The 56,343-nt window shown below is 61.2% G+C and carries 59 protein-coding genes and 2 pseudogenes (2 of these 61 cut by a window edge); 22 read left to right on the top strand and 39 right to left on the bottom strand.

The features are described from left to right. A protein-coding gene (locus NEK97_RS09530) for a DUF695 domain-containing protein (RefSeq protein ID WP_257369610.1) crosses the window boundary here: on the top strand, positions 1-464 show its 3' end. The gene continues 646 nt to the left of window position 1, outside the view; only the last 464 of its 1,110 coding nucleotides appear in the window; the start codon falls outside the window, past its left edge; its stop codon occupies positions 462-464. 821 nt (positions 465-1,285) lie between these two features. On the opposite strand, the gene NEK97_RS09525 is transcribed toward NEK97_RS09530, so the two are convergent. After that, on the bottom strand, positions 1,286-2,515 hold the full coding sequence (locus NEK97_RS09525) for a hypothetical protein (RefSeq protein WP_257369608.1): 1,230 nt from the start codon (positions 2,513-2,515) through the stop codon (positions 1,286-1,288). A gap of 645 nt (positions 2,516-3,160) precedes the next feature. Here NEK97_RS09525 and NEK97_RS09520 point away from each other — a divergent pair. After that, positions 3,161-4,264, top strand: coding sequence for a type I restriction endonuclease (locus NEK97_RS09520; protein ID WP_257369607.1), 1,104 nt, complete (start codon positions 3,161-3,163; stop codon positions 4,262-4,264). 85 nt (positions 4,265-4,349) lie between these two features. Here NEK97_RS09520 and NEK97_RS09515 read toward each other — a convergent pair whose 3' ends face one another. The 3 genes from NEK97_RS09515 to NEK97_RS09505 all read right to left on the bottom strand — a co-directional run bounded on the left by NEK97_RS09515 (position 4,350) and on the right by NEK97_RS09505 (position 6,052). Beyond that, positions 4,350-4,646, bottom strand: coding sequence for a DUF4190 domain-containing protein (locus NEK97_RS09515; protein WP_257369606.1), 297 nt, complete (start codon positions 4,644-4,646; stop codon positions 4,350-4,352). A 39-nt stretch (positions 4,647-4,685) separates the two neighbouring features. Next, the gene (locus NEK97_RS09510) at positions 4,686-5,483 is read right to left on the bottom strand and encodes a hypothetical protein (protein ID WP_257369605.1); all 798 of its coding nucleotides are present in this window, start codon (positions 5,481-5,483) and stop codon (positions 4,686-4,688) included. 188 nt (positions 5,484-5,671) lie between these two features. Further along, entirely contained in the window at positions 5,672-6,052 is a 381-nt protein-coding gene (locus NEK97_RS09505) for an RNA polymerase sigma factor (RefSeq protein ID WP_257369603.1), read from the bottom strand. 179 nt (positions 6,053-6,231) lie between these two features. On the opposite strand from NEK97_RS09505, the gene ggt reads away from it, so the two are divergent. Next, positions 6,232-8,061, top strand: a complete 1,830-nt coding sequence (gene ggt, locus NEK97_RS09500) for a gamma-glutamyltransferase (protein WP_257369602.1) — start codon at positions 6,232-6,234, stop codon at positions 8,059-8,061. 14 nt (positions 8,062-8,075) lie between these two features. On the opposite strand, the gene NEK97_RS09495 is transcribed toward ggt, so the two are convergent. The 13 genes from NEK97_RS09495 to mpaB form a co-directional block, all read right to left on the bottom strand. Further along, positions 8,076-8,261: a hypothetical protein gene (locus NEK97_RS09495; RefSeq protein ID WP_257369601.1), complete on the bottom strand. Its 186-nt coding sequence runs from the start codon at positions 8,259-8,261 to the stop codon at positions 8,076-8,078. A gap of 28 nt (positions 8,262-8,289) precedes the next feature. After that, entirely contained in the window at positions 8,290-8,994 is a 705-nt protein-coding gene (locus NEK97_RS09490; protein WP_257369599.1) for a hypothetical protein, read from the bottom strand. Continuing rightward, positions 8,994-9,728: a hypothetical protein gene (locus NEK97_RS09485; protein ID WP_257369597.1), complete on the bottom strand. Its 735-nt coding sequence runs from the start codon at positions 9,726-9,728 to the stop codon at positions 8,994-8,996. The genes NEK97_RS09490 and NEK97_RS09485 overlap by 1 nt, the downstream gene beginning before the upstream one ends. Beyond that, positions 9,725-10,438: an ABC transporter ATP-binding protein gene (locus NEK97_RS09480; protein ID WP_257369596.1), complete on the bottom strand. Its 714-nt coding sequence runs from the start codon at positions 10,436-10,438 to the stop codon at positions 9,725-9,727. Before NEK97_RS09480 ends, NEK97_RS09485 begins: the two co-directional genes overlap by 4 nt. Beyond that, the gene (mpaP, locus tag NEK97_RS09475; RefSeq protein ID WP_257369595.1) at positions 10,435-12,096 is read right to left on the bottom strand and encodes a daptide biosynthesis intramembrane metalloprotease; all 1,662 of its coding nucleotides are present in this window, start codon (positions 12,094-12,096) and stop codon (positions 10,435-10,437) included. Before mpaP ends, NEK97_RS09480 begins: the two co-directional genes overlap by 4 nt. Beyond that, entirely contained in the window at positions 12,093-13,277 is a 1,185-nt protein-coding gene (locus tag NEK97_RS09470; protein ID WP_257369594.1) for a YcaO-like family protein, read from the bottom strand. The genes mpaP and NEK97_RS09470 overlap by 4 nt, the downstream gene beginning before the upstream one ends. Then, positions 13,274-14,089: a daptide-type RiPP biosynthesis methyltransferase gene (mpaM, locus tag NEK97_RS09465; protein ID WP_257369593.1), complete on the bottom strand. Its 816-nt coding sequence runs from the start codon at positions 14,087-14,089 to the stop codon at positions 13,274-13,276. The genes NEK97_RS09470 and mpaM overlap by 4 nt, the downstream gene beginning before the upstream one ends. 82 nt (positions 14,090-14,171) lie before the next feature. Beyond that, positions 14,172-14,309, bottom strand: a complete 138-nt coding sequence (locus tag NEK97_RS09460; protein WP_211713282.1) for a daptide-type RiPP — start codon at positions 14,307-14,309, stop codon at positions 14,172-14,174. A gap of 49 nt (positions 14,310-14,358) precedes the next feature. Then, the gene (locus NEK97_RS09455; RefSeq protein ID WP_255773712.1) at positions 14,359-14,484 is read right to left on the bottom strand and encodes a daptide-type RiPP; all 126 of its coding nucleotides are present in this window, start codon (positions 14,482-14,484) and stop codon (positions 14,359-14,361) included. Positions 14,485-14,540: 56 nt separating this feature from the next. Then, a complete protein-coding gene (locus NEK97_RS09450; protein ID WP_235517646.1) occupies positions 14,541-14,684 on the bottom strand; it encodes a daptide-type RiPP in 144 nt (47 codons plus the stop codon). A 5-nt stretch (positions 14,685-14,689) separates the two neighbouring features. Beyond that, a complete protein-coding gene (gene mpaC / locus NEK97_RS09445; RefSeq protein WP_257369590.1) occupies positions 14,690-15,922 on the bottom strand; it encodes a daptide-type RiPP biosynthesis dehydogenase in 1,233 nt (410 codons plus the stop codon). After that, on the bottom strand, positions 15,919-17,208 hold the full coding sequence (mpaD, locus tag NEK97_RS09440) for a daptide-type RiPP biosynthesis aminotransferase (protein ID WP_257369588.1): 1,290 nt from the start codon (positions 17,206-17,208) through the stop codon (positions 15,919-15,921). The genes mpaC and mpaD overlap by 4 nt, the downstream gene beginning before the upstream one ends. Continuing rightward, on the bottom strand, positions 17,205-18,230 hold the full coding sequence (gene mpaB / locus NEK97_RS09435) for a daptide biosynthesis RiPP recognition protein (RefSeq protein WP_257369587.1): 1,026 nt from the start codon (positions 18,228-18,230) through the stop codon (positions 17,205-17,207). Before mpaB ends, mpaD begins: the two co-directional genes overlap by 4 nt. A 246-nt stretch (positions 18,231-18,476) precedes the next feature. Here mpaB and NEK97_RS09430 point away from each other — a divergent pair, with 246 nt between their 5' ends. Continuing rightward, positions 18,477-19,205: a hypothetical protein gene (locus tag NEK97_RS09430; RefSeq protein WP_257369585.1), complete on the top strand. Its 729-nt coding sequence runs from the start codon at positions 18,477-18,479 to the stop codon at positions 19,203-19,205. Here NEK97_RS09430 and NEK97_RS09425 read toward each other — a convergent pair. Both NEK97_RS09425 and NEK97_RS09420 read right to left on the bottom strand, forming a co-directional pair. After that, positions 19,191-19,571 (bottom strand): hypothetical protein, encoded by a 381-nt coding sequence (locus tag NEK97_RS09425; RefSeq protein WP_257369584.1) that lies wholly within the window; start codon positions 19,569-19,571, stop codon positions 19,191-19,193. The two genes, NEK97_RS09430 and NEK97_RS09425, sit on opposite strands and share 15 nt — an antisense overlap. 92 nt (positions 19,572-19,663) lie before the next feature. Next, positions 19,664-19,810 carry a hypothetical protein gene (locus tag NEK97_RS09420; protein WP_257369583.1) on the bottom strand — a complete coding sequence of 49 codons (147 nt, stop codon included), beginning with the start codon at positions 19,808-19,810 and terminating at the stop codon, positions 19,664-19,666. Between the two features lie 465 nt (positions 19,811-20,275). Between NEK97_RS09420 and NEK97_RS09415 the strand changes: the two genes are divergently transcribed. Both NEK97_RS09415 and NEK97_RS09410 read left to right on the top strand, forming a co-directional pair. Continuing rightward, the gene (locus NEK97_RS09415) at positions 20,276-20,713 is read left to right on the top strand and encodes a hypothetical protein (protein ID WP_257369582.1); all 438 of its coding nucleotides are present in this window, start codon (positions 20,276-20,278) and stop codon (positions 20,711-20,713) included. Positions 20,714-20,866: 153 nt separating this feature from the next. Next, complete coding sequence (locus NEK97_RS09410) at positions 20,867-21,589, top strand: hypothetical protein (RefSeq protein ID WP_257369580.1); 723 nt, start codon at positions 20,867-20,869, stop codon at positions 21,587-21,589. A 109-nt stretch (positions 21,590-21,698) separates the two neighbouring features. Here the strand turns inward: NEK97_RS09410 and NEK97_RS09405 are convergent, their stop codons facing one another. Next, positions 21,699-22,382 carry a type 1 glutamine amidotransferase domain-containing protein gene (locus tag NEK97_RS09405; protein ID WP_257369579.1) on the bottom strand — a complete coding sequence of 228 codons (684 nt, stop codon included), beginning with the start codon at positions 22,380-22,382 and terminating at the stop codon, positions 21,699-21,701. Beyond that, positions 22,379-23,014, bottom strand: a complete 636-nt coding sequence (locus NEK97_RS09400; RefSeq protein WP_257369577.1) for a TetR/AcrR family transcriptional regulator — start codon at positions 23,012-23,014, stop codon at positions 22,379-22,381. The genes NEK97_RS09405 and NEK97_RS09400 overlap by 4 nt, the downstream gene beginning before the upstream one ends. A gap of 85 nt (positions 23,015-23,099) precedes the next feature. On the opposite strand from NEK97_RS09400, the gene NEK97_RS09395 reads away from it, so the two are divergent. Continuing rightward, positions 23,100-24,041 (top strand): NAD-dependent epimerase/dehydratase family protein, encoded by a 942-nt coding sequence (locus NEK97_RS09395; protein WP_257369576.1) that lies wholly within the window; start codon positions 23,100-23,102, stop codon positions 24,039-24,041. On the opposite strand, the pseudogene NEK97_RS09390 reads toward NEK97_RS09395, so the two are convergent. The 12 genes and pseudogenes from NEK97_RS09390 to NEK97_RS09335 form a co-directional block, all read right to left on the bottom strand. After that, positions 24,034-24,375 (bottom strand): annotated as a pseudogene (locus NEK97_RS09390) (Gfo/Idh/MocA family oxidoreductase); the annotation flags it as partial. The gene NEK97_RS09395 and the pseudogene NEK97_RS09390 sit on opposite strands and share 8 nt — an antisense overlap. 377 nt (positions 24,376-24,752) lie before the next feature. Then, positions 24,753-25,610, bottom strand: coding sequence for an HAD family hydrolase (locus NEK97_RS09385; protein ID WP_257369575.1), 858 nt, complete (start codon positions 25,608-25,610; stop codon positions 24,753-24,755). Next, entirely contained in the window at positions 25,607-28,270 is a 2,664-nt protein-coding gene (locus NEK97_RS09380; RefSeq protein ID WP_257369573.1) for a phosphoribosyltransferase, read from the bottom strand. Before NEK97_RS09380 ends, NEK97_RS09385 begins: the two co-directional genes overlap by 4 nt. Next, a complete protein-coding gene (locus tag NEK97_RS09375) occupies positions 28,267-29,430 on the bottom strand; it encodes an HpcH/HpaI aldolase/citrate lyase family protein (protein ID WP_257369572.1) in 1,164 nt (387 codons plus the stop codon). The genes NEK97_RS09380 and NEK97_RS09375 overlap by 4 nt, the downstream gene beginning before the upstream one ends. 42 nt (positions 29,431-29,472) lie before the next feature. Beyond that, positions 29,473-30,264, bottom strand: coding sequence for a hypothetical protein (locus NEK97_RS09370; RefSeq protein WP_257369570.1), 792 nt, complete (start codon positions 30,262-30,264; stop codon positions 29,473-29,475). Between the two features lie 2 nt (positions 30,265-30,266). After that, positions 30,267-30,809, bottom strand: coding sequence for a TerD family protein (locus NEK97_RS09365; protein WP_257369727.1), 543 nt, complete (start codon positions 30,807-30,809; stop codon positions 30,267-30,269). An 11-nt stretch (positions 30,810-30,820) separates the two neighbouring features. Then, complete coding sequence (locus tag NEK97_RS09360) at positions 30,821-31,330, bottom strand: hypothetical protein (protein WP_257369568.1); 510 nt, start codon at positions 31,328-31,330, stop codon at positions 30,821-30,823. A 33-nt stretch (positions 31,331-31,363) separates the two neighbouring features. Next, complete coding sequence (locus NEK97_RS09355) at positions 31,364-32,560, bottom strand: toxic anion resistance protein (protein WP_257369566.1); 1,197 nt, start codon at positions 32,558-32,560, stop codon at positions 31,364-31,366. A 29-nt stretch (positions 32,561-32,589) separates the two neighbouring features. After that, a complete protein-coding gene (locus tag NEK97_RS09350) occupies positions 32,590-33,171 on the bottom strand; it encodes a TerD family protein (RefSeq protein ID WP_257369565.1) in 582 nt (193 codons plus the stop codon). Positions 33,172-33,222: 51 nt separating this feature from the next. Next, positions 33,223-33,804 carry a TerD family protein gene (locus tag NEK97_RS09345; protein ID WP_257369564.1) on the bottom strand — a complete coding sequence of 194 codons (582 nt, stop codon included), beginning with the start codon at positions 33,802-33,804 and terminating at the stop codon, positions 33,223-33,225. Positions 33,805-33,839: 35 nt separating this feature from the next. After that, on the bottom strand, positions 33,840-34,427 hold the full coding sequence (locus NEK97_RS09340) for a TerD family protein (protein ID WP_257369563.1): 588 nt from the start codon (positions 34,425-34,427) through the stop codon (positions 33,840-33,842). A 64-nt stretch (positions 34,428-34,491) separates the two neighbouring features. After that, positions 34,492-35,598 carry a DUF475 domain-containing protein gene (locus NEK97_RS09335; protein ID WP_257369562.1) on the bottom strand — a complete coding sequence of 369 codons (1,107 nt, stop codon included), beginning with the start codon at positions 35,596-35,598 and terminating at the stop codon, positions 34,492-34,494. An 801-nt stretch (positions 35,599-36,399) separates the two neighbouring features. Between NEK97_RS09335 and NEK97_RS09330 the strand changes: the two genes are divergently transcribed. Continuing rightward, positions 36,400-36,975: an HNH endonuclease family protein gene (locus tag NEK97_RS09330; protein WP_308292468.1), complete on the top strand. Its 576-nt coding sequence runs from the start codon at positions 36,400-36,402 to the stop codon at positions 36,973-36,975. Between the two features lie 222 nt (positions 36,976-37,197). Here NEK97_RS09330 and NEK97_RS09325 read toward each other — a convergent pair whose 3' ends face one another. The 5 genes from NEK97_RS09325 to NEK97_RS09305 form a co-directional block, all read right to left on the bottom strand. Continuing rightward, the gene (locus tag NEK97_RS09325; RefSeq protein ID WP_257369725.1) at positions 37,198-37,716 is read right to left on the bottom strand and encodes a PASTA domain-containing protein; all 519 of its coding nucleotides are present in this window, start codon (positions 37,714-37,716) and stop codon (positions 37,198-37,200) included. 754 nt (positions 37,717-38,470) lie between these two features. Further along, complete coding sequence (locus tag NEK97_RS09320; protein ID WP_257369561.1) at positions 38,471-38,842, bottom strand: PH domain-containing protein; 372 nt, start codon at positions 38,840-38,842, stop codon at positions 38,471-38,473. A gap of 35 nt (positions 38,843-38,877) precedes the next feature. Continuing rightward, complete coding sequence (locus tag NEK97_RS09315) at positions 38,878-39,366, bottom strand: TM2 domain-containing protein (protein ID WP_257369560.1); 489 nt, start codon at positions 39,364-39,366, stop codon at positions 38,878-38,880. Positions 39,367-39,563: 197 nt separating this feature from the next. Beyond that, complete coding sequence (locus NEK97_RS09310; RefSeq protein WP_257369559.1) at positions 39,564-40,385, bottom strand: DUF3883 domain-containing protein; 822 nt, start codon at positions 40,383-40,385, stop codon at positions 39,564-39,566. Between the two features lie 80 nt (positions 40,386-40,465). After that, positions 40,466-40,891: a hypothetical protein gene (locus tag NEK97_RS09305; RefSeq protein ID WP_257369558.1), complete on the bottom strand. Its 426-nt coding sequence runs from the start codon at positions 40,889-40,891 to the stop codon at positions 40,466-40,468. Between the two features lie 1,260 nt (positions 40,892-42,151). Here NEK97_RS09305 and NEK97_RS09300 point away from each other — a divergent pair. The 14 genes and pseudogenes from NEK97_RS09300 to NEK97_RS09235 all read left to right on the top strand — a co-directional run bounded on the left by NEK97_RS09300 (position 42,152) and on the right by NEK97_RS09235 (position 55,973). Next, complete coding sequence (locus NEK97_RS09300) at positions 42,152-42,955, top strand: hydroxypyruvate isomerase family protein (RefSeq protein ID WP_257369556.1); 804 nt, start codon at positions 42,152-42,154, stop codon at positions 42,953-42,955. Positions 42,956-42,997: 42 nt separating this feature from the next. Then, a pseudogene (locus tag NEK97_RS09295) lies at positions 42,998-43,882 on the top strand (2-hydroxy-3-oxopropionate reductase); the annotation flags it as partial. Positions 43,883-44,015: 133 nt separating this feature from the next. Beyond that, the gene (gcl, locus tag NEK97_RS09290; protein ID WP_257369555.1) at positions 44,016-45,791 is read left to right on the top strand and encodes a glyoxylate carboligase; all 1,776 of its coding nucleotides are present in this window, start codon (positions 44,016-44,018) and stop codon (positions 45,789-45,791) included. A gap of 28 nt (positions 45,792-45,819) precedes the next feature. Beyond that, positions 45,820-46,989, top strand: coding sequence for a glycerate kinase (locus NEK97_RS09285; protein ID WP_257369554.1), 1,170 nt, complete (start codon positions 45,820-45,822; stop codon positions 46,987-46,989). Further along, positions 46,982-48,331, top strand: coding sequence for an allantoinase AllB (allB, locus tag NEK97_RS09280; protein WP_257369553.1), 1,350 nt, complete (start codon positions 46,982-46,984; stop codon positions 48,329-48,331). The genes NEK97_RS09285 and allB overlap by 8 nt, the downstream gene beginning before the upstream one ends. Positions 48,332-48,341: 10 nt before the next feature. After that, positions 48,342-49,118, top strand: a complete 777-nt coding sequence (locus tag NEK97_RS09275) for a winged helix-turn-helix domain-containing protein (protein ID WP_257369552.1) — start codon at positions 48,342-48,344, stop codon at positions 49,116-49,118. Between the two features lie 94 nt (positions 49,119-49,212). Beyond that, positions 49,213-49,680, top strand: a complete 468-nt coding sequence (gene bcp / locus NEK97_RS09270) for a thioredoxin-dependent thiol peroxidase (RefSeq protein ID WP_257369550.1) — start codon at positions 49,213-49,215, stop codon at positions 49,678-49,680. A gap of 176 nt (positions 49,681-49,856) precedes the next feature. Further along, positions 49,857-50,963, top strand: coding sequence for a PP2C family protein-serine/threonine phosphatase (locus NEK97_RS09265; RefSeq protein WP_257369548.1), 1,107 nt, complete (start codon positions 49,857-49,859; stop codon positions 50,961-50,963). A gap of 19 nt (positions 50,964-50,982) precedes the next feature. Then, complete coding sequence (locus NEK97_RS09260) at positions 50,983-52,959, top strand: glycosyltransferase family 2 protein (protein WP_257369547.1); 1,977 nt, start codon at positions 50,983-50,985, stop codon at positions 52,957-52,959. Further along, complete coding sequence (locus NEK97_RS09255; RefSeq protein WP_257369546.1) at positions 52,949-53,281, top strand: STAS domain-containing protein; 333 nt, start codon at positions 52,949-52,951, stop codon at positions 53,279-53,281. The genes NEK97_RS09260 and NEK97_RS09255 overlap by 11 nt, the downstream gene beginning before the upstream one ends. Further along, on the top strand, positions 53,274-53,693 hold the full coding sequence (locus tag NEK97_RS09250) for an ATP-binding protein (RefSeq protein ID WP_257369545.1): 420 nt from the start codon (positions 53,274-53,276) through the stop codon (positions 53,691-53,693). The genes NEK97_RS09255 and NEK97_RS09250 overlap by 8 nt, the downstream gene beginning before the upstream one ends. 282 nt (positions 53,694-53,975) lie before the next feature. Beyond that, complete coding sequence (locus NEK97_RS09245; protein ID WP_257369543.1) at positions 53,976-54,527, top strand: hypothetical protein; 552 nt, start codon at positions 53,976-53,978, stop codon at positions 54,525-54,527. A gap of 88 nt (positions 54,528-54,615) precedes the next feature. Beyond that, a complete protein-coding gene (locus tag NEK97_RS09240) occupies positions 54,616-55,701 on the top strand; it encodes a C2 family cysteine protease (protein WP_257369542.1) in 1,086 nt (361 codons plus the stop codon). Positions 55,702-55,709: 8 nt separating this feature from the next. Then, positions 55,710-55,973, top strand: a complete 264-nt coding sequence (locus tag NEK97_RS09235; protein ID WP_257369540.1) for a hypothetical protein — start codon at positions 55,710-55,712, stop codon at positions 55,971-55,973. 39 nt (positions 55,974-56,012) lie between these two features. On the opposite strand, the gene NEK97_RS09230 is transcribed toward NEK97_RS09235, so the two are convergent. After that, positions 56,013-56,343, bottom strand: partial view of an alanine--glyoxylate aminotransferase family protein gene (locus NEK97_RS09230; protein WP_257369539.1) — the final stretch only. 764 nt of this gene lie beyond the right edge of the window; only the last 331 of its 1,095 coding nucleotides appear in the window; the start codon falls outside the window, past its right edge — the gene reads right to left on this strand; its stop codon occupies positions 56,013-56,015.

Raw genomic sequence — 56,343 nt, 5'->3', positions numbered from 1 at the left:
GCTCCGATGTAGCCACCGCTTCAGCAACTGATCTCGTCGAAGCCATCAACAGGATGACTGCAGAAGCACAACCGGACAACTGGGCCTTTCTGCAGGGCACGACGCCAGCAGGCGAGCGGATGGTTGTCCTGACCCGTAGGCCGCTACGGTGGATCGATTACCCGCTCTTTGACCTCCATACTAAGGTGAGCCTCGCGTATGCAGACCGACGGGACGATGGGTTGCCCACCGAAACCGCTTTGAACCGTCTCCGCCAAATCGAGGACAACATCACTGCGGCACTCGGGCCGCGAGGGATCCTAGTGGCCCATGAAACAGCGGCTGGAAGCAGAGTGCTCCACTATTACACTGATTCCGACGACCAGAACGGACATGCGTCTGTCGAAGCAGCTGCCCGCTTAGTTGACGCTGCCACTACACAAGTACCCGATCCTGGATGGACGGATCTGCGCCAATTCTCATAGGAGCCAAGGTGCTCCGTCCAACAGACCCAGCCCTGCACGTCCTTTGCCGCAGAGCGCCTCGCAAGTACAGGTTTTCGGGGCACCTGCCCACAGTCGAAATTGTTTGTGGAACGCCGCGCCTGGGGCCTTTGGAGATGAATGTGGTGTTTTCACAGCGCTATTTGGCACATCCCTCAGCCCGGAAGGGGATCCTTCAACAGGACGGCGGGCTGCCGCTTAGGATCGGTCTATGGAAGCCTCCACAGCTCTTTCACGACACTACTGCTGGTCTTCGTTGCCGTCGCGACCGATTGGACCACGGTCCGTGATCGCCCGTGATGCTTGAAGTCCCCGGGGGCAAGCAGGTGAACACGCCTTACTCGGTCGGCTGCGAAGTGGAATTGGCAGCGACCGTAGACGGCGGGCTAGCGGGGCCAATGCCAACACCGACCCCATCGCTTCTGCTGGTCTTCGCCAACCTCGACGGAGACTCTGCCGCTACGGAAGTTCAGATTGGTGCGATGATCAGCGGTCCGAGTGCACTCGTTCCGGGAACGCGGGGAAAGGCCCAACTCGCATTCTGGGCTGAAATCGCTCAAATTTATGCGACTCCTGACGTTGCGTTCAAGCTCTGGTATGACGGGAGAATAGTGGGATTCGGAACGGTCACGTCGTATAGACCTCAGACGAGCACATGATCCGCGGGCGAGGGACGCCCGGTGAAGGATCGGCTTACGGGCGAGGCTGAGTGAACCAGAGTGGGCTCATAAAATCCCTATTGGTGGCGCTTTTTTCTCATATTGGCGCAACGCCTTTACGTCGGCCCTTGCCGGTGTCGATCTTTACGCCCAGTCTGGCTGTGGGGGCACTGGCACGAGCATCTGGGTGAGCCGTTCGGGCATGATCTCGGCGAATTGATCTTCTTCGTGGGGGTTCGGCACCGCCATGAGTTCGGCGGGGACCCATTGGGCGGCTTCGGGCCAACGTTCGATGATTTGATCGCGGTCCAACGGTTCGTCTCCGAATCGGTGCAGCAAACCTTCTGGATGATCCTCAATTGTGCCGCGCAGGTGGGGGCGGACGAGGCTGGTGTAGATCGGGGAGAACCAGACCATCCATGTCGGATGGGCGGTGAGGCCCTGCCAGCGGCCCCATGCCGTCTTTTGATAGTAGTTGTGAATCGGTGACGGAAGCGACCACAGAGTGCGCCCTGTCCATTCCCATCGTCCTGGGTCGACCTCGGCTGTTGCATAAAAGCTGCGAAGCTCGAGGGCGACAGCAACAAAGAACCGTTTGAATGTGGACTGCCACTGCGGATCCTCGAGAACGTCACGGTGAATCATGAGTGATACGGACTGTATGTCGCCCTGACGGACAGGGCGGTCCTGATTCCAATTGCCGCCGAACACGCCACTAAAGCTTGTGCTCGTGACTGGGAAGGTCCCGACAGTCGAGACGTGGTTATCCTCAGCAAAGAACTGTGTGAACGCCTGGTCGCCGTCCCGAGCTAGGTTGCCCTGAAGGGGCTCATAGCTGCCGAAGCGCTTGGGTACTGCCTCAGGCAAGTACTGCCTCGCGAGATCGAGGTAGCGCTGGGGGAAGTCATCCCGGACTTCATTTATGAGGTGGTACCAGCGGACTTCAACCATGTCGATGGTGGTTCTAGGTTCGGGTTTGGCCGCCCCGCGGGTGCTGGTCTTGGGCCAGACTTCTTCGGCCTGGAGGTCCTGCGCCGCCCCGTTGCCTTCCTTTGCCATGCGCTTGCTGAACCTGACCGCATGTGGGATGGATATCGGGTCGGTGCCTTCAACCATGATGCTGTACATGACAGCTGCACCCAGGACGGCTGCTGTCACTTCCTGAGGAATATCCTCCGGCTCCACGAGGGAGGGTCCTTCAAGCGTAAAGCAGTACGCGGCTTTCTTGCCGCGGAGTATGTGCCAGTTTCGAGGCTCATCAGTGCTACCGCCGGCACTTTCCTCCAACTGCAGTCCCGGTGATGCGGACACGAGCCGGCTTACGGCTTCTAGGTCAAGGGCTGCTGGCACATACACGTTGAGGTCATAAGACATGAGCACAGGCTAAATGTGTTTGTTTCTCCATCAAAACCTGACCAGCAAGTTTCCGGGACAACTGTTTTCCTGAAGCGCGTCCGGTAAGGGATCCCTATACGGGACAGCTAAAAGGGCCCTACCGCGATACTCATGCTGGCTCCGCTACGTTTTGCGCTCGTGGAACGTGGTCCGATCCGGCAGCAGGGGCGCAATACAGCGCGAACTTCTCAGATGCGTTGGACCATTTCAGGAGGGCCCGAGGACCGCTGCTATTCTCCTCAGCGGCGAAAAGCACATCGTCGAAGAGGAGCGCCCAAATTCGTGGGCGATGGAGCGAATACACGCCCAAACCAGCAGCCGGTCCACGATGAAGATGCGTTCATCTTCGGGCAGATGGCGGCCGGATACGGCCGCCGGTACAGACATACTGGGTCGCGGATCCAACCACTGCTCTATCAAACCTTGAACCTCGCCGCGTCCAAGCGGCCAGCGCGCCTCTTCTCGACCTAGCCGTTCGGGCCGATCTTCCGCTTACGGCGCGTCGAACTAAGCACGTAAGCGACACCTCAGTCAGTAGGTGTTGCAACGTCGGTTAGAAACCGCCGGGCACAAAGGTCGGCTATGGTAGGCACACCTGTCCAAATTGAGACCAATGGGGGTCACATGGAATTTGCAGAACGCCTGTCTGCGCTGGCGGCTAAAGTACGTCAGCAGCGTGGGGTCATCGAAACTGAAGAGGCTACGAAGAACGCATTCGTGATGCCGTTCATCTCGTCCATCCTTGGCTACGACGTGTTCAATCCTCTCGAAGTCGTCCCGGAATTCACCGCGGACGTCGGCGTCAAGAAGGGTGAGAAGGTTGACTATGCCATCGTGAAAGACGGCGAGATCCAGATTCTGATCGAATGCAAGAAGTCGATAGAGCCCGTCAAGATCGAACATGCGTCTCAGCTGTTCCGGTATTTTGCTGTAACTAACGCCAGGATAGCGATTCTCACCAACGGAGAAACGTATCAGTTCTTCACTGACCTCGATGCTCCAAACCGGATGGATGCAAAACCGTTCCTCGTCCTGGACCTGAACGACATTGATGAGTCCTTGCTGCCGGAACTGCAAAAACTCTCCAAAGATGTCTTCGATCTCGACTCCATCATTAACGCTGCTGGCGAACTGAAGTACATCGGCGAGCTCAAGCGGACGCTCGCCGCACAGTTTCGGGAACCCGAAGACGAATGGGTAAAGTTCCTCACCGCCCGCGTCTACCCCGGACCCTACACGCAGCGCGTGCGGGAGCAGTTCACCGCGCTTGTAGGTAAGGCCACCAAACAATTCCTCAATGACCAAGTCAACGAGCGGCTCAAGAAAGCTCTGGGCGCTCAGGCATACACGACCAGTGACGACGTTGCTACTGCAGCAGTCGCTAGTCAGCCCGTGGCCGAGGCCGACCTAGCTGAAGCAGACGCCATCGAAACGACACTTGAAGAGATCGAAGGCTACCAAATTGTCCGTGCCATTGTTTGCAGCGAAGTGAAGCCGAGCCGAGTGGCACAGCGCGACGCCAAGTCGTACTTCGCAGTCCTTCTGGATGACAACAACCGCAAGCCCATAGCCCGACTTCATTTCAACCGTTCTCAGAAGTACATAGGCCTCTTTGATGAGAATAAAGAAGAGACACGGGTTCCGATCAGTTCATTGGAAGAGATTTACGAGCACACGGAAGCCCTGCGTGCCAGCGTGAAGAGCTACCTCTCAAACTCCGCATCCTAAACCTGGCCGCTCAGCGTCGGTCTGGAAATCCGCCGACGAGTCGCCCACCGGCGCTGAGCATCTGGGATCGACACTCACAGCACAGTCAGTTGATCCACTGCTGTACGGAAGTCGGTATGTACCTGAGAACGCTGAGAAGGGCCCACGTCGCGATTCCGTAGCCCATTGCCAACCCGGCCAGGGCTAAAGCCCGCCCCTTCTGGTGCTTCAGTTTGATCTGGTTCAGTGAAACGTGCCCGGCGCCCACAGCGAAAGTGGCCAGGACACCGAGGCCGAACACCCAAATACCAACAAAAGCCAGGCCGCCAAGAGCCAGGGCTACGATCGCCAGTTTGTTTACTGTTTGGCTGGAAAGCGGTACTTGCGTTGTTGATGAACTCACAATTCCCCCGTTTCGTAAGTGTCAACCGAGTGTAGCCAGTCAGAGGCTGAGATAGAGGGTTTCCTTCGAGTTATCGACGAAAGTCACCTCGATAGGGACCCTTTGATCGGAAGAGTTTGTTATTTCGGCACCGGGCAGCCAAAATGCGAACTGACCTTTGGAAACCGTTGCTTCGATCCGTTTTCCCGCTGCGCTGGTGTAAACGATCGCTGTGACATCTGCGCCCACTCGACCAGCGGCCATGGACAGGGGCTTGTCGGAGATGACACCTGTCCCCAGTTCTGTGGCCCTGACACCACGGGCCGATAGGGATTCTCCAGGGAATGGTTTTCCTATGGATCCGAATGATCCCTTGTTGAACCATGGAGCCGAGGCATCTGTGGTGCAGGTTGCTTCAAAACCGTCGGCTCCTGTGAGGACCACTGTTGTCCAGGCACCTCGTCGCTCGGCGATCGCGACGTCGGCCGCGGCCAAATCGTCCGCGTACATACCACCGCCGACGCTTTCGCGTGATCGGAGGCAGTCGGAAACAGCGTTATCCCGCTCGGTGCCAATGAGCTGACCAGGCGCGGCAGTCCACGTTGCAAAGGCGGGGTCTCCCCCGGAAAGTGCCGGAACAAAGATGAGGGCAGCGGTTGCTGCGACCGTAGAGCCAGCCAGCGCCAGGGTTTTCCAACGACGGCCGAAACGTAGGACCGCCGGCAAAGCAGAAACGCTGGGGTTCGTTTCAAGAATTTGACGAAGGTCTTTCTCGCGTCGATCCGGATCCGGAGCCGGGCTCTGCTCAGCTGCATCCATGGACAAGAGGAGCTCTGCAATGTGCTGGTTGTTTTTCATGGTGTCGATGCCTTTTCTGAAAGCGTCGTGGTAGGCGTGGCATAAGCGTTGCGCGGGGAATGTTCCAGCAGGAGCCGCAAAGCTCGTCGGGCTCGGGTGAGGCGCAATCGGAAAGCCACCGGGGAGATTCCGACGACAAGAGCTGCTTGGGGCGCGGCCAGGTTTTCAAATACAGAAAGGCCGAGTGTTTACTGATGGACCTCTGAAAGGAGCGCCCAAGCCCTGCTTAGATCAACCCGGCTGCTGACGAGGTCAGCGTGGGAATCCGATTGCGATTCCATCGACGCTTCAGCCAGACGGACCCCGAGGGCCTGCTGACGCTGTTCACTGCGACGGGCATTCAGCAACAGATTGCGTGCGATTCCAAAGATCCATGCCCGGGCGTCATCCTGGTTCCCCGGTACTTCCTGGAACCGCCGGCAAACGATCAGAAATGCCTCAGCCACTACATCCTCGGCATTCGCCGGATCTGTTCGGCGTTGAACGAATTTCAGGAGGTCGGCGTATGCGGACTCATATAGAAACCGAAAGGCCCGTTGGCTGTCAGCGGCTCTCGATGGGTAGCTCATACCCTGTACCTGTCCGCCACACCCCCAAGTGTGTCGCAACCATGGTGGAATTCTCGATTCGCACGCGCCCGCATACTCCCAACGCCGCGCCAAGGCAACCGTTGTCCCCCGCAAAACCCCGGGGTAGGGTGACCGGACCGTCCAACCACATCATCGTCTGGGAAATTCTGGGAGACACCATGACACATGTGAGACGTCAGTTGGCTGCTGTCACGGCAGCCTTGGCACTGACCGTGACCAGCGGAGCGATGGCCAGTCCAGCCTTCGCCGATCCCCGCCAAACCGACAAAAACCCTACGGTCACGGGCTACGGCGGGGCTGTCAGCACCGTGGATCCTGAAGCCTCGGCGGCGGCCATCGAAGTGCTGCGCAAGGGTGGCAACGCGGCCGACGCAGCCGTAGCCGCAGCGGCCACCCTCGGCGTCACCGAACCCTACAGCGCAGGGATCGGCGGCGGCGGCTACTTTGTCTACTACGACGCCAAGACCAAGCAGGTGGGCACCATTGACGGCCGTGAAACTGCCCCGGCCGGCATCACCAACGATGCGTTCATCGACCCAGCCACCAAGAAGCCCTACAACTTCACCCCGGAACTGGTAACCAGCGGTGTCTCAGTCGGGGTTCCCGGCACTGCCGCAACATGGGAGCAAGCGCTGAAGCGCTGGGGCACCATGGATTTGGGCGATGCCCTGAAACCGGCCATCAAGGTAGCTACCCGCGGTTTCGTGGTGGACAACACCTTCCGCAAGCAGACACTCGATAACAAGCTCCGCTTCAATGCCTTCACCTCCACGCAGGACCTGTTCCTTCCCGGTGGCGACGCTCCCGCCGTCGGAAGCGTATTCCAGAACCACGATCTCGCGGCGACGTACAAACTGCTCGCCAAAGAGGGCGCTGACGCCTTCTATCGCGGCGCTCTTGCCGAGGAAATCGCCAAAACAGTCCAGGCTCCCCCGAAGACCACGAACACCACGCTTCCCGTCCCGGTCGGCTCAATGACCGCCAAGGACCTGGCGAACTACAAAGTGGTGAACCAGAACGCCACCAAGGTGCAGTACCGGGGATACGACGTTTACGGCATGGCCCCCTCCAGCAGCGGCGGCACCACGGTGGGCGAAGCGTTGAACATCCTGGAGAACTACAACCTCAAAGACATGCAGCCAGTGGACGCTCTGCATCACTACATCGAGGCCAGTTCCCTCGCTTTCGCTGATCGTGGCGCCTACGTGGGCGATCCCCGCTTCGTCAATGTCCCCACCCAGACCCTGCTGAGTGACGTGTTCGCTAAAGAACGTGCCTGCGAAATCGGCCCGACGGCGGCCAAGAAGCCAGTGGCCCCAGGCAACATAGAAGCGTACGACGGCGTGTGCCCGTCTTCTGCGGCGCCGCTCGCCGATGAGACGGATACAGAGAACATTTCGACGACGAACATGACTGTCGCCGACAAGTGGGGCAACGTGGTGGAGTACACGCTGACGATCGAACAGACCGGTGGTTCCGGAATTGTTGTGCCCGGCCGTGGTTTCCTGCTGAACAACGAATTGACCGATTTCAGCACGGAATATAAAGCCACTGACCCGAACCGAATCGAAGCGGGCAAGCGTCCCAGGTCGTCGATGTCGCCCACCATCATCCTGAAGGACGGCGATCCGTTCCTGGCCCTCGGCTCCCCCGGCGGTTCCACCATCATCACTACGGTCCTGCAAACCATTCTGAACCGGGTGGATCTGGGAATGACGGTATCCGAAGCCCTTGCCGCTCCCCGCGCGGCGCCCAGGAACGGCGCGACGGTGACTTCCGAACCAGCCTTCATCGCCAAGTATGGCGACGGGCTGAAGTCCCTTGGCCACCAACTGGTTCCTGCCGGTGACGGCCTCACATCAGATCCGGAAATAGGTGCCGCAACAGCAATCGAGTTCAACAAGGATGGATCAACAACTGCTGCTGCCGAGCCGGTTCGTCGAGGCGGCGGTTCAGCGATGGTGGTCAAACCCGCGAAGGGGTCTTGAGGTTGGCCCGTGGCTCAAGGACGGCGGTTGTTCTTGAGCTCCCGGCTGAATCTCCACGCCATCACCAGCGAGGCGGCCGCGATGATGACTCCGGAAACCGTGGACCACCACGCCTGCTGGGTGTTGGACACGAAAATGGAGACGGCGTAGGCCGCCAGCACCAACGACAGGAGCAGCCAGACCAGGGGTTTTCGATTCACAATGCATTCCTTAATATGTGGTGATTTTTCAGGCCAGGTCACGCTTCACGAACACCGTGAATGCTGCCGCTGCCACCAGTACAAGCCAGCCCGCGGCTCCGCAGAAAGCCCCCGACGCCGGTATGTTGACAGCCGCTTGTTGAGCCCAGTTGGCGGCCAGCACGGGGAAGAAGAACGTCGTCATTGGTTGTGAGAGGTCGGGCAACAGCCCGGGCAGGGCCACGCTGAGGGGAACCGCGAAAAGGCTGACCAGGTGGTTGCGGAGGAGGGAACCGAGGGCGAAGCCCCAGAGAGCGCCCATGGCGGCTGCCCCAGCAAAGGCCAGGACCAGGCTCGGAGAGAGCGTCCCGGCAACCTTGAGAACTGCCGAAGCGAAACCGAAGGCCAAGCCAATAGCGGCCCCAGCAAGGAGGGCGGCCACCGCCGTCGAGAGCGCACGTCCAAGGAACGCCGGCCTCCGCTGGAACAGTAAGACCCTGCGGTTAAGGCTGCCCGCCCGGTAGTCGGCGGTGAACGAGAACGACCCGAACACCGCGGAGACGGTCAGCACCAACGAGGTCACCGCGTCCAGGAGGAGCGCAGGCAACCCTGTTGTGTCCGCCCCGGCGTCATGGGTGGCCGCCACAAACAGCATTCCGGTGAGTCCCAGAGCCAGCGCGGCGCTGATGGCCGATCCCTTCCACAACCATGGCCGCCGGAGGTCCGAGAGAAGGGCGGGTCCCAGATTGACCACTACAGTTCCCTCCTCCGAACCACCCACAGCGCCCCTACGCCAGCAATGAGCGTCCAGGCAACGGACATAAGGAAGGCCGCTACGGGCTCCAGTAAACCTTCCATCGGCAGCGACACCACACCCGCCAGAGCCCCGGAAGGAAGCCAGCGCGCAACCTCGGGAGCATTGGCCATCAAGGGCAGCTCAATGGCGAGTGGAATGAGCAAGGTGAGAATCGTCGTCGCGTAGTAGTGCTGGATGATCCAACCGAGGGAGCATCCCCAAAGCGCACCGAGGCTGGACGCGAGGACGACGGCCCCTAAGGGGCCCAGTGATTCGGGCGCCAGCAGCAGCTCACGGGTAACCGGCGCCAGGGAGAACACCACGCTCCCGCCCCACACCACAATGCCTGCGAGCGCCGTACCAATTCCTACAGCCAGCGCCGCAACGTATTTGGCCCTGAACACGCTCATCGCGCCAGAGGTCACCACACTGCGTCGAATCGTCCCGTAGTACGACTCCCGAGTGACCAAGTAACTCCCGGCAAACGTGGCCACGGGGGCAATGCTGGCAGCGACGGCCCAGAAGATCCCAACGTTGTCCGCGGCCTGGAGCCGATCCGAGTTTTGGGGCCAGCCGAGGAAGTTGGCAACGAACCATGGCACCAGGCCGCTGAAGGCCAGGATGCCCAGGACTGAGTACCCGCTGAAGTACCGGAGGAGTTCCGAACGGAGGCCGCAGGCCAGAGTGTTCATTCGGCCGCCGACCCGAGAATGGTGAAGTACGCGGATTCCAAGCTGCCGCCGCCCATGGCCTTCGCTTCGTCCAGGGACCCGCGGAATAGCGTTCTTTGCTTGAGAATGACTACCTCGTCAGCCACCTGTTCCAGTTCCATGAGTTGGTGGCTGGATACGAGCGCGCTGCCTCCATCGGCAGCGAAATCGCGCAGGAACCATCGGAGCCACTGGATGCCCTCAGGGTCCAGCCCGTTGGCGGGTTCGTCGAGGACAAGGAGCTCGGGGCTGCCAACAAGGGCGGAAGCAATCCCAAGGCGCTGACGCATGCCCAACGAGTAGTCCCGTACCTTCCGGCCCGCGTCGGCGACAAGATCCACCTGATCGAGGACGCGGTCCACGCTTTCGCGGTCAACTCCTGCCGCGAGTTGGCAGATCTGCAGGTGGCGCCGTCCGGTGAGCCCGGGCTCCACGTCCATCCCCTCCAGGTACACCCCCACCTTCGTGGCGGGACGACGCAGCGTCCGGTAGTCGGAGCCGAACACCGTCGCCCTGCCGGAGGTCGGTTCCAAGAGCCCGGTCAGGCCAGCGAGCGCAGTACTTTTCCCCGCCCCGTTGGGGCCGATCAGGCCCACGACAGTGCCGGCCCGAACGTCGAACGTCAGGTCTTCGACGGCGAATCTCGCGCCTCGTTTCTTACTGAAATGATCAAAGCTGGCATGAATCGTCATGATCGCCCTTTCAACGCATCGACGGAGTGGACAGGCCACAACGGCGATGCCGTGACTGAGTCCCACAGCCACTCCCCCAGGCTTGATTGCTGTTGGCTGGTGATTTCAGCACGTCCTGAGGTTGAGAGATTGGTCCCTGATTCCAGCTGACTTGGGAAAGCGAGGACGGCCAGATAGTCACCGCCCAGGGCGACCGGGACCAGCGTGTACAGCGGTGCCTTGGATTTCGACGGCGGTTGGTCTCCCACGGTGGCCCGGCCCAGGTTCTCGTGAATGATCATTCCCTGCGATTGCAGGGTTACGCTGTCCCCGGCCGAAAGCGCATCAGCCGAGCCTTCGAGCGGGACCACGATGTTCAATTCACCATCGTGATACGTGTACCCGGCTACCGTCACGGGCCTCACCGGAATGATGGCAAGGAGCAAACAAGCCACCAGGATCCCCAACAGCGCCATGAGGGTCCGCCGCCAGAGGGGGCTTCCGTTCCTGGCCGCTGCGCTGAAAAAACGGTAGACACTCCTAGCAGCCATTCCCATCAGCAGGCATAGAACCAGGAGAACAACCACGTGCCCCGGGTAACCGAGCTGCAGGAAGATCGGCATGAGGCGTTGGAACCCGACCAGCATGAAGACGATTCCGGAGATGAAGCAGGCGAGGCCGAACCACGGCAGAAGGACGTGGCTCTTGATGGTCCTCCGCGACCCGAGAACGCGGGAACTGACAATCTCGCCAAGGGCGCTCAGCGACTTCTTCCGGAGATGGGGGACGTCCACGGCGGACATCAAAGCGACGTAGCCATCGAGTTTGATGAACGGGAAAAGGTTCAGGACCGCCACGGCGTAACAGATGAGGCCGTAAAGGACCGCCGCATCCTTGACGGACGACTCCGGCAGAAAAGTCTGGAAGGTCAAAGCGATACTGCCAAGGGCAACGTGTACCAAGGGTCCGGCGAGGGCAACGAGTACCCGTTGTTTCCGTGAGCCCAGCCGCCACCCGTCCGTAACGTCGCAGAAGAACGCGGGCGACAGGTAAAACAGCATGATCCCGATGCGTCGCGGTGTTCCGCCAAAGTAGCTGAGCGCCATCCCGTGCCCCAGCTCATGCAAAAGCGTGGATACGAACATCGCGCAAACAACGTACAAATACGCCTCAACGGGAAGCGGCGAGGCAAGTACACGCCACAATTGGGGCCCCGCCATCGCGGCGCCAACCAAGCCCCCGAGCAGCAACAACAAAGCAACGATGGCCGCACCAGGCCGCATCATCGCGGCGACCACCGGTCGAAGTGCCAACAGCAAAGGGGCCGGGTTGAACAACGTGAACTGCAATGTCAGCGGCGCCCGGAACTGGACTCGTCGCGTCTCAGCGGGCCCCGCACCGCCGTCGAACATTCCGGTGGGAGCGAGCTGACGCACAATTCCCATGACATCCGCGGATGTCCACGGCGATCCCAGGCGGACGGCCACCTGCGCCGGATCCTTCTGGCCGTCCACCACTTTAAGGACATGGGCGACGTCGGCAGAGACCCTCGCTTTCGGCACACCGTTCACGGCCACAATCCACGGGCCGCCCTCCTGGAGCGGTTCGTCGATGGAGGCCGTGGGGGCGAGTTGGACCGGCCATTCCACAGTGGTTCCGGCTTTTGCTGCGCGGTTCATATCAAGGGATGCGGGGTAGAGGCCGTACCGGACAGACCTTTGGTTTCGTCCATCGACAAGGGGACCGTACCGGGGCAGATGACCTTGCCAGCTACCCAGCCCATGTCCCGGATGGCTTGCGGGAGCCGGTGGGTGAGGCTGACCCACAAGGTCGGGATGTCCCTCCCCTCCAAGTGATTTACCAGGGCGTCGACGCTGGCTGCCGGCTGACAGGCAGGCAGCGGAGACGGCGTGAATGTGCTGACCCACTGAAGTAACTCGTAGATGGCGGGATCGGTGGTCCAGAACTCAGCGCGTGATTCATCGTCGGTGACTGCCAGCACGGGAACAGCAGCCTGGGTGCGGGCAAGGAAGAGCTCCCGTATCTGCAGGCCTTCCTGAAGCGCTCCCCGCAGCGCTGCTACCGGGTCCGGCGAAGCTTTCAAACCGACGGCACTGAATGGCTTGGGTCCGGAGGGGTTGGTAATGATACAAACCGCTGTCTCCAAGGGGCTGCCAAGGTGCGGAACGAACGCGAGAGTGGGCTCGATCCCCGCCGCCCGGCTCATGGCGAGAAGCTCCAGGAGGCTCCGATTTTCTGGCGCGTCCTTCAGATCTGCGACGTCGAACAGGTGCAGCGGCGTCTTGGTGTGCCAGCCAGAAAGGAACGCATCCCGCTCCAGAACTTCAGCAATCCCTGCAGCCTGGGCGAAACCCTCGGACGGCCCGGAAGCAGCACCATTCGGTGAAGGATCAAAGAACGCGTCCCACGGATTTGGCTCCGCGAGGCCGGGACCGTAATCCACCAGCGGAGCGGGAACGTACGTCGTCTTCTGCGTGAGGAGGTCAGTGGCCCTGTACCAAGGAAAGTCGAAGGCCAAGGCCGATGCTCGGCCCAGCCCGGCCGTGACGAAATCGAGGCGCTGCTCGTCGCCGCCCGGCCGGCCAGCAAGGGTCTGATCATCGGTGGGCGCGGGTATTAGGGCGAATCGCTCCACAGCCTCGCCGGCGCCCCGGGTTACGGAGGCGCGTTTGTTGACATCGAAAGCGCCGACGGCGGATGCGAACCCCGGTCGCGAACCTCGCGCTTGTGCGAGCACCCCCACGGTTCGCCACAAGCCGACGTCGTTCGGCACATACACGGAAGCTTCGGACACCAACCCTGAGGATGGGTCCAGCGTGCGGACGGGATCGAGGCTCATGCTGCGCACACCCACAGCTCAATGTCGTTCAGGCGGGAACCGCGGGACGCGATCCGAACCGGACGGCGTTCCCGGATGGTGAGCCCCTGGCCCACGATTTCCTCCGCGATGAGGTCGTTGCTGACGAAGGCAACCTCGCTGGTGTAGGCGGAGGACCGGTAGGTGCCGCCCTCATTGAAGCTGACGTGGATCATGGTCACATGCCGTGCCCCATTAACAGGATCACGGCTTTCGGCGGTGATCAGGAATGAGTCCTCCCCGAACGCAGAGATGGTAGTGTCGCCGTCGTCGTCTGACGCTTGGTGGCTGTCAGCGTTCAGGACTGTCAGCAGGAAGACGCCGCCCGGCGTCAAGGAGTCGCGGACCCTGCGGAAGAGCTCACGCCGGGTGGACCCATCCAGGAGGGTGATGGAACTGGCGCCGAGAACCACGCAACCGTACCCGCCGTCGAGCTCAAAGCGGGACATGTCCGCCTCCACCAACTCCACGTGGACCTGCCGCGGATTGAAGGCCCGGCTCGCTACCCTCGCCTGAAGCAGTGCGAGCATTTCCGATGAAGAGTCGACGGCGGTCAGCGGACGTCCCAGCGTGAGGAGGGGCCGTGTGATTCGCCCCGAACCTGAAGCCAATTCGAGGATGGGACCGGACGTTTTGCGTGCCGCGGCCAGGATCTCGGGAAGTTCGGTGAGGTCGTTTGCGGTGATCCGATCGTAGAGGCGGGACCCTGAGGCGCTGTACAAATCCTCGGGCGGATCGAGGTGGCCGAGCACGCGCAGGATGGCGTCGGCAGTCTTGTCGGGAGCGGTTTTCATCAACTGGTGTCCTCCGGAAGTTGGTTGGGCCGGGAGCGCACGCGGGTGGCGACGGAACAGAAACACCACCCGCGTGCACTGGCTAGGTGGCGGCGATGCCGACGACGATGCCGGCGATGATGATGACGTCACCGACCCGGATGTACCACGGTGTATCGTCCGGGGTGTCGAGGTTCTCGAGCTCTTCGATGGACAGCTGGAGGTTCGAGGTTGCGATCATTAGCTCCTCCTTTCTTTCTGGCGCTTGCCGGTTGTGGACCGGTGCCTGATTAGGTGATGCTGACGGCGATGATGCCGATGGCGACGCCCTGGGTGACTCCGATGAACCAGTTGTTAAAGTCCGGGGTATCCATCGACTCGATCTCCTGGATGGAGATGTTGAGCTGATCCTGCATGTGTGTTCACCTCCTTTCGGGTGTACTGCGGCTTTGCGTTTCAGCCTGTGGATCGATCAGGTGATCGCCACCGCGATCCCCACCAAAGCCAGGCCTGCTGAGATTCCCTTGATGCGCTCGTCCCAGTCGTCCGGGACATCCATGGGTTCAAGTTCCTGGATGCTGAGGTCCAAGGGCTTGAGTGCTGTGCTGCTGTTCATGTGATTCACCCCCTCTCCCCTGCCACTCGTAGTTGGCCCACTGGGCATGGCAAGTCTTGGGCTGTCGCCGCCGCTTCGACAGTTGCTGCTGCTTCGGCGAGCACGTGCTGCACCTGAACGGAGTCAATTCCGCGCATCATGGGCAGCGCTCCGCCCCAGTTCAGGATGCTTGCGTCGGCGGTCCGTGCTTCCGCGTCTTTGCTGATGGTGCTGAGCCGGGCGATACCCCAGCGCCACATCAGCTCATCAATGCCGTCGCCCGGGCTGCGGTGAAGCGATGGCTCGACCTCCCTCACCACGGACCACAGCTCGTCGAGCCGGGCTTTGTCGCCCCAGGCTGCGCCGCCGCTGGCGATCTCCCGCCAGATAGGTCCGATCACTGACGCCGTCGCCGTCATCTTCCGCGCCCCGGTGACGTAGGCAAGCTCGTTGGCGACATACCAATGTTTCGCGCCGTAAGGATTGCGTCCCATCAGCGCCCAGCCGGTGTGGGTCTCCATGCTCAGCCTGCCTGCAGCCAACCTCAGCTCCAGCGAATCACCGCGGAGCAGGCGTTGCCCCAGCCGGATGATCCGCTGGATGAGGGTGTACCCGTCGTCGTCGAAGATGTTCGCTGTGCTGCCGATCATGGTTCCAGCCACACGCAGGAACGCTTCCAGGAGGCCCTCGAAGACCAGCTCCGTCGGCAGGGTGGCGAGGTGGCCGGCGTCGAGCATTGCGGTGTCACCCGCCAGATGACGGGAGACGATCAAACGGCGCCCGACGGCGGTGTCCAGGCACGCTACGCCGCTGACTTCCGCGCCGGTCCCCACGGTGGACGGCATAAGAATGGTCTTGGGGCGTTCCTTGGTGGTGGCGATTGGAGGCAGGACCAGGAGTCCAGAGCGTTTAGCGTGCCGTTCCGCGAAAATGGGCAGGCTGGGGTCAGCTGTGAATAGGGCGGCGAGTTTCACGGCGTCCAGAACCGACCCGCCTCCCAGCCCAACAACGGTTTGGAGTCCGTTCTCGCGAATGAACGTCCCCACAACGCGCAGGGTGCCCACATCGACGGGTATGGCCGTGAGCTCCAGGACCGGCACGCCTTTGAGGTCACCGGCCAGGAGTTTGTCCCTGTGCTGCTGCAGTGCTTTGTCTACCACCAGGCCTGTCCGGCCGCGGGTGATTCCACCGATGTACTTGGGCGACATTCCCGCGTCCAGCACTACGCAGCGCGTCTTCCACAGGTGGTCGGCGATCATGCGAACAATCCGTCGAAATGGGCCATGGTGAGGCCCGCTTTGAGGGCGGCCCTGAGCTCCTCGAAGTTCTCCTCGGTGTACACGAGCGCTGGAAGAAGCTGTATGCGCCCGGGCCCTGGCTGCACCATGGCGCCTGCAAGGTGGATCCGTTTCACCACCGCCAGGACGCTGTTGGCGGACAGGGGCAGCCCGTTGTTGGAGAGGAGTTTGAGGCCCCGCATGCAGCCGCGGCCGGACGCGTTGCCCACGCCTTTGGTGTCCTGGAGTTCGGCGATGAGTGTGTCCAGCCCATGTGCAACGTCTTTGTTGAGGGTCCTGAAGTCGAGCCGCCGCATTTCATCGATGGTGCCCAGGATCGCGGCGCACGTTGCCGGGGTTCCTGCCTGGGTCTCCCCATGGACGAACACGGCCTCGTTCTTGTCAAAGGTTTCGGTGACCCGTTGGCTGATGAGCAATGCGGCGCATGCGCTGGTGCCGTTGGTCAGGCCTTTGGATGTGATGATGACGTCCGGCTGCTCCGCCCAGTCATCGGACGCGAACCAGCCGCCCACCCGGCCGAATCCGGTGGCAACCTCGTCCGCCACCAGGACGAAGCCGTGCTGCTTTCTGCGCTTCATGACTTCTTGCAGGAAGTCGTCCGGCACGGCTTCCGCGCCCGATCCGAGGACCGGTTCCACAATGACGGCTGCGATCCTGTGGCCTTCGCGGTTCATCAGTTGGGTCAGTTCATTGCCGTCGTCATCGAACGCTATGTGGCGGATGTTCCGCTGATCCACGGCGTACATGGCCTGACCGAGTTCGTCGCCGCTGAGAGCCTGGCTCCCGTACGTGAGCCCGTGGTAGCTGCCCTTAAGTCCGACAATGAGTTTCCGCTCCGGTTGCCCTTCCAAGACGAAGTACTGACGGGCGAGCTTCATCACGGCGTCGTTGGCAGCACCGCCGGAGGTGGAAAAGACAACGCGGTGAAAGGGGTGTTTTGGCAGTCCCAGGAGGGCTGCGGAGGCCTCGATGGCTTGGCGGTGGGCTGAACGAAAGAGCGGCAAGTACGAGGCAGCTTGAAGTTCCGCGCTGATGTTCGCGGCGATGCGTTGGTTGCCGTAGCCCAGGTTGGCGTTCCAGAGCCCGCTCTTGGCACAGAGCCTCCGCTGCCCATCCTCAAAGGTGACATGGACGCCGTCGGCCTTCACTGCTGTGAAGCTGTCCGCGGCGAAATCATGCTGGGTTGTCAGCGGAACCCAGAGCGGCAACTGTGTGCGAGGTGTGGGGAGGATGGGTACAACGGTCATCGGTTCGCACCAATGACGTCGATGCCAAGCTGCTCAAAGCGTGCCAGGACAGCTCGTGCGGATTCCTCAGCGATCGAGACCGATACTTTGAGCTGCGGCGCTGTCCTGATGGCCGCTGCTTTGACATCCCGCAGGTTGGAGACGGCCTCGATGATCACGGCTGCATCCGGTCCAAGTTTGAAGAGACGGCCCGTCTTGGTGTCCAAAAGGGTGTGGTCCCGGCCCCTTGTGAGGATGAAGGGAGCCTGTGGTGACGGAAGGTGGTCGCTTGGTGCTGCACCGTAAAGGCTCGTGCCAAATCCCACCAGCTTGGTGGTGGGGAGCTCCTCACGGGGAATGAACTTCCACGCATCCAAGGCGGCCAAGTAGCGGGGTATCCAAGGTTTGGCAGCCAAGGAATCCTGGATGTCCCACGGGTAGTAAACAGCGGCCACCGCCGACTCCGGACGGAGCATGATGGCCCGTATCTTGAGATCCGCCAGGTGGTCACCCACGGTGCCGATCCTGGTTCCGTATGGTCCGCTGAGGACAGATCCGTCCTGGGCGATGTGGAGCCTGGACATCAGCAGGTTGTTCTTCTGCGTGCCGTTCAGGAGTCCCCGTTCCGCCAGTACCGCGTTGACCTCGGTGAGTTGCGGGACGAAGTGGCCCGAGCGGCGGGCTTCCTCCGCATCGTCAAAGAAGGCCTGCCAGTCCTCCTTGGTGGTGATCCTGACGACCGTCACACCCACCAGGTTCACGAACGGGATGGCTATGTAATCCTGGATCTCAAGGCTGAGCGTGCCGTCCACCAGGAGTTCTTCGCCGGCGGTGTCGAACGATCCTGTGACTGTGACAATGTCCTGGTCGTCCTTGTCGCCGTTGCAGACGAGGATGGTGGAGCCTTCAGCGGCGAGGGTCTTGGCGTAGCCCGTGTGTTCGGGATTCTCTACGAAGATGACATGGCCTGGAATACGTCCTGGAATGCCGGTGATCCATTGATCCGTAGCGGCGGCAATGCTTTGTTGCTGACTCAGCTTCAATTCCCCAACCCCAATGTAGTCCACGTTTTTCTGGAGCGGCCGCCGTGTTTTACCGCGGGCTCGTTCTGGGAAGGACACTATGGGCGGGCTGGAGGGCCACAGGGCAGTATGCGGGAACTAGGTGGTGAAGAGGCCCATTTTGGCCGGAATTTAGGGGTACCTAGGTGCTGAATTGAGGGTATCTAGGTGGTGCTGGGTGGAGTGGTTCGGGCGGGGTGGTGTCGCTGGGCGGCGTCGGCGGTCCACGTGGCCTGGGACCTCACGCTGGCGAACCCGGCACCCCATTTCGATGGATCGCTGCGCATTAGACGTTGCCAACCATCTAATGCGCAGCGAGCCATCGAATTGGAGCTCTGTTCCACCAGCGGAGTAGCCTGCCATATGGAGTCATTCACGTGGGCCAAAGGGCCTGCAGAAAGCCCGGATAAAACCAAGGTCGCTGTGCTGCTGCCGGGGTCGGGGTATCCCGTGGAAGGCCCGGTCCTGTTTTGGGTCGGGGAAATGCTGGGGTCGCTTGGTTGGCACGTTCAGGCCGTGCGTTGGACTCCCGATGATTCGCCTAATGTTGACCCGCACTCATTTATGGCCCGGGCCGTCGAAAGCGCCTTCGCGTCTTCTTTCGATGCTCATCAGAGGTTGATTGTTGCCAAGTCGTTCAGCACGTTGAGCATTCCTTGGGCGGAAGAACACCACGTCCCCGGTATTTGGTTGACGCCGTTGCTTACGGATTCTCTTGTCCGGAGCACGATCGCGGCGACATCCAAAGAGGACCTTTTTGTTGGCGGCTCGTTGGACAAGCTGTGGGACGGCGGACGGAAATCCGAGCGGTGCGGGACGTTCGTGGAGGTTCCGGGAGCCGATCATTCTTTGCAGATCGCGGACGATTGGCGGGCTTCGCAGACGGCTCAGGGCGAGGTGTTCGGGCGAATCGAAAAATTTGTCTCGTCGCTAACCCTGGTATCAGGAACCGCTTGATTGTTCGTAGGGAATGGCAACAACTTGAACGTCGTCTTCATAAACGATCGTGCCGGGATCATCTGAGTAGAACGCATCGCAGGGGACGTCGTGCCGGCGCAGAAGATCGGAATAGAAAGCTATTCGGTCTATCAGGTGTGTGGCTGACAGTTTGAACCAAGCCTGTGCGTGCGAGGATGCATAGATTGATGCGTCAGGCGTGGCGTATGCAGCGTCGTAGAAGTCATTGGCGCTGCGCCAAAGACCCCAGTCTTCGGGGCTGAGACGGCCTTCCTTCGCCAGTCTGTTCGCTAAGGCGAAGATCCCAAGGTATCGGCCCTTGGGATCAGGCCTAGTCGACTGGTAGCGCACAAAGCGTTGTTCCATGCCGCCTAGCCAACCAGCAGCGTGCAGCTGGACGCAACGAAGCCCCAGCGAGCCTGCATATAACTGACTCGTCGGGGCTTCGTTGTGAACGCTTACAGAACCGTCGTTCGCGAAAGTGACAGGTTCTTGGTCTCACGGAAGAAAAGGACCACAACCACCGCTGACACCAAGGCCATGCCCATCAGGTAGAACGCCGGCGCCAGGGGAGTCCCAAAGCCCGCTACCAAGCCGGTTGCCACAAACGGGGCCGTCCCACCGAACAGGACGTGGGCCAGCCTGCTCCTGTTCCCCGTGAGGCCATTCTGAGGTCACGATCAGTTCGATGAGGGCAGCAATGGACTCTGCACTTGGCACAAGACCAGGCAATGGTTTAACCCTCCTCGGAGCGTGCCGCCCTCTTCAACTCAGCGATTCGCAGCCGTAAGAAGATAATGGTCAAGACCAAGGCATACACCGCCAGGACGGCAATCGCGATCACAAAGATAACGTATAGAATCCCGATGATTCCAAAGGCCGGACCTACATTCATTGCTCCCCCAAAGAGTTGTTGGGCCCAATGCTACGCAGACCATCGGCAATTCTCGTGGACGTTGGGAGGTGTGCCAGATTCGCAACCGTGGCCGGGAATGTCCATGACATAGAATCGCGGTGAGGCGAAGCTCAAGGCCGAAATTCCGGCACCGCTATTGGGGGGAGGGGTCAGAATGTTCGGTTCGAAGAAGAAGCTCAACGACCTGATGGAGCAGCTGAGACCGGATTTGAGTCGGGAGTCGCTCGGCGTCGGACCCAGGTTCCCGGGCGTCGCCCCAAATCCGCTCCTCAGCAGTGAAGCGCGGAAGCGCAATGCGGAGCTGCGAAATGGGACGCTTGCGCTCGGTGTTCTCGTCGACTGGCGGGAGGTCAACAGCAACCCGCGCGTTGTCCTGATGCTCGACGTGGAAACCGCCGACGGTATCTCGTTCCGCGGCATCGCAGACGAAAGCCTAACGATCACCGCTCTCACCCGACTCGCCCCAGGACAGACTTTGCCAGTGCGCTACCGGCCAGCCGTCATGGACCACTACGTTGCACTGGCCACGGACGCGAACCCCGCCGATGTGCAGCACCTCTCTGACTTGATCGCGAGCCGCAAGCGAACCTGACTCAGAGCCGCAAACCGCCAAAGGACGCGGAGTCACGTTGGATAGCGAACTTCCCCCGTCTCAAGCCAGCGGCGCCCACACGTTGATGACCGATAGTGTTATCTCAACTGGGGACCACCCGGCCGTAAAAGTAGACCCAATGGGGGAAATAGAGTGAAGAAGTTTGCGCTGCAGAGCGTCGGAATGTCGGCGTTGGTAGTGATGGCACTGACCGGATGTGGTGGGTCGACCGGCTCCACTGGTAGCGCTTCGCAAGAGGCTACGGCGTCACCCACGCCCACCGCTGCCAAGCAGTACACCAACGACGAGCTCGTTGAACTGGTCAAGCAGATCAAGCCGAAGTCTGGCAAGGAGTTGACCATTGCTTCCAGCGAGGAACTCGCCCAAGAGAACCCCATGAAGGCGCTCATGAGCATGTTCACCATCGAACCGGCTGAGTGCAAGGACCTTGCAACGCTGGGTGGCAGTGAGACCCTCGCCGGTTCAACCACCGCTGCCGGCGCAGATCTGGACGCTGCATCCGGGGTCATGACAATGGTGACCCTGACGTCCGGGCTCGATAAGCAGAAGCTACAGGACAGCATCGATAAGAGCGGTGTACAGGCAGAGAAGTGCTCGAAGATGACGCTGTCTATGTCCGGTCAATCGATGAACGTCTCCACTGCAAAGTTCGACGGCATCAACACGGTCCCCGGAACTGTGGCCTACAAGACCGAAATGTCCACAGCCAGCGGCGCGGCACAAACCACCTACATGGCTTACGCCATCAAGGAGGGCGTGCTGATCTCCGCTACGGCGTCCGGCAAGGGCGCTGATGCCAACGGCGTTGCCACGGCCAGCGACCTCATGGAGCAGGCCGCAGCACTGATCAAATAGCAGTCCTGCATGCGCAGGGGCCGTGACCACCGAAGGTCGCGGCCCCTGCGCTCTGGGGATTAACCCACGACGCCGGCACTCGCCTTTCGCGGTGTCCCCGCCAGACGCTTTAGAGCAGTGCCGCGACCTTCGTCGCAGTCGCCTTGGCTGATCCCGGGTTCTGGCCGGTAACCAACTTGCCGTCCGCGATGGCGTAGGAGACGAACGGGAGCAGGGCCTTTTCATAGAGTGCTCCGCGACTCTTCATCTCCTCCTCAGCGTTGTACGGCACCAGCTTGTCGACCCGAGCCAGCACTTCTTCCTGCCACGCGAAGCCAGTCACTTTGCGGCCCTCAACCAGGAGGCTGCCGTCCGAAAGCCTGGTGTTGAGCAGGCCGCAATACCCGTGGCAGACCGAGGATACGATGCCGCCCCGTTCCCAGATCTCGCGGGTGATCCGCTGCAACCCTTCGCTGTCAGGGAAGTCGTACATCACCGCATGGCCGCCGGTGAAGTAGATGGCATCGTAGTCGGCCGCGTTGATGCTCGCCGGACTGGCGGTGTTTTCAAGAAGGGCCATCCGCGCCGGGTCGTTGTGCCACGATTTGGCCGCCTTGTCGTAGCTGGGGAACTTCAGTGAACGTGGTTCCAAAGGTGCAGCTCCGCCTTGCGGGCTGACAATGTCCTGTTCGAAACCGTGCGCCTCGAAGACCTCCCAGGCGTGAACCAGTTCGGACAGCCACAGGCCGGTCTGGTGTGAAGGATCCTCGTAGTGGCTGACATTGGTGACGACGTGAAGGATGCGTTTTGTCATGCTCGTTCTCCTGGAGGTGTGACGGGATCGGGACTAGCTACGGCAGTGTTGGCATTGAGCGCGAAGATCGCCCCAACCGCCGACTTCACGCGAACTGCAACGTCGTCGCTGGTTTGAGGCCGTAACTTGCCGTCGAGATGGAGGAACGCCAGGCCGTGCGCCATGCTCCACAGCGCGATGGACAAGTTGGAGTTGTTGGCACTCGGGAAAAGGCGCTCGATCGCTTGGTTCAACATCCCGTGGAGCTGCTCCGAGGCCAGCACGCGTTCACTGTCCTCCTCATCGCATTCGTTGCCGAACATCAACCGGAACACGGCCGGCCGCCTCAACGCGAAGCCAACATAGGCGACTCCGAGTGCCGTGATCACACCCTCAGGCTCCGCGGGATCCGCCAAGACAGCCAACGCAGCCTCGAGGCCCGCTCGAAGATCCCTGAAACCCTCAACCGCAACCGCACTGTCGAGCGCTTCGCGGTCCGCGAAGTGCCGGTACGGCGCGGTGGGCGACACTCCTGCGCGGCGGGCGACACCCCGCAGGGAGAATGGCTCACCCGCTTCGAGACTCTCGATCGCAGCTGCCAGCAAGGCGGCTCGAAGGTCACCATGATGGTAGTTCTTAGTCGATGTTGACACTGCTAACTTTGCCTCCTACGCTGATGTAAGCAGTGCAAACATACCGCATTGCGATTCCCATGTCATCCCATCAGCGGAGGTTGAAATGCAGACCATTCTGGGCGCGAACGGCCAGATCGCCGTGGAACTCGCCCGCGAGCTACACCGCGCCTACACCGAGGACCTGCGGCTGGTGAGCCGCAACCCACGCAAGGTGAGCGAGTCCGACGTCGTCATGCGTGCCGACCTTCTCGACGCAGGGCAGACCGCCGCGGCCGTGGAGGGCAGCGACGTCGTCTATTTCACAGCGGGGCTGCCGGCGAACACCGAACTATGGGAGGCGCAGTTCCCTACGATGCTCCAGAATGCGCTAGATGCGGCTCGGACAGCCGGCGCCAAGTTCGTCTATTTCGACAACACCTACATGTATCCCCAGGACGACCGCGTCCAGACCGAAGAGACCCCCTTCGCTCCCAACGGACGGAAAGGCAAGGTCCGCGAGGCAATGGCGTCCATGGTGCTTGAGGAGATGGTCCGGGGTGACATTCCCGTCCTCATCGCCCGCGCTCCCGAGTTCTACGGGCCCGGCCGGACGCAGAGCTTCACCAACACCCTGATCATTGACCCTCTCAAGTCGGGCAAGAAGCCCCGCGTCCCGGTGCGGGCCGACCGAGTGCGCACGCTCATCTGGACCCCGGACGCGAGCCGTGCCCTTGCGCTTCTGGGCAATACGCCGGACGCCTATGGGCAGACGTGGCACCTTCCGGTGGCTGAAGAGCGGCCGACCTACCGGGAATTCGCCACCATGGCCGCCAAAGAATTCGGCCAGGGACCCGGCTACACCGTCGTTCCCCGATGGGTCCTCAGCGCAGCCGGGCTGTTCTCGCCGCAGGTACGGGAGCTCAGGGAGCTTCTGCCGCGGTACGATCACGGCAACCGTTTTGACTCGACGAAGTTCACAACGCGCTTCCCGGAGTTCGCAGTCACCTCCTACCGTGATGGACTCGCTCTTATCCACGCGGAAGCCAACGTAATTCCGGCTAACTGACGGCAACCCGCTCCCGAACCTCAGTCACCGTGCTCCTGTTCCGCGCCGATTCCTCGACGGCAGCCAACACCCGCTGGATCTGCAGCCCGTCATCGAACGACGGCGACGGCTCGCTTCCGTCGCGAACGGCAAGGAGGAAGTCGCGGACCTGGTGTGTGAAGGTGTGCTCCCAACCGATGATGTGCCCCTGCGGCCACCACGCCGCAGCGTAAGGGTGCTCGGGCTCGTTGACCAGGATCCGCCGGAAGCCCTGTTCCCGCACGGGAAGCGTGGCGTCCAGGAAGCCGAGTTCGTTCAGGTTCTCCAGATCAAACGTCAAAGACCCCGACGATCCCTTGCGGCAGACGCCCACTCTGGGCCGCCCAAATGGCGCCAGCAAAGCCTAAGCCGCCAGTTATCAATGCTCCTACAACCGTTGCTGTGCCCGTGATCCATGGCGCCCTGCGTTCGCTCATTAATTCCCTTTCACCAGTCGTTGAGCGGATGCTACCTGCTCCTATTTGCCAACCGCTGGTGTTAACTCAAAATAAATGTTGCATGACGTCAAAACACATAACACAGTTTGCTTTATCTTATTGATTTCCGGTGAAACCCGGATTATTCCGAATAGCCTTAGAGGAAGGAATCTGAGATCAGACGGCCAGATTTCAGACATATATTGCAAAGGCAATGGAGAGATGGAAGAAGCCCTTGGCCACCAAGGACGGACGTTCAAACTGTGGCGGCCCGGGGTGCCACTGAAGACTGTTGAAGAATGAACGCAAATTTTCGAAGGATTTCCTCGCCAGCAAGAAGCCCAACTGACGAAGTCACCCTGAGGTTCGGTGTGACGAATTCACTCTCCGCCAGTTCACCGTGGGCTGGTCGAAATGCAACGTCTCCTGCCTCCAACAGGCCAGCATCCAGAAGGGAATCCCCCGCAGTAACAAGTGTTCGGGCGCCTGTACGTCTGCGTATCTCGGCTACAGCGCCTTCCTTACTCACTGAGTCCGGTACACAATACAGTTTCCGGCCTTGTAACGAAGTGTTCCAACCGCGCACCTTGCACCATTGAGTCAGCTCCTGAAGGTCTTCCACGGCGAGGTTTGCCCTGTCCACGATGGCGTACACAAAAACGTCTTCTGCCGAATGGACTCGCAAGACTCCTTGCGCGGCAGTGAGCCTTGTCAAACGCCTCCTGATTTCCTCGAAGGGTGCAGATCCTCCTTGGAGGGATCTCTGAATCTGGCGTCGCCAACTCTGGTCGATTTCTCCATCGTGAAGGAGTACGGCGCCGTTCGTTGTGACGGCGTATCCCTGTCCACGGCCTGGTAATTGGACCCTGCCGAATTGTGCCTGTGTCCGCGTGGTGACGGGAACAAAGACACCGGCCCCGGCGATTTCTGTCAGTAGACTTGCGGCGCGCCGAGTCATGTAAGTGAGCGGGGAGCCGTTGTACACCTCGGCGACGACCATGGGGGGCGCCTCGTGGTCTTCGCCTTGGAGGAGCATAGAATTGGCTGAGTAGATCAGCGTCCGGTCGAGGTCGCTGGCGAACATCACCGGTGGTTCAGGCAGGTGGCCGGTCATAGGTCAATCACCGCTTTGCCATCGGATCCGACAGCGCCGGGCGTGTGGATGGGATGGATCAACCCCACACAGCTATAGGCCAGGTCCGGCACGGGAATGACTTCCACGCCTCGCTGGTCTGCCAGATGCAGGACGTGGGCTAGGTCTTTCAGGGCGTCCGGTCGAATGAGTACTTTCCACGGGACGCGGCGCAAGAGGACCCGGGTGGTCTCCCCCACGCCCGGTTTGATGAGGTTGATGTGGTTGATTCCGAAGTCTCGGCTGATGCGCTGGACCTCGGCCCATCCTGACCAGTCGGCGGTGGGAAGGTCTTTGCTGTGGGAAGGCAGCGATGGGGCTGCCGCGAGGATCTCGTCGCGGACCGAGGGGAAGTGTTTTGTGATGGCGGTGAGGAAGCTGTCGGAAACGTCGCTGCCCGCGAGGTGTTTGTAGAACTTGGCCCCGTGGAAGTCACCGGGGTGAATCAACTGTGTGTTGAAGACTGTACGTGATACGAGGCCGGATATTGTCGAGTTCAGGCATGCGGAAGGGATCAGGAAGTCGTCTCGTGTTCCGAAGATCTGCACGCAGTGTCCTGGGTCAGCTAGTACTGCAAGTTGCGGGCTGAACAGTGTGCCGTTCTCTTTTGCGTAGCGCTCCAGGGCTGCTGCGAGTTCTTTGGTGATGGCGCCTTTACCGGTCCAGCCGTCGATGAACATCACCTTGGACGGGTCGCGGTTCTTGGCAAGGTAGCGGAGGGCTGTCTGGTCGATGCCGAGTCCGCGGACGATGCTGATGGCGTAGTGGTCTAGGTCGATGCCGTGGATGTCTTTGGCCCAGCGGCGCATGAGGATGCCGATTGGGGTGCCGGCACGAGCGAGGCTGACAAGTACGGGCTGCTGGTCGCGGAGTTTGAGGACCTGTTGTGTCACGGTGCCTACGGCGTGAGCCAGGCGTCTCGCTGATCGGTCGAGGGCGTCTTGAAAGAGAGCTTGGTACTCCGGGGATGGTTCGAATTCCTGTGGCAGCGATTCGGCGTAGCTGGCCTTGCCGGATTGGATGGCGGCTTCTCGTTCGCGTGTGGGAGCTTCGAGTACCGCCAAACTGAGGTCCTTCAAGAGCCAGCGCACGTCGTCTGGTGCGTAGGATCCGAAAGCTGGACCGGTGAGGGGTGTCGGGAGGGGTTGTGCCGCCGGCAGGAGAACGACGACGGCGGTTGCTCCTGTGCTGGCCACGGCTTCTGAGATGCTATCCGGCCCGGTCAGTTCGGTGGCGTGGCTCCCGGGCTCTGCAAGGATGATGACGGTGCCGAACCTGTTGGTGTCGTGGGCGAAGTTGTAGGCGAAGCGCTGTTGTTCGCGGGCGTCCTTGTCTTGGCGTACTTGGAACTGCACGGCTGACCTGATGGCATATCCGGGTTCATCCAGAGCGGCTATTGGGGATCGAGTGCTGGTTGAAAACCTGACTTGGACGGCCTCCATCATTTCCTGCAGGGCCACGGCGATAGCAAGTGGGAGGGCCATGAATTCTTCGGTGCCCAGCACAAGAACCCTCCCTCCTGCAGCGTGGGTAGCCCGCAAAGAGCCTGACAGGGCAGTGCAGATCTGATCCCGCTGTCGGACCTGGGCGCGACCCGGGATGCCGAAACGGGCACTAGGGATCGGCGTCACTGCGTCGTTAAGATCAATGATCTGGATGGAGCCTTCTTGATGAGGCGCGGGCTTGCCTGCAAATGTGTGGATCAGGTCGGCTGCGGCTTCCGCGAGGTCCTCGGGCAGGTGAATGGTTCCCGTGGCCAGTGCAACAACATCGATGGTGGCGTTGATCTCGGTGGCGAGTGCGTCGAATTTCTTTCGGTCATGCGGGGACCGGAGGTCGATCAGGGATGCCACTACGTAGTGCCGGTGGACAGCGGTTTGGTGGAGCTCCCGGATGGTGTTGATGATGGTCGCCCCGGTGCTCAGCTCGTCATCCACCAGTACAACGGTTCCAGCAAGGCTGAGGACGTCGTGGTCGGAGGGCAGCAGCCTGTGTGAGGTTGCGTGTGAGTGCGCTTCTTCGAAGCTTCCGTACTGTCTCGCACCGTAGGTCGCGTCGGTCTCGCGTGTTGAGTGGATGTAGTAGCTACCGAGCTGTTCGGCAACGAGTTGTCCGAGTCCTGTAGCGGTCTCGGCGTAACCGATCGTGGCTATATCGGTCAGATCTGTTGCGTGGTTTTCCAAGAGGGCGCACAGTGCCTGTGCTTCTTGGATCCGTGGGTTGCGGTCATCGCCGAGGGGGCTGCTGCCGGTCCCGGAAGAGGCCTGGCGCAGGAGGCGGTCGAGCTGTTGAGCGGCAGCGTTGACGACGGGGCGAATACCAGACACCGTATTGAACTGATCGACATCAACAGCTGTTTTGTTCGTCTTGTGCGTGCCCCTGTTCATGTGGCTGAGGACGTCCCGGATCAGGAGTCCCAGGAGACGTCCTGCCGCGGTGGCGATGGTGGGCTCTGTGGGCAGGTGTTTGGCGAGGACGGTGGATACGAGTAGGTGGGCCCGTTTGGGATTGCGGCGGAGGGCGAGTCCGACGAGGGCTTCGACAGGAATCAGGCTGTTCGGTGTATCGGTGGTGATCCGGACATTGAGTTGTTCGCTGATGTAAGTGCCGCTCCAGTGCGCGGTGGTGGCAGTTGCGCTCACGGCGTGCTCGCTTCCAGGACGTCCACGTACGTCACTCCTTCGTTTGCCACGCCAAACGCTTTGGCACGCAATAATGTCCGTTCGGCCCAGGCTCGATGGGGTTTGGACTCGTTCATTTTGTTTCCGTATGCGGAGGCGGTCGCGCCGCCTTGGGAACCGTGCACGATGTCAGTCGCGTCGAGGTACTCTTCGTGGGAGACGACTGACATGGCATGGACGACGGCTACGTGCGTGGGGTGGATGACGGTTTTACCGAAGAGGCCGTTTGCATGATCTAGTTCGATCTCCCGAATGAGTCCGTCGAGATTGTCCGTTATGAGCCGTTGCCGGAGTTCAATCTCATCGATGGCTTCGAACGGACTTGAGCGCAGTTGTGGCCGGAGGATCCGATCTTTGTGTGGGAAGTGTTCCCAGACGGGTCCGGTGATAATCCATCCCTCCTCGGGTCGACCGAAGATGTTGACGATGTCGCCGATGACGTTGGCAACGACTTTGACGTTGTAGATGGTCAGGTCGCGGGATCGCCGGAGGCCGAACGCACTGGACATGTCGGTCGCCCCAATGCGGAGGCAGAGGACTAGATCCCGGAATTCGTTGATGAGGGCCAGGTTGTCGGTAAGCACCCTTGCCCGTGTTTCGAGGTGGGTGGTGGTCGTGTGTTCAAAGATGGGCATCACCCGCAGCGGCGCAGTCCTATCGGATGTGTTGTTGAGCTGTTGGACTGCCTCCAGGAAACCCCGGGCTGTTCCGGTCTCATTCTCAAACTTTGGGAGGACGAAGCCATAGATGACACCGAGAGTTGTCCCGGCGCGGCGGCCGATGGACAGGAGTTGTTGTGGTGTTCGGCATCGGATAAACAGCATGGGGAGGCCAGCCGGGTGCTCTGCCAGGCTGTCCAAGGCGCTGAGCAGATTCTGCTCGGCCGCCATGAGGCTTTCGTCCGGCACTGCGTCCTCAAGACAAATGACCATGCTGACACATCCGGCGTCAGCTTGCCTTCTGACGTCCTCCGCGAGGTTGGCGCGAGTGGCGGGGCAGTACAGGGTGGCGCCCAGCGCCACTGCCAGAAGAGAAGGATCCGTGTCGTGGTGAAGCGTCTCGGGCAGCGTATGAAAGAGCCGCGCTTTGACGGTGTCGCTTAGAGTGGCGAAGTGTTGCATGATCCCCCGGTCCTTTTGTCTGCTGTCATGTCCGCCGTGGCGCTAGTAGACGGGGGCGGCGAGTGGAATGGTCATGCTGAGGCCGAATTTCTCCCAGATGGCTGGATCTGAATCGTTGTCTGGGACGAATTCTGCCCTCAGTTCAAGCAGGCTTCCGATCCGTGCAAGGAAAAGAACGACGCGCACATCGTCACCTGCTAAAGCCGCGGCGGTGATGCCCTGTCCGTCAAAGAGTCTGAGGCTGAGTGGGCCGCCGGCTCCGATGAACAGCGTGCGGCGCAGGAGCCGGACATGCCTTAAGGAAACTACCGCTGCCGTTTCGTGGAATCCTGCCAGCGGACGGTTTCCTGGCGTCTTCACTGAGGTGCCGGCGGAATGTCCATCGTAGGTGGCCGCCCCGGTGGTGAGATCCGAACCTTCCCAAGTGACGGACCTCGCGCCTGAGACTGTTAGCGTGCCGATGGCCGACTGTCTGGCGTTCAGGCGGACCAGGGGATTGTTCGGACTCAGTTGGTTCAATTCCTCAATGCCCGGTGCGGGAAAGAGCCGGTTTCGGGGGGTGGCTCGCCGTGCCGGGACTGGCCTGGATGTGGTTCTTGGACGTGATTGGAAGATCGCTTCCGGTGAAGACTGGGCGGCGCTTGTGCTCTCCGTACGACGGAGGTCCAGCGGCGGGCGGGTCTGCACGGCGGCGGGTGTTGAACGGCGGTTGAGGTCCAAAGGTATCCCGGCGGGTCGCGGGGTGACGGCGTCCGGTGCAGGCGCAGAGGGCGGCACGGGTTTGATACGGCGGGTGATGTACGTGATGTCCGCACGGGTGGGGCGGTTTGGCATGTTCAGAGGCTCAGCTTGAAGTCTGCAGCCACAGCACGCAGCCCCGTTTCGTACCCTTGCCCAAGGGCGCGGAACTTCCATCCGCCTCCGTGGCGATAGAGCTCCCCCAGCATGGTGACGTTGATTTTGTCCATGTTGCGTCGTGGCACGTCGAACCGGACCAGTTCCCGGTCGTGTGGATCGGCGACACGGATGTACATGTTCCGGACGGCTCCGAAGGTGCCTGGTCCCCTCACTTCGGGGTCGACATAGAGCAGCACGACGATCTTGGAGACAGTGTCGGGTACATGGGTCAGTTGCACGTCGATTTGCTCCTGATCGTCCTCGCCGGAATAGGCGATGCTTCCATCAGGGCTGGCCAGTTGGTTGAAAAACACTAAGTGCTCGTTGGATAGTGCTCGTCCGTCCGGCCCGCACATGATCACCATGGGGACCAATTCGGCTTGCGGTCCGTGACTTGGGACCACTTCCCAGCCGATGCCCAGCAACACAGCGTCGAGCCCGGGGTTTTCTGCAGTCAGCGCAGCGTTGCTGCCAGCGACCATCGATGCCACCACTAGTGTCCTTCCAGGTGGAGACCATCAATATCAAATTTGTCCCGAAGGAACTGTCCGTGGACAGCAAGTTCCGTGACGGCTCCGGTGCGTACCTGATTGTCCAGGTTTTCGACCGTGGATCGGAGAGTTTCAAGCTGTTCCAGAAGAACAGCTGTTTCCGATGAGTCTTCCGACCGGGACACGGGTCCCAACAGGGTGTAGGACCTCAAAGGCACCGGTAGATAATCGCCGGCAATGGCAGCCAACAGCACCACCTGCTCTGTGGATGCCCCCGTTTGGTTGATGTAACTGTGGAGGGCTTGAAGGGTGTCAACGAGGTAGAGCACTTGTGACACGACGATAGTCGGCAACCTCGCCCCGTTCCGGAGCGTGTCTGCGCGAAGACCCGACAGGAGCCGACCGATGCCGGCCAACTCCTCGATTACCGGGTCGACCGGGACATGCCCATCGGCAACGGGCCCGGTGCTGGCGCCGTTGCCGAAGAGCGATCCCAAAAACTTAGCGACCATCGACCTAATGAACCTCTAGCAACTTGTACGGGTTCATTTGCCCTCTTGCGCGCGCACGCGCTCCAGGTAAGGGCGGGCCCGTTCGATGCCCGTTTCCAGTGCCTGCACGGTCCCTTCCATAGTCTTGTTCGCTTGCGACCGGAACGTGTCAATGGCATCCATCGTCTGGAAGACGTTGTCGAAGGCACGTTGAAGGGTCTCGACACTGACACCGGAACTGGCTGCCTGCTGGTGGATCCGTGCGGTCTGATCCTTCAACATCTCACTGGTCTTCAGGATCATGTTGTTGGTTGTCGTATTGATGGCATCGATCTGGTCCAGAACCATTTTCTGATTGGCCAACGCTTGGGCGACGATCACTGCCGTCCGCAGGGCAGAGATCGTTGTGGTGCGTGCCCGCTCGACACCCTTGATCAGTTCGGTGTTGTTCTTGCGGATCATGTCGATGGCCAGGTAGCCCTGGACCGATACCGCCAGCTGCGTCAGGATGTCCTGGTGACGCTGCCGGATCGGATACAGCACATCGGAGTCAAGCTTCCCTGCCTGCTCGATGTCACCTACTGCTTTGAGTTCATCGATTTTCGCCTCCGTGGCGGCATCCAATGCTTTGGCAAACACGGCGTACTCGCTCAGTTCCTGCATGGTTTCCCAGAGCTGGGTCTTTTCCTGGGCGAGGGCCGCGTTGTCCTTCAACAGCTCGTCCTGGCCAGCCATCAAGGACTTGATGATTTTGTCCAGCTGCGTCTGGGCCGATTCGTACCTCTGGAAGTACTTGGCAAGCTTGTTGCCGCCCGGAATGAACCCGAGAATCTTCCGTCCGACGCCGAGATCGGCGTTGTTTGGTGTCAGGTCCTCAACGGTTGAACGAAGTTCGCCGAGGGTCGAGGCCACCTGTACCTGGGCGGTGCTGCCAGACTTTTTCGCGCTGGCCAGCGATGTCGATGACCGTTCCAACAAGCGGCTGGAGGTATTCGAGGACTTGACCAGTTGCTGTCCGGCCAAGCGGTTGATGCCATCAATTTTCGTCGTGTACTCAGGGCTGAAGGGGCTCATGCCAGCGACTTCGTTGACGAAGGCGCGTGCTTGGGCGTTGATTTCCTGCTGACGCTCGGCGGCCACGGGCACCATACCCGGAGCGTCGGCTTCTTTGACGACCGGCACCGCTTCGGGAGCAGCGAGCACCAGAGGCGTGGAGGCTGCGGCGTCCGGTGGAGTGAGTTGCATGCTCATTGGTCTTGTTCCCTTCTATTGCGGAAGTCTTAGCCGAGTTGGACGCCGAAGTCCGTGGCAACGCCAGCCAGGCCGCTGGCGTAGCCTTGGCCGACGGCCTTGAACTTCCATTCGCCGTTGTGGCGGTACAGTTCGGAGAAGATCATGCATGTCTCTGGAGCGGCGTCTTCGCTGAGGTCGTATCGGACGACCTCCGTGTCGCTTTCCTGGTTGACGACCCGGCAGTAAGCGGACCGCACTTGGCCAAAGTTCTGTCGGCGTTCGTCCGCTTGGTCGATGGAGACAACGAAGACAATGCGCTCTACATCCGGGGCTACCGCCGAGAGCTCGACGGCAATGGTTTCATCGTCGCCTTCGCCCACGCCGGACCGGTTGTCTCCTTGGTGTTTGACCGATCCGTCAACGGCTGAGGGCTGGTTGTAGAAGATGAAGTCCGCCGACGAGCGGACTTGGCCGTTGGCGCCAACCAGCAACGCTGACGCGTCCAGGTCGAAGGCGTCTCCAGTGGTGGTCCGGGGATCCCAGCCGAGCCCAACCAGGACCTTGTTCAGGCCTGGGTCAGTTTTGCTGAGGGAAAGGTTGCTGCCCTTGGTGAGGGTAAGGCCGGCCATGCGTTTCTCCTTGTCTCCGACTGCGGAAGAGCGTCAATCTTGTGTTCTGGCTTAGTCCAGGACGATGCCGAAGTCCGTGGCGACGCCCCGGAGTCCGGTGGCATAGCCCTGGCCGACTGCGCGGAACTTCCATTCGCTGTTGTGGCGGTAGATCTCTGCAAAGATCATGCAGGTTTCGGCGGCCGCGTCCTCAGTGAGATCGTAGCGGACGACTTCGTTGTCTGTTTCCTGATTGACGACGCGGCAGAAGGCATCGCGGACTTGGCCGAAGTTCTGGCGGCGGGCCTCTGCTTGGTCAATGGAGACAACGATGACGATCTTTTCCACGTCGGCAGAGACCGTGTCGAGGTCGATGAGGATCTGTTCGTCATCGCCGTCGCCTTCGCCGGTGCGATTGTCGCCCTGATGGATGATAGACCCGTCCTTGGACGTGAGCTGGTTGTAGAAGATGAAGTCGTCGTTGGACCGTACTTTGCCGTCTGCCCTGAGCAGCAGCGCGGAAGCATCAAGGTCGAACTGCTCCCCGGCCGTGGTCCGCGGGTCCCAGCCAAGGCCGATCATGGCCTTGCGCAGGCCTGGGTCTGCTTTCGTCAGTGAAAGATTGCTGCCCTTGCTGAGTGTCAGGCTGGACATGGTGCCTCCAAAAGTAGTGCTTGGGAATTGGGATGTCAGATAGCGGCTGCTGCGGCACCGAGCACGTCGGTGGGCGTCCGGCCGTTGGCTGGTGCCCCGATGGCCTGGAACGTCCAGGTGTTACCGTTGCGGGTGAGCTTGGACATGACCATGGCCGTGTAGCGTCCGGATTCGGTCAGGTCGTAGCGGGCAACTTCGGGGCTGGCCGGGACGGAGTCGTCAAGGACGCGGCAGAAAGCGTTTTGCACCATGTCGAAGGTTTGCTGGCTGTAGCTCGTGATGACAAAAACGATGTGGGCGACCGCCGGCGAAACGGCCGGGAGGTTGACGAGCAGCGTCTCGTCGTCGCCCTCGCCTTCGCCGGTGAGGTTGTCGCCGGTGTGCCGGATGGAACCGTCTTTGCTGGTGAGCTGGTTGTAGAAAACGGTGTCGAGGTGTTGCCCTCGACCATCGAAGAGAATGGCTGAGGCATCCAGGTCAATTTCGACTGTCTTGGGTCCAAAGAAGCCCTTTTTCGCCGGGACCGCGGAGTCCCATCCGAGGCCCAGACGGACGTGGGTCAAAGATTCACCGTTCTGCTTGGTCAGCGACAGCGACTGGCCCTTTTGCAAACTCAACCCCATGATATTTTTCCGTTCCCTTGGTTTCTTGATTGTTGGTTTGTGTGTGTCTATCGACGGGTGCGTGCTAGTTGTTAGCTGGTTGCAGCGACTCGCCGCGCGCTTCGATGCGTGCCTTCTTATTGCGCTGGATGGAACCAATAAAGGCAGCTCCGATGAAAACCACACCGATCAAGCCGGTGATGACTTCGTTGACGGGGACCACGATGGTGATGAGGAGAATGACGGCGAGGGCTCCGATGGCCCAGTGGGCACCGTGGTCCAAGTACTCGAACTCGTCCAGTGTTCCTTGGCGTACGAGGAACACCGTGAGCGATCGTACGAACATGGCGCCTATGAAACCTAGGCCAAGCGCGATGATGATCGGGTCAGCAGTAATGGCAAAGGCCCCAATGACGCCATCGAAGGAGAACGACGCGTCAATGACTTCGAGGTAGAGGAAGAGCATGAAGGCGGCTTTACCGGCAAGCTGCGCTGTGGTGGACGGTCCAGCGTGGGTGGCGAGAGCTGCGTCAGTTGCGTCGATGTCTCCGTCGTCATCGACGTCGAAAAGGTTGCCCAGCCCGTTGACCAGGAAGTAAGTGATCATCCCCAGCAGGCCGGCGAGCAAGACGATGCCTTGCTTCTCTCCAGATACGGCGCCAGCTACCGCAAGAGCAGCCATGCCCGCGATCAGAGACGCTCCCTCAAGACGTCCGAGCTTCGCCAGAGGTATTTCAAGGAATTTGATCCATTTGATGTCCCTGTCGGCCAAGATGAAGTCCAGGAACAGCATCAACAGGAACATTCCACCGAACGCTGCGATTTGCGGGTGTGCTTCATGAAGCAGATATCCGTAGGTCCCCGGAGTGTGCGGGTCGCCCTTCTCCATGGCAAGTGTGATGGCTTCAACGGGGTTCAGGTTCGCTGTGACACCCACAATCAGCAACGGGAAGAGGATTCTCATGCCGAACACGGCGATGAGGATTCCCACGCTTAGGAACATCTTTTGCCAGAACGGGTTCATGCGTTCGAGGATTCGGGCGTTGACGACGGCGTTGTCGAAGCTGAGGCTGACCTCAAGAATTCCGAGAATGATGCACAGAATCAGAGCTTGGGGTCCACCGTAGAGGACGGCCACTATCAGCGCGGCAGCGGTAACCGCGAATGACCAACCGAATGTCTTGAGGAACACGTTCGTCTGACTCCTGGAACTAAAGGCCCGCACCGGAAAATTTCCGGTGGGACGACAAAGACATCCCGGAAGTTATCCCCCCAAGACTTCGTGGCTACAGCATAACCACAGGAACGCAGGGACAACAGCTCCACGCTCCGTCACCCCATTGGGCGCCATCGTTACGAAGGACTGCCCGGGCCGACGCGCATCACCCGTCACAACCAAACGCTGCGGAGACCACGCATTCGTAACAATTTCACCTGAATCACAAACCTGTAACTCAGATACTAGAATCACTGGAGGTGCAAGTCAAAAGCCTTTATGACGGCGTCAACTAATGCCGGATGGCAGTGAAATGGGGGTAGAGTGCCGCAGCGCACAAGGACAGCGCGTGATAGAGCTCGTATACGTCCATCTACCAAAATTGTGGGTGCCCCTGCCGCCGTTCTCTCCGGCACCGCCTTCCTCTTTGGCGGACTGCCCTCGGCGCTATTCGTCTTCGGTTTAATCGCTTTGTTGACCGGCCTGTACATTTTTTTGACCGGTCGAAGGTCCTGGGCGATGGTACCCGGGAAACGTGTGGGAGGGGTAATTGTCATTGCACTCTCCCTCGGGTTTGTCACCACTGGGTACGCTCTGGATACCCGGCAGCCGGGGGCACTATTTGAAGCTCTCCAGAGGGAGCCAGAACAAGGCACGGGCGGGGTGCCTGCGCCACCGGCGCCAGACTCCAATGACAGTGAGCCGCCCCAACCTTCGGCGCCCGACACAGGTGCAGACGAGGGACGGCCTTCCACCTCCGTCCCCGGTCCCAACAACGTGTCCGAAGCTGCCGCCCTTCTTGCGGCTGTTGAGGTCAAAGGACGAGCACCCAAATCCGGATACAACCGCAGCCAATTCGGCCAGACCTGGGCCGATGTCGACCGGAACGGGTGCGACACCCGCAACGACATACTGCAGCGCGACCTAACCCAGGTCGTTTTCACCAACAATGTGCCTTGCAAAGTTCAAAGCGGCACACTGGAAGACCCTTACACGGCAAAGACGATTCAATTTGTCCGCGGCAGTGACACCAGCACGGCAGTGCAAATCGATCATGTCGTCGCCCTCAGCGACGCGTGGCAGAAAGGCGCCCAACAGCTAAGCCTTGAACAACGCACCGCGTTCGCCAACGACCCCCGCAACCTCCAGGCAACCGACGGTCCAACCAACCAGAAGAAGAGCGACGGCGACGCAGCAACATGGTTGCCGCCCAACAAAGAGTTCCGTTGCGACTACGTGGCCCGACAAATCCTGGTCAAGGTCACGTACCACTTGTGGGTAACGCATGCCGAGCACGATGCCATGGAACGCGTGCTGCGGGATTGCCCCGCAACATACACCCCCACCGGCTAAGGATGCCGGTATGCACCCGGCCACTCCCTGCGGCCTGGCTCGACGGTCCAACCTATCAAGCGGCTAACGACTGGAGCTTGAACCGCCGTGGGAGAGTCCGCGATGGGAGGCGAAGCCTGCCTGCCCACGAGGCAGGCAGGCTTCGCATCATCGTTCATCTAGCCTCCCCGCCTTCAGGGTCTTCTCCGGTTCGGACCGACGAGGACGCCTACGCAGAACCGTTTAGTTTGCGATTCCTTTATGGCCGTGGCATGCGCCCTGACGGGTCGTACTAGGCCAGACGTAGCCGTCTTTACAGATGATCGTCCCGCCAACCTTAGGTCCCGGGTCCGGAACCTGCGGTACAGGATTCGGAGCAACGGGGACCGGGTTAGGAACAGCTGGAACCGGGTCGGGTACGGCAGGAACCGGATCAGTAACCGCAGCCGATCCCCCACCAGTCACCGTCGCGGGAACGGTGCTCGTCGACGGCGTTGGACTTGGTTTTGAATTAGTGGTGAGGTGCTTGACGCCAAGCTGGACAGTCGAGCGCTCCGGAGCCGTCGTTCCGCCAGCTGGCTCCTGCGAAATGACTTCCCAGTTCGACTTCAGGATGATGGTTTTTCCTTCGACGGTGTCGGTTGCGACCACCTTGAAGCCCGCCTCTTCAAGGTCCTTCTTGGCCTTGTCCAACGTCTTCCCGACTGTCTCAGGAACGGTGACACCAGCGGATGTCGAGGTCTGCGCGGCGGCCGGCTCCACACTGGGCTTGGCAGATGACCCGGCAGTGCTTGAGCAGCCAGTCGCGAGCACCGCGATCAACACAAATGCAGCAAGTGATTTTTTCAAAAATTCCCCCTGGTCCGATTCAACCTGAAATTCACAACAAATAGTTCTTGGAACGCATGCTTCTGGAGTAGCACTCGGCGCTTCTGCCTTGATGATTACTCTATTGCGCCTCGCAAAAGCAAATTTTCTTCACCCACTGCTTTTCGGTCGTTGTCTGGCAATAACTCGGGGAGCCGTAAGCTCTACGATGATCAAAAATTCCTCACAACTCCGCGTCACCCGGACTCGCGGTCGTGTCAATCAACACCGAATTTGACACGTGGAGCGATTTGGTAACCCGGGCCGAAAAGAGTAGCAATAGGCCGCAGTGGCACTCTGTTGATAAAACCTTGATCAAAACTTGAGCAATTCTTGAGCTGGGGCAACTCGAATTGGTAACACTCCGGCGCTTTTGGAGGCCGCCTTCCTTCCCACCTGATCGAAGGCCCCCACACTGGGCGTGGGACAAGAAGAAGAAGGATGCCGGGGACCCAATCGACTGAGTATCATCCCCGTAACGCCAGTGATTCGTGGGCAGGGAGGAGGTGGGCGCCTCTGACGCGGCGTCCAAGACTGCCCATCATCGCCGCCGCGTCAGGCATACGGTCCACTTTGAACCGCCGGGCGCAGGGATGTTGGCTGTAGGAGGACGGGGTATCGAACACCCCGCCGCCCCCACAGTCTTCGGCTATTTGGTAGTGAGTACGTTCCACAGGATGAGGTCGTGGGCATGCCTTGCTTTGTCGTCACCGCGGAAATCCGCTTCCTTGACGGTGCCTCCGGTGTCGATTCCGATGCTCGACGTCGAAGCGAAACGGCCCATCATTGACTTGTTGGAGAGCATGGAGACGGCGCGGATGTTCTTGTAGGGGATGGACACAATTGCGAGCTTGTTTCCAACGAAGCTCTTGTCCTGCAGGATGACTCGCATGTTGGTGATGCCGACGAAACCTGTGCCGACGCCAATGCAGTCGTAGACCGCATAGACAATCTCTCCTTGAAGCAGTCCTGCCCGGATCTGTTCAAGTTGATCTGGTCTGTCATGGATAATTTCGGTCAAGGGTCACTCCCCGGTTAGTCGCTGAGAGGAACGCCCTAGGCGTCCCTCTGAAAATAGGTGGCTCCAGCAAGAATCATGATGCCTTCAATGGCACCCCACAGACCCACCAAGCCGAAGGTGAAAATACCGACGACGAGTGTGAGTACGAGTTGGATAATGCCGATGGTCGTGTAACCCAGGTAGAAGCGGTGGATGCCAAGGCCACCGAGGAAGATGCCAAGGAGTCCGGCGGCGATCTTCGATTTCGGCTGCGGGTAACCGTAGGCGGGGTTAGGCATCGGCGGCCGCGCTGAAAACTGCGGTTGCTGAGGTGCGGGCGGTTGCGTCGAATACAACGGCTGCTGCGGAACTGGGGGCTGCGTCGCGTAGTGGGGTTGTTGAGGAACCTGTGGCTGCACCGGATATTGCGGTTGCTGCGGGGCGGCGGGTGGGGACTGGTCGGCCTTGGGAGGGTACGGGTTCACTGGTGGTGTACCGTACCCTTCGGGCACGGCCGGGAACTGGTCAGGGGTGGGTGTAGTCATGCTTCTAACGCCTCTCGGAGAATGATGATGCAGTCATGGCGACTGGCGGCATCATCCAAATGGCATCCCCCAGAATCCATGTGCTGTCACTATCTTCACCGACCCGCCGCTGATTTCTTCGATGCAGATCGAATGTTTCAGGAACAAATGTCGTGTGGCAAACAATCAACGTCGGCGGAAACGTTTGTCTTAGCCAGCTACCGTGGCAGTCTCCAGTCGAAATCCCGTGGCACGAGGTCTTGGTCTTCCGGCGCGAAGTCCAGCTCTTGAAACCTCCCGGCGTCTGGATCTACTGTGCCGTCCGGCCTCAACCGCATGCCCGACCATATGCCCATTCGACACTGCCCGGCGTGATTGCGAGCGTGGTCGACTTCGTTTCGGGTGATGATGACAGAGCCTCCAACACTTTGTGTGCCCTTAGCCTCAAGGTAGAGAAGTTGGTCGCCCATGACGGCCTCGGCGTCGTATGGCCGGTTCGTTCTGGTGTCTGTAACGGTCCACCCACGTTCACGGTAGTACGCCATGAGTCGGTCCTGAGCAGCGTCCTCGATTGCTTTACGTACTTCGGGATCCATCTGGAGCCCTTGACCGACACCGCCCGCATTATCGCCTTCATTTGCGGAGAACCCACTTGCTGTCGAGGAAGAATTCGGGTCGACGCTGTACATGATGGCATTCCGGCCCCGGCCTGCTACAGGATGTCCTACTAACTCCTGGTACATCGGGTGCTCCGTTGAGACAACGCGCCCCGCAAGTGCCGTCTTTCGTTTCCCGCTGGAGGTGACCAGTGTTTCGTGGTTGGCGGGGTTAAGCTCGGCGACAAGGATCACGCTTCCTCGATAGTGAAGCGTTGCCCATCGTTCAGCGGAGATGCGGTTGGCGTTAAGAGCCCAGTCCCCACGGTTGTTCTCCCACAACAGTTCGGGAGTGACAGTGGGGTCGTACCCGTACCACTGTCGACCTAAGGGATCGTTGGGATCCGCTATCGTCCTGCCGCCCAACCTGATATTAATAACCATGGATTGAGTATCGCCCATCCTCAAAGGATTGTGCGGTCAGGCCGGCACGGATGAAAAACGCGTGGAAGTGACACAAGGGACTACTCTTGTTGACCTTTGTCAGCATCAAATCCGCGTTGAAGTCCGAACATGTCAACGATAATGGCTGGGTTGAGAGCCAGGCTGGTAGCTTCACCGGAAATGAAATCGAGCGTGGTAAAGCGCTGGCTTAGCCCGTCGATTTCCTCCTTGTTGCTCTCGTAGAAATCGGCGAGCATGGTTAGCGACCTTGGCCCAACCGTGTTGAATGCGCTTCTTTCTGACTTCGACACGGCCAGGCTCCTGCACGCCCGCACAAAGTAGGTGTCGAAGGACGGCGGGTTGCCCCACGTGCCCATCATTACCTCCCTGACAAGGGTCCGAGCGGGTCCCCTCAGGGAGTAGTGCTTTGCGAAGGTCCGTGTAAGCCCCCAGAAGTACTTTTTGGGTCCTGGATCACCGAAGTGATGCATGGTGATTTTGGCCATCGTTAGGCTGTATCGGTCAATAATTTCGTCGGCTGCCCGGTAGTGTCGGGTGTTGGTATCGCGGAACAAATGGGAAGAACCTCATAGCATTCCCCCGCTCGCCAGGTTGTAGCCAGGCTGCAGGCAGCTGTACTCCATATTCTGGGTGGGGCGGGGGTGGTCTGAAAGTCGTTATAACAGAAGTCCCAGCTTCGGGCTCGGCCGGAAGGTCGTTTGCTTGTTGGTCCGTTGTTCGGAGGAATCTTTCGACTGCCCTCGTTATCTCGCCCTGTTCTACTGCATGCACGAGGAGATCGTACTAAGAGTTTCGGCTTGCCCTTGCCGATTTGCCACCTCCAGTTCCCTCCTGAAGAGCGGAAACCAGCGCCCGCCGAGAAGCAGAAAGCACGTTGTCCTGAATGATAGCGAAATCGCAAACGCCGCACGGCGGATGGATCACGTCAGCCTAACAATGCCACGACTTGCACGGGCGGAGGTTCTCAACTAACAGCCCTGCAACCGACTCCGCGCGGACGTCATCGCTTGAGAAAGGCACTGTCTGGGATAGTCCCGTGATCTGGGCACCGATAACAACGCATATGTCGCGTAGAGGCCGGCGTGCCCCGCCAAGATGAATCAATTAAACAAGTTTCAATCAGGGCTTGCGGTTTTAGTGTCCAGATCTGATGGGCGTCCTCGCGAATCCGAGCCAATGCTTGGCTCACCAGTCCTGTGCGTCGTCAACTCCAGTCAGAAAGGCCAGCCGCTCGGCCGCGAGATGACGACCCGCCTCTAATTCGAACTCGTCCATGACAGAGGCGAGCTAGGCGAACAATTCCTCGCGCTCCTGTGTCTCACCGAACGGGGACCGCCCTTCAAGCCGGTTGAAGGCGCTAGCGCAATTACGCCCTACATCCTCCAACCGTCCCAAGGTGGTCTCGCCCAGCTGATCCGAGAGTGCCTCGAGCACCTCGCGTAGTGTCTTCTTGAATTGCTAACTCAGCTCTAGCTCTCCCCGGATCGTCACCTGGAAACCTGTGAGGCGTACTCTCCACGACTAGTACGAAGGTGCGCCTCAAAGCGGCGACCCACCTCAAGTGCACCACTCCTGGTATCCCAAACCCCCACCTCCCCACACGCCCCCTTGACTCCCACCCCCACCTTCCCTAGACTTTTCATAAAGCAGAATCTAAATTCCACAAAGCGGAAACTGAAGCCAAGCGCCAAGGCAGCAGCCAAGCAAAGGAAGATAGATCCAAGCCCTCCTCGGAAGGACCTACGATGACGTACACAGTGAACTGCTCCATCCTCCTGACGGAACTGCCCTTGCTCGAGCGCCCCGCCGCCGCGAAGGCAGCCGGTTTTGACGCCGTCGAGTTCTGGTGGCCCTTCGAGACCTCCGTCCCCAGCGACGCACAAGTAACCGAGTTTGAAACAGCCATCAAGGACGCTGGCGTTCAGCTCACGGGCCTGAACTTCAACGCCGGCAACATGCCCGGCGGCGACCGCGGCCTGGTGTCCTGGAAGGGACGTTGCTCCGAGTTCAAGGACAACATCGACGTCGTAGCCGGCATCGGTGAGCGCCTGGGCTGCAAGGCCTTCAACGCCCTCTACGGCAACCGCCAGGACGAGTTCACCCCTGAAGAGCAGGACGAACTCGCGGCAAAGAACCTCGCCGCAGCAGCAGAAGGCGTCGCCCGCATCGGCGGCACCGTTCTCCTCGAACCGGTCAGCGGCGCACCCAAGTACCCGCTCCTCACCGCCGAAGACGCACTCAAGGTCATCGCCCGCGTCAAGGCAGAATCCGGCGTACAGAACATCAAGCTCCTCGCCGACTTCTACCACCTGGCAGTCAACGGCGACGACGTGGAATCCGTTATCGAGAACCACGCCAAGGACTTCGGCCACATCCAGATCGCCGACAACCCCGGCCGCGGCGCTCCCGGAACCGGCACGCTCCCCCTCGGCGAATGGATCGCCCGCAGCCGCGAACTCGGCTACGACGGCTACATCGGCCTCGAGTACAAGGAACCGCAGGAATCGGCTTTCAGCTGGGCCATCCGCCAGCGCGCCAACGCCAACTAAGCATCCAGCACGCCTGAGCTAAAAAGACTTTCAAGAAAGAGAACCACAATGAGCAACGTTGCAGTCATCGGCCTCGGAATCATGGGCCTCCCCATGGCCATCAACCTCGTCAAGGCCGGCCACTCGGTCACCGGTTTCAACCGCAGCCAGGACAAGATCGACAAGCTCGTCTCCGAAGGCGGCCAGGGTGCCACCAGCATCGCGGACGCAGTCAAGGACGCCGACGTCGTCATCACCATGGTCCCGGACTCCCCCGATGTTGAGGGTGTAGTCAGTGGCAAGGACGGCGTCTTCGCCAACGCGAAGAAGGGCACCATCTGGATCGACGCATCCAGCATCCGCCCGGACGTCGCCAAGCGCCTCTCCGACGACGCAGTAGCAGCCGGCATCCGCCCGCTCGACGCTCCCGTATCCGGTGGCGAACAGGGCGCAATCGACGCCGTCCTGTCCATCATGGTCGGCGGCGCAGCTGAGGACTTCGAGGCAGCACAGGATGTCCTCAACGCAGTGGGCAAGACCATCGTCCACGTCGGCCCGTCCGGCTCCGGCCAGACCGTCAAGGCAGCAAACCAGCTGATCGTAGCCGTAAACATTCAGGTCCTCGGCGAGGCCATCGCCTTCCTTGAGGCCTACGGCGTAGACACCGACGCAGCACTGAAGGTCCTGGGCGGCGGCTTGGCCGGCTCCAAGGTCCTCGACCAGAAGGGTCAGAAGATGCTCGACCGCAACTTCGACCCCGGCTTCCGCCTGGCCCTCCACCACAAGGACCTCGGCATCGTCACCTCTGCAGCCCGCGAAGCCAACGTCGCTGTCCCGCTCGGCGCAGTCGTCGCCCAGCTCGTCGCCGCAACCGTCAACCAGGGCGACGGCGGCCTCGACCACTCGGGCCTCTTCAAGCAGGTTCTCCAGCTCAGCGGCCGGAAGTAAGCACCCCGGCAAAAGCCGGACAGAAAACGAAAAGCAGGGAACCCGCCGTCGTACATAAACGACGGCGGCTCCCTCACCACACCCAAAAACACCACAGACTTCGCCCGAAAGGGCAAAAAACAAGGAGTACACCATGGCAAAGATGCGCACCGTTGATGCGGCCGTAGCCATCCTGGAAAAGGAAGGCGCAACCGAAGCTTTCGGTCTGCCCGGCGCCGCGATCAACCCCTTCTACTCAGCAATGCGTGCCCACGGCGGCATCCGCCACACGCTGGCCCGCCACGTTGAAGGCGCCAGCCACATGGCCGACGGCTACAGCCGCGCAGCTGATGGCAACATCGGCATCTGCATCGGCACGTCTGGCCCCGCTGGCACGGACATGATCACCGGGCTGTACGCAGCCCAGGCAGACTCGATCCCCATGCTCTGCATCACCGGTCAGGCACCCGTCGCCAAGCTGCACAAGGAAGACTTCCAGGCTGTGGACATCGAGTCCATCGCCAAGCCGCTGACCAAGTTCGCCATGACCATCCTGGAGCCGGGCCAGGTTCCCGGTGCGTTCCAGAAGGCCTTCCAGCTGATGCGTTCGGGTCGTCCGGGCCCGGTCCTGCTGGACCTGCCCATCGACGTTCAGATGGCGGAGATCGAGTTCGACATCGATGCCTACGAGCCCCTGCCCATCGAGAAGCCCAAGGCTTCCGGCAAGCAGCTGGAAAAGGCACTGGACCTGCTGACCGCAGCCAAGCACCCGCTGATCGTTGCCGGTGGCGGCATCATCAACGCAGGCGCTTCGGCACAGCTGGTTGAGCTGGCCGAGATCCTGAACGTTCCCGTGATCCCCACGCTTATGGGCTGGGGCGCCATCCCGGACGACCACCAGCTGATGGCTGGCATGGTTGGCCTGCAGACCTCGCACCGCTACGGCAACGAGACGTTCCTGCAGAGCGACTTCGTGATCGGCATCGGCAACCGTTGGGCCAACCGTCACACTGGTGGCCTGGACACCTACACGGCTGGCCGTAAGTTCGTGCACATCGACATCGAGCCGACCCAGATCGGTCGCGTTTTCTCGCCGGATTTGGGCATTGCGTCCGACGCCGGTGCGGCGCTGGACGGTCTGTTGGAGCTGGCCCGCGAACGCCAGGCAGCAAAGACCCTGCCGGACTACTCGGGTTGGGTTGCCGAATGCCAGGAGCGCAAGGGTTCCCTGCACCGCAAGACCAACTTCGACAACGTGCCCATCAAGCCGCAGCGCGTGTACCAGGAGATGAACAAGGCCTTCGGTCGCGACACCACCTACGTGTCCACCATTGGCTTGTCGCAGATCGCCGGCGCGCAGATGCTGCACGTGTTCGGTGCCCGCAAGTGGATCAACGCTGGCCAGGCCGGCCCGCTGGGTTGGACCGCTCCGGCAGCCCTGGGCGTTGTACGCGGCACCCCGGACGCCACCGTTGTTGCCCTGTCCGGTGACTACGACTTCCAGTTCATGATCGAGGAACTGGCCGTGGGCGCACAGTTCAACCTGCCGTACATCCACGTTGTGGTGAACAACAGCTACCTGGGCCTGATCCGTCAGAGCCAGCGCGGTTTCAACATGGAACAGAACGTTTCCCTGGCCTTCGAGAACATCAACTCCCCGGAGACCAACGGCTACGGCGTGGACCACATCAAGGTTGCCGAGGGCTTGGGCTGCAAGGCCATCCGCGTTGAAGACCCCAACGACCTGCCTGCTGCCTTCGACAAGGCCAAGGCATTGATGGGTGAGTTCAAGGTTCCCGTGGTTGTTGAAGTGATCCTGGAAAAGATCACCAACATCTCCATGGGTGTTGAGATCAACGGCGTGAACGAGTTCGAAGAGCTGGCAGAGACCGCGGCAGACGCACCTACCGCGATCCTGACCAAAGCGTAAGTAACAGTAAAAGAAGGGAGGCACCGGAATGCGTGTTGTCATCGCCCCGGACAAATTCAAGGGCTCGCTGTCCGCGCCCGACGTCGCCAAGCACCTGGCAACAGGCCTGCAGGCGGGGTTCGGTTCCAAGGGCTTTGAGGCAACACGCATTCCGGTGGCCGACGGCGGCGAAGGAACCATCGACGCCGCCATCGGCTCCGGCTTCACCCGCCGGACCACCACCGTCACCGGCCCGCTCGGCGAGCCGGTGAAGGCCGACTTCGCGGTGCGGGACCAGGAAGCTGTCATCGAAATGGCGGCAGCTTCCGGTCTCGCCCTCCTCCCGGACGGCCCCACGTCCCAGGCGGCCAAAACCGCAACCAGCATCGGCACGGGCGAACTCATCCGTGCCGCGCTGGACCTCGGCTGCCGCAAGATCATCCTGGGTGTGGGCGGCAGCGCCAACACCGACGCCGGCGCGGGTGTCCTCCAGGGCCTGGGCGCCGTCTTCCTGGACAAGAACGGCAACGAGCTCCCCGGCGGCGGTGCCGCTCTCGCGGACATCGACAGCATCGACTTCTCCAACTTCGACGTCCGCATCGAGGCCACGGAGTTCGTGTTGGCGTCCGACGTCGACAATCCCCTTCTGGGGGCCAGTGGCGCCCCAGCCATCTTCGGTCCGCAAAAGGGCGCGACGCCGGACGACGTCACCGAACTCGATGCGGCGCTGAGCCACTTCGTGGACGTGCTCGCAGCAGCAACCGGGCAGCACGCCAAGTACGCAGCCAAAGCAGAAGGCGCTGGAGCGGCAGGCGGCGTTGGCTACATTGCCATTGCGGCACTGAAGGCAGAGCGGCGGCCGGGCATCGACGTCGTGCTTGAATTCACTGAACTCGAGCAGCGGCTCAAGGGCGCCGACCTGGTGATCACCGGAGAAGGCAGCCTGGACGAACAAAGCCTGCTCGGCAAGACGCCCATGGGCGTTTCGCGGGCGGCACAAAGGGCCGGGGTTCCCGTGATCGCCGTGTGCGGCCGGAGTACCCTGAGCCGGGAACAACTCACGGACGCCGGCTTCCATACGGTCCATGCACTGACCGATCTGGAAAAAGATGTCCAAAAATGTATCGCTGAAGCAGGTCCGTTGCTTGAACAATTGGGTAAGCACATAGGCGTGTACCTGGCGGAACGGACCGAAAACAAGGAGTACCTCAATGTCTGAAGCAATCGGCGCCTATGACCTCGTTATCCGGGGCCAGCGCATCCTGACCACCGCCGGTATCGCAGCCCGCGAAGTTGGCATCCGCGATGGCATCATCGTGGCCATCGAACCCCTGGGCAACGGCCTGACGGGCGACGAGGTCATCGAACTCGCAGACGACGAAACCCTTATCCCCGGCCTGGTGGACACCCACGTTCACGTCAACGAGCCCGGCCGCACCGAGTGGGAAGGCTTCGCCTCCGCCACCCGTGCCGCTGCCGCCGGTGGCGTCACCACCATCATCGACATGCCGCTGAACAGCATCCCGCCCACCACCACCGTGGACGGCCTGGAGCAGAAGCGCGTCGTCGCCAAGGACCAGGCGTTCGTGGACGTCGGATTCTGGGGCGGTGCCATCCCGGGCAACAAGAGCGACCTCCGCCCGCTGCACGACGAAGGCGTTTTCGGCTTCAAGTGCTTCCTCCTGCACTCCGGCGTGGACGAGTTCCCGCACCTGGACGCGGACGAGATGGAAGAGGACATGAAGGAACTCAAGTCCTTCGACTCCCTCATGATCGTGCACGCCGAGGACTCCCACGCGATCGACCGCGCACCGCACCCCGGCGGCGACCACTACGAGACCTTCCTGGCCTCCCGTCCCCGCGGCGCCGAGAACAAGGCCATCGCCGAGGTCATCGAACGCGCCCGCTGGACCGGCGCCCGCGCCCACATCCTGCACCTCTCCTCCTCCGACGCGCTTCCCATGATCGCCTCGGCAAAGCGCGACGGCGTCAACCTCACCGTCGAGACGTGCCCGCACTACCTGACGCTCATGGCCGAAGAAATCCCCGACGGCGCCACGGCCTACAAGTGCTGCCCGCCCATCCGCGAAGCCTCCAACCGCGAGCTCCTTTGGAAGGGCCTGCAGGATGGCACCATCGACTGCATCGTCTCGGACCACTCGCCCTCCACACTGGACCTCAAGGACCTGGAGAACGGTGACTTCGCTGTGGCGTGGGGCGGCGTTTCCTCACTGCAGCTGGGCCTGTCCCTGATCTGGACCGAAGCCCGCCACCGCGGCATCTCCCTGGAACAGGTTGTCGCCTGGATGTCCGAGAAGCCCGCCGCCCTGGCCCGCCTGCACAACAAGGGCCAGCTCGCACTGGGCTACGACGCCGACTTCTCCATCTTCGCCCAGGACGAAGCCTTCGTTGTGGACGTCACCAAGCTCAAGCACAAGAACCCGATCACGCCGTACGACGGCCGTCCGCTGGCCGGCGTCGTCCGCAAGACGTACCTGCGCGGCACCCCGATCGACGGCCAGAACCCCGGCGGCAAGCTGCTCCGCCGCGGCAACGTTTAGGCCTACCGTCATGGCAGTCAATGCCTACGGGCCACCGCCGTCACGAGGACCCGCAGCACGCGGGTCCTCCGCACGGCGGCCCGGCCAGAACCCTCGGAGCCTCAACGAACGCAACGGCCTGACAGCTCACGGCCTCGCGCTCTGGGTCAACCCGGCCGAGGGCGACGAGATCGATCCTGAAATCTGGGAGCGGGCCGCACGCCTTGTGCTGGCCCGTGCCATGAAACTTGCCCCGGAGGCGGAAGTCCGCATCTGGCCCGCCCCCGGGGCAGAGCACTCCGGCGTCGGCGACACTTCCTGGGGCGGCACTCCGCAGGAAGCCGCCGACGCCGGTACCAACCGTCCGGATTCAGCTACGGTAACGCTCGCCGATGCCCTCGCGGAGGCGCGCAACAGCAGCCGTTCAGACGGCGCCTCAGCGGGCGGCAGCACCGCCGTCGAGCCCGTAACGTTGGCCAGCCGCCGCAGCCAACTTGCGGTGGACCTCGCCGCTGAAGTAGTGCTGCTAGATGGGGAGCCCGTTTCCTTTACTGGCATGGAATACAAGCTGCTGCGCTACCTCGTGGTGAACTGCTCCCGGGCCATTGCACGTGAAGAATTGCAACGCTTCCTGGAGTCATTTGACCTCCCCGGCGCGGCATTTCGCTCGATCGACGTTTATGTTGGAAGGGTGCGGCGGAAGCTAGGCTCCGCCCGACACACTGTCGCCACCGTCCGTGGTGGCGGCTACCAGTTCGTGCCAGGGCCTTATGCCACAGTGCGCGGACCTGCGGAATACAGCATCTGATTTCGCTGTTCTACTTCATTGACTTCGTTCTTTGAATGATCGCTGTTGTTTGAAATGACCGCCGGTGCACACCGGTTGAATGTAAAGGATCGCCATGACCCAGAAACTCCTCGTCGGAACGCAAGCACCTGATTTCGCGCTTCTCGACGCCGACGGCACCAAGGTCTCGCTGTCCGACTATCGCGGACGCAACGTCATTGTGTACTTCTACCCGAAGGCAGCTACCCCCGGCTGCACCACCGAGGCTTGCGACTTCCGCGACAACCTCGCCAGCCTGCAGGGCAACGGCTACGACGTCATCGGGATCTCCCCCGACGGCCCCGAGGCCCTCGCCAAGTTCACCGGCGAATTCGCTTTGACCTTCCCGCTGCTCTCCGACGAAGACCACAAGGTTGCCCTGGCCTACGGTGCCTGGGGCGAGAAGCTGGTAGACGGCGAAATCGTCGAGGGCATCGTCCGCTCCACCGTTGTCCTGGATGGCGAAGGCACAGTCCAGCTCGCCCAGTACCAGGTTTCTGCGCAGGGCCACGTCCAGGCGCTGAAGGAAGAGCTGGGCGTCTAACCCTCTCACATCCCGCCCGATTAAGCGGATCCCTCTCTCACATCCCGCCTGCTTGAGCCGATCGCTCTCTCACATAACTGAACAAAAGATGTAACGCCCGCTCACTTTTGTGAGTGGGCGTTTCATATGTCGTGACTAAACGTGACAAATACCCAGCCGCATTAGTTAATGGAGCCATGGCCTCAACCTCGTCTCCACGCCACGCTGTCGTCGTCGAAGATGACGCCGACATCCGCGGGCTCCTCGTCCTCATCCTCGAGCAGCTCGACTTCGTGGTGACAGAGGCACCCGATGGCCTTTCCGGCGTCGAGGCCGTCCGGAACACCAACGCCGAACTGGTGACGCTGGACATCAATCTTCCGGACATCGATGGCATGGAAGTCTGCCGGCGGCTGCGCGAATTCTCGGACGCCTATGTCCTGATGCTCACAGCCCGCGCGGACGAGATCGACCGGCTCAACGGCCTGGACACCGGGGCCGACGACTACATCAGCAAGCCCTTCAGCCCCAAGGAAGTCCAGGCCCGCATCCGCGCCCTCTTCCGCCGCGCGCGCACGCCCGCCGCCCCCGCCGAGGATCAGCGCCAAGCCGATGAACTCGAGCGGGCGGCCGTGGTCCAACAGAGCCTCCTCCCCCGGGAAACCGTCCGCGTTGACGGTTACGACGTCGCTGGGGCCTTCCGCCCGACCCGCAGCGTTGGCGGGGACTTCTACGACTGGTACCAAACCAGCGACGGCATGCACCTGACCTTCGCCGACGCCATGGGCAAGGGCATGGGGGCCGCCCTGATCGCAGCAACTGTCCGGGCCGTGATGCGGTCGGTAGCGGACACCCCGGCGATCGCCGATGCGTTCGGCTCGGCCAGCGCCACCGTCACCTCGGACCTTGACCAGTCCGGCTCATTCGTCACCATGTTCCACGCCCGCCTGGACAGCGGCTCAGGCAAGCTCAGCTATATCGACGCCGGTCACGGCCTTGCGTTGCACGTCCCGGCTGACGGGGCTGCTCAGCGGCTTGTCTCAGCCGGTCCGCCAGTGGGCATCCTCGACGACCAGCTGTGGCCGGCCGCAGAACTTGAGCTGGAGCCCGGAGATTCCCTGGTGATCGTCAGCGACGGAGTGCTCGATGCCCACGCCTCCCTTGAAGAATTCCTGGTTAACGTCGAAAAGGTGACACGCAACGGAGCTACCTCGGACGAGGTGTGCGCCGCCCTTCTGGAGTTGGCACCCGCCGACACTGCAGAAGATGACGTGACCGCCGTCGTCGTTCGCCGTAAACACTGAGCCACATCAAAGGGGGATTGTGACACGTTTCTGGACCCGGCTTCTGGTTGTCCTCACGGTCATTTTGGGCGTCAACTATGTGGCTTGGCGTTGGTTTGCCTCACTGAACTGGGATGCGTGGTGGATCGCCGTTCCATTGGTCATCGCCGAGACGTACAGCCTGATCGACGTGATGCTTTTCGGCCTCACGGTGTGGAACCTCAAGATCCGCAAGCCGCCTCCCCCGCCGCCTGCCGACGCCACAGTGGACGTTTTCATCACGACCTATAACGAACCCCTGGACCTGGTCCTGACCACAGCCCTGGCAGCCAAGGACATCCGCTGGCCGCACAGCACCTGGATTCTCGACGACGGCAATCGCCCCGAGATGCGCGACCTCGCCGACACCCACGGGATCGGCTACGTGACGCGCGGTGCCGACTGGACCCCTGACATGCCGCGGCATGCCAAGGCAGGGAACCTGAACAACGCGCTCATGGTCACCTCGGGCGAATACCTGTTGATTCTCGACGCCGACCAGATCCCCGAGCCGGACATCCTGGACAAGACGCTGGGCTACTTCAACGACGACCGCGTGGCGCTGGTCCAGACCCCGCAGTACTTCATCAACGTTCCCGCCGACGATCCCCTCGGCAGCCAGGCTCCCCTGTTCTACGGCCCCATCCAACAGGGCAAGGACGGCTGGAACGCGGCCTTCTTCTGCGGCTCCAACGCGATCCTTCGCCGCGAAGCCTTGATGCAACTGGGCTTGGTGGGTTACGTCAAAGCCACGGAGAAGAGTGTCCGGCGGGCATTGAGCGCCTCCAAGCAGGCCATCAAGAAGGCCCGGCGCTCGGAGGAGGCCCGTAACCCGTTGGTGGAGCAGATGCTCAACGAGGTGGAGGCCGCCACCACGGCAGCCCAACAGGAACTCGACGCGCGGGTGTCCCTCAGCGAGATCACCTACCGCGTGCGACGCAAAGTGGACGAAGCCGTGCGCACCCTCGTGGCCGCCGACTTCTCCGCGCTCCAGTCCGACCTTGAAGAGATTGCCGCGATGGAACTTGCCCACGTCGGCGAGTCCGGCGTGACAACTGTGGCGAGTGACGCCGTCGACCGCATGTCCGGACGCGACTGGTCGCCCCTGGGCGCGCTCGAATCGGTCCACGCCGTCCTGGACGCGATCTCCGTGGAACGCACCGACGAAGCCCAGCCGATCATGCCCCTGGCCACCATCTCGGTCACCGAAGACATGGCAACGGCCATGCGCATCCACGGGCTCGGCTGGAAGAGCGTGTACCACCACGAAATCCTCGCCAACGGCCTCGCGCCCGAGGACCTCAAAACCATGCTCACCCAGCGCCTCCGCTGGGCACAGGGCACCATGCAGGTCCTGCTTCGCGAAAATCCGCTGGTGCAACGGCGCTTGTCCTGGGGACAACGGCTCATGTACTTCTCCACCATGTGGAGCTACCTCAGCGGGTTTGCGGCCGTGGTCTACTTCGCCGCGCCGATCATTTACCTGACCCTCGGCATCCTCCCGGTCAGCAGCCTCAGCTGGGACTTCTTCATCCGCTTCATCCCGTTCATGGTGGTCAACCAGCTGCTGTTCGTGGTGGCGGGGCACGGGATTCCCACCTGGCGCGGGCAGCAGTACAGCCTTGCGCTGTTCCCCACGTGGATCAAGGCATGCACGACGGCGGCCCGGAACGTCTGGTTCGGCCGTCCACTCGGGTTCGCGGTCACCCCCAAGGCCCGCCAAAGCGGCGGACCGAGTTGGAGCCTGATCCGGCCCCAGATCACCGTGGCCGTCTTGCTGGCTGTGGCAATGGTGGTGGGCATCGCCCGTCTGCTGACCGGGCTTTCCGAACCGTTGGGCACGTTGGTGAACGTGGCGTGGGTGGCGTTCGACCTGGTGGTCCTGAGCGTGCTGGTCAAGGCAGTTTTGTACAAGGGTTTCGTGCCTGAGGATGTTGGGCCCAAGCGCCCGGAGGAAAGGAATGCAGATGCAGTTTAGCTATGAGGTCAAGGACACCTACGCGGAAGTGAAGAGCGTGGGCCGTTTGAACATGGTCGCCGCGCCCAAACTCCGCGAGGTAGTGAACGAGGTTGTGGCATCGGGTTCCAACCGCGTGGTGGTGAACCTGGCCGAGACCAACTTCATGGATTCGTCCGGGCTGGGCGCACTGATCGGCTGCCTCAAAGCAGCGCGCCAGGCCGGTGGCGACCTCCGCATCGCCGCAGTTCAGCCGCAGGTGAAGATGGTGCTGGAACTGACCAACATGGACCGCGTGCTCACGGCATACCCTTCGGCTGAGGAAGCATTCGGCGATGACTGACGTGATCGCCCGCCGGGGGTTCCACGGGCCTTCCACCGAGGAAGCAATCGAGTCCATCCACAACGAACTGGATGCCTTGTGGGACGATGCTTCCTTCGTGCCCGATTTGGACCGGATGACTTTCGCGACCGCCGTGATCGAAGCCGCCGCCAACATTGTGCAGCACGCGTTGCCGGCGGCAGAGAAGCCTGTGGAGATCGACGTCGACATCAGCGTCCGTCCCAGCCGACTGGTGGCCAGGGTGAGCGCTTTCAACGCCCGCGAGCCGTTCGCCGACGACATGCAGGCGTCCATGCCTGATTCTGAGGCGGAGTCCGGGCGGGGGCTGGCACTGATCGAGGCACTGGTGACCACGGTGACGTTCGAGCGCCAGGACGGCACCAACACGTGGATCCTGACCCGCAACACCTGACCCTCACTCACATCCCACCCCCTTCCGGCCAACCCTCACTCACACCCCACCCCCTTCAACCCAACCCTCACTCACATCCCACCCCCTTCAACCCAACCCTCACTCACATCCCACCCCCTTCAACCCAACCCTCACTCACATCCCACCCCCTTCAACCAAACCCTCACTCACATCCCACCCCCGAAGCCGGCGAAGGGGTGTTCTGCCCATCGCAGCCGGAAGGCATGTGTGACACCATTCGGTGAGTACCGCCGTCGAGCGTTTTATGAAGTTGGGGGAACCATGCGCAGAACCGCGCAGCGAAACTTGCGGCTGGCAGCTGCGCTTTTGGGGTGCGCGGCGGCATTGTCCAGCTGCGCCGCAACCCCGGACGGCCCCACCCGGAAGCCGAGCTCGGCGCCGCCGGTCACGGCCGCGCCGGCATCGCTCGCGGAGAGCACCATCAAGTACGACGCCCTGACCAAAGAGCTCGTGGAGGCCCTTGAAGCCAAAATGCCGGGGATAACCTGGGCCCCGGATGATCCCTCCAGCGTCACGAACAGCAAAGACGGCACGTGCATCTTCCGTCCGCAAAGTATGAAAAGCAGCGCGGACATCGTGGAGCCGTCCAAAAACTTCGAGGCTGTTTTCGACGCGGCAGACCCCATCCTTGAAAAGCACGGCTTCCCGGCGTTCGGCGGAACTGACCCCGTTCCGGGTGGCTGGGTGGTGGCCCGCAGCACCGACGGCACTGGCGCGACCATCACCATCGAATCGAAGAGCCCCGCCTTCCTGAGCATGACGGTCCCGGTCACGGCCGAAAGTTGTGCCGGCACGGCCACCCCCACGGGCTGACAGGGAAGTTCTATCCATCGCGTCCGGCGGGCCACACGGTTACGGTGACCTTGGCTTCATGGCCACAACATTCAAGGGGGACGGGACAATGCCGGGATTCTACGGTGCTGATGTTGAACAGTTGCGGACATTGGCCAAAACCATGTCCCGGCACTCCGAGCGAATGACCTCGCTGTCCCAGGAACTGGGAGGCCTCATCGCCAACGCCCGCTGGGACGGCAAGGATGCTGCGATATTCCGGGCGTCGTGGAACTCCGAGCACCGGCCGATGCTGGTGAGGATCTCCGCCGAGTTACGGGACCAGGCCACGGAATTGGCCCGGAACGCGGACGAACAGGACAAGTCCAGCTCGGGGTCTTCGGGTTCCGATCGTTCCGGGCGGGCCGACTCCAACCCACCCGGCGACCCCGGGCCCCTGAACCCGGACACGCCCGACGTCGATGTTCCCGGCGATGTTCGCAAAGACCCCGACGCCGGCAACCCCAGTGATATCCGCCAGGGCCAGATCGGTGATTGCTGGCTACTGGCCGGGATCGGTTCGGTGGCCCAGGAATTGGAGCGGCAGGGCAAATTGGATGAGTTCCTGGAATCGCATATGCGACCCGTTGGCGACCCGCCGACGCACTGGATGGTCACCCTTTATGAGGACGGCGAACCCGTGGAGGTCACTGTGGAGGCCAAGTCCACGGAGGGCGGCGTGCGCGGCGCGGACGGTGAGCCGAACTGGTTGTCCATCTACGAACGCGCTGCCGCTGAGCACCGGGGCGGATCCTACGATGACATCGACGGCGGCTACAGCAACGAAGCCATGGAGCTGATGACCGGTAAGTCCGCGGATAAGGACGGTGAGCTGAACCTGGACGAAATCGAGGACAAACTTTCGGACGGCAAAGCGGTCTCCGTAGGCACCGAAGATGTGAAAGACGACGACTTCGATTGGTTCTGGGAATCTGAAGAGGTCAACCGCACAGATGTGGTCCCCAACCACGCGTACATGGTGGTGGATGTGAAAACCAACGACGACGGCCAGAAGGTCATCGTGCTGGCCAACCCATGGGGGCCTTCAGGCGGTTACATGGAGGGCGACAGCGACCACAAGTCCGGAACGTTGGAACTGACCGAAGATGAGTACAAGGAAAACTTCGATTCCGTGTACTCCGTGGATGTGAAGTAGGGATGACCGTGGAACAGCTGGTAACCGTGAAGCAAGGAATGCAGCCGACCTTCGACGGCGTGCAAGTAGGCGTGGTGAAGATCGGCATCGCGGAAGGAGCTCCTGCCGTGCAGTTCTGGATCCGGACGGCAGAGGAGGAACGGAAGCAGGCCTTCCGGGAGGGCCAGTCCGTCACCCTGCCCGGCGCGGGGATCCTCACCGTCACCGGGATCCAGCCCGACGACGACTCGGCCCTCGCCTCGGTGACGTTGAAGTACGACGCCGGGACGTGAGAGAGCGTCACCCCCAAACAGGCGGGAGGTGAGAGAGCGTCAGGCTTTGGCGAGGGCCTCTTTCAGCGCGCCCAGCACCAGTGTCACCGACGCACTGTTGGCGTTGGGGCCCATCATGCCGATCCGCCACACCGTGTCCGCGTATTCCCCCACCCCAGAGCCAATTTCCATGCTGAAGTGCTCCAAAAGGTAGGCGCGCACGGCAGCCGAGTTGACGCCGTCGGGCACTTTGACGGTGGTGAGGCTCGGCAACCGGGAACCTTCGGCGGCGAACAGTTCCAGCCCCATCTCCTGCAGCCCGTTCTGCAACGCGTCACCAGCGGCGCGATGCCGGGCCTGCACAACGTCCAGCCCTTCGGCGAGGATGCGG

This window comes from Paenarthrobacter sp. UW852 (assembly GCF_024608385.1).
Taxonomy (GTDB): domain Bacteria; phylum Actinomycetota; class Actinomycetes; order Actinomycetales; family Micrococcaceae; genus Arthrobacter.
This window is presented reverse-complemented; position numbering and strand designations above follow the sequence as displayed.

Excerpts from the sequence above, each read along its gene's own strand:
- NEK97_RS09355 (WP_257369566.1), bottom strand. The coding sequence starts at position 32,560 with ATGAGCATGCAACTCACTCCACCGGACGCCGCAGCCTCCACGCCTCTG.
- mpaP (WP_257369595.1), bottom strand. The coding sequence starts at position 12,096 with ATGAACCGCGCAGCAAAAGCCGGAACCACTGTGGAATGGCCGGTCCAA.
- NEK97_RS09415 (WP_257369582.1), top strand. The coding sequence starts at position 20,276 with ATGTTCGGTTCGAAGAAGAAGCTCAACGACCTGATGGAGCAGCTGAGA.
- NEK97_RS09360 (WP_257369568.1), bottom strand. The coding sequence starts at position 31,330 with ATGGTCGCTAAGTTTTTGGGATCGCTCTTCGGCAACGGCGCCAGCACC.
- NEK97_RS09310 (WP_257369559.1), bottom strand. The coding sequence starts at position 40,385 with ATGGTTATTAATATCAGGTTGGGCGGCAGGACGATAGCGGATCCCAAC.
- gcl (WP_257369555.1), top strand. The coding sequence starts at position 44,016 with ATGGCAAAGATGCGCACCGTTGATGCGGCCGTAGCCATCCTGGAAAAG.
- NEK97_RS09455 (WP_255773712.1), bottom strand. The coding sequence starts at position 14,484 with ATGCAGGATCAGCTCAACATCTCCATCCAGGAGATCGAGTCGATGGAT.
- NEK97_RS09375 (WP_257369572.1), bottom strand. The coding sequence starts at position 29,430 with ATGCAACACTTCGCCACTCTAAGCGACACCGTCAAAGCGCGGCTCTTT.
- NEK97_RS09405 (WP_257369579.1), bottom strand. The coding sequence starts at position 22,382 with ATGACAAAACGCATCCTTCACGTCGTCACCAATGTCAGCCACTACGAG.
- NEK97_RS09480 (WP_257369596.1), bottom strand. The coding sequence starts at position 10,438 with ATGACGATTCATGCCAGCTTTGATCATTTCAGTAAGAAACGAGGCGCG.
- NEK97_RS09370 (WP_257369570.1), bottom strand. The coding sequence starts at position 30,264 with ATGCCAAACCGCCCCACCCGTGCGGACATCACGTACATCACCCGCCGT.
- NEK97_RS09365 (WP_257369727.1), bottom strand. The coding sequence starts at position 30,809 with ATGGTCGCTGGCAGCAACGCTGCGCTGACTGCAGAAAACCCCGGGCTC.
- NEK97_RS09250 (WP_257369545.1), top strand. The coding sequence starts at position 53,274 with ATGACTGACGTGATCGCCCGCCGGGGGTTCCACGGGCCTTCCACCGAG.
- ggt (WP_257369602.1), top strand. The coding sequence starts at position 6,232 with ATGACACATGTGAGACGTCAGTTGGCTGCTGTCACGGCAGCCTTGGCA.
- mpaM (WP_257369593.1), bottom strand. The coding sequence starts at position 14,089 with ATGAAAACCGCTCCCGACAAGACTGCCGACGCCATCCTGCGCGTGCTC.
- NEK97_RS09275 (WP_257369552.1), top strand. The coding sequence starts at position 48,342 with ATGGCAGTCAATGCCTACGGGCCACCGCCGTCACGAGGACCCGCAGCA.
- NEK97_RS09340 (WP_257369563.1), bottom strand. The coding sequence starts at position 34,427 with ATGGGGTTGAGTTTGCAAAAGGGCCAGTCGCTGTCGCTGACCAAGCAG.
- NEK97_RS09510 (WP_257369605.1), bottom strand. The coding sequence starts at position 5,483 with ATGAAAAACAACCAGCACATTGCAGAGCTCCTCTTGTCCATGGATGCA.
- NEK97_RS09240 (WP_257369542.1), top strand. The coding sequence starts at position 54,616 with ATGCCGGGATTCTACGGTGCTGATGTTGAACAGTTGCGGACATTGGCC.
- NEK97_RS09485 (WP_257369597.1), bottom strand. The coding sequence starts at position 9,728 with ATGAACACTCTGGCCTGCGGCCTCCGTTCGGAACTCCTCCGGTACTTC.
- NEK97_RS09425 (WP_257369584.1), bottom strand. The coding sequence starts at position 19,571 with ATGGAACAACGCTTTGTGCGCTACCAGTCGACTAGGCCTGATCCCAAG.
- NEK97_RS09385 (WP_257369575.1), bottom strand. The coding sequence starts at position 25,610 with ATGACCGGCCACCTGCCTGAACCACCGGTGATGTTCGCCAGCGACCTC.
- NEK97_RS09505 (WP_257369603.1), bottom strand. The coding sequence starts at position 6,052 with ATGAGCTACCCATCGAGAGCCGCTGACAGCCAACGGGCCTTTCGGTTT.
- NEK97_RS09470 (WP_257369594.1), bottom strand. The coding sequence starts at position 13,277 with ATGAGCCTCGATCCCGTCCGCACGCTGGACCCATCCTCAGGGTTGGTG.
- allB (WP_257369553.1), top strand. The coding sequence starts at position 46,982 with ATGTCTGAAGCAATCGGCGCCTATGACCTCGTTATCCGGGGCCAGCGC.
- NEK97_RS09265 (WP_257369548.1), top strand. The coding sequence starts at position 49,857 with ATGGCCTCAACCTCGTCTCCACGCCACGCTGTCGTCGTCGAAGATGAC.
- NEK97_RS09460 (WP_211713282.1), bottom strand. The coding sequence starts at position 14,309 with ATGATCGCAACCTCGAACCTCCAGCTGTCCATCGAAGAGCTCGAGAAC.
- mpaD (WP_257369588.1), bottom strand. The coding sequence starts at position 17,208 with ATGACCGTTGTACCCATCCTCCCCACACCTCGCACACAGTTGCCGCTC.
- NEK97_RS09450 (WP_235517646.1), bottom strand. The coding sequence starts at position 14,684 with ATGAACAGCAGCACAGCACTCAAGCCCTTGGACCTCAGCATCCAGGAA.
- NEK97_RS09525 (WP_257369608.1), bottom strand. The coding sequence starts at position 2,515 with ATGTCTTATGACCTCAACGTGTATGTGCCAGCAGCCCTTGACCTAGAA.
- NEK97_RS09520 (WP_257369607.1), top strand. The coding sequence starts at position 3,161 with ATGGAATTTGCAGAACGCCTGTCTGCGCTGGCGGCTAAAGTACGTCAG.
- NEK97_RS09300 (WP_257369556.1), top strand. The coding sequence starts at position 42,152 with ATGACGTACACAGTGAACTGCTCCATCCTCCTGACGGAACTGCCCTTG.
- NEK97_RS09245 (WP_257369543.1), top strand. The coding sequence starts at position 53,976 with ATGCGCAGAACCGCGCAGCGAAACTTGCGGCTGGCAGCTGCGCTTTTG.
- NEK97_RS09285 (WP_257369554.1), top strand. The coding sequence starts at position 45,820 with ATGCGTGTTGTCATCGCCCCGGACAAATTCAAGGGCTCGCTGTCCGCG.
- NEK97_RS09345 (WP_257369564.1), bottom strand. The coding sequence starts at position 33,804 with ATGTCCAGCCTGACACTCAGCAAGGGCAGCAATCTTTCACTGACGAAA.
- mpaC (WP_257369590.1), bottom strand. The coding sequence starts at position 15,922 with ATGATCGCCGACCACCTGTGGAAGACGCGCTGCGTAGTGCTGGACGCG.
- NEK97_RS09315 (WP_257369560.1), bottom strand. The coding sequence starts at position 39,366 with ATGACTACACCCACCCCTGACCAGTTCCCGGCCGTGCCCGAAGGGTAC.
- NEK97_RS09255 (WP_257369546.1), top strand. The coding sequence starts at position 52,949 with ATGCAGTTTAGCTATGAGGTCAAGGACACCTACGCGGAAGTGAAGAGC.
- NEK97_RS09350 (WP_257369565.1), bottom strand. The coding sequence starts at position 33,171 with ATGGCCGGCCTTACCCTCACCAAGGGCAGCAACCTTTCCCTCAGCAAA.
- NEK97_RS09395 (WP_257369576.1), top strand. The coding sequence starts at position 23,100 with ATGCAGACCATTCTGGGCGCGAACGGCCAGATCGCCGTGGAACTCGCC.
- NEK97_RS09305 (WP_257369558.1), bottom strand. The coding sequence starts at position 40,891 with ATGGCCAAAATCACCATGCATCACTTCGGTGATCCAGGACCCAAAAAG.
- bcp (WP_257369550.1), top strand. The coding sequence starts at position 49,213 with ATGACCCAGAAACTCCTCGTCGGAACGCAAGCACCTGATTTCGCGCTT.